Here is a 56,161-nt window from a genome sequence, read left to right as displayed (position 1 = left end):
AGAAGCTCGGCTCGTTCGCCGGCCAGCTCACCGAGAGCGGCATCCTCAAGGTCGAGATCACCTATGAGGGCCACGTCGCCGAGATGAAGATCAAGGCGATCACCTCCGCGGTGCTGTCGGGCCTGCTGCGGCCCATGCTGGGCGAGGTCAACGTCGTGTCCGCGCCGGTCGTCGCCAAGGAGCGCGGCATGGTGGTGGACGAGATCGTCCGCGCCGCGCAGAGCGATTATGAGAGCCTGATCACCGTCACGGTCACCACCGAGCGGCAGGAGCGGTCGGTCTCGGGCACCGTCTATGCAGACGGCAAGCCGCGCCTCGTCGACATCAAGGGCATCCGCGTCGACGCCGAGTTCGGCAAGTCGATGATCTACGTCACCAACGAGGACAAGCCGGGCTTCATCGGCAAGTTCGCGGGGCTTCTGGGCGACGCCAAGATCAACATCGCGACCTTCCATCTCGGCCGGGTCGCTCCGGGCAGCGATGCCATTGCGCTGGTCGAGGTCGACGGTGTGGTGCCGGCCGACGTGCTCGCCAAGGTGCAGGCCCTGCCGCAGGTCAAGCAGGCCAAGGCGCTGACGTTCTGAGCGGCTCCCACCGGCGTCATGGCCGGGCATAGCAGTCCGAAGGACGGCGTCGCTTCCGCTGGCCTATGACCCGGCCATCCACGTCTTGCCGCTCGGCGCGAAGAACGTGGATGCCCGGCCCTTCGCCGCGCCGAAGCGGCTTCGGCCGCGCAGGCGGGACAAGCCCGGGCATGACGTGTGGATAGAGCGGGCGCGCACGCCCCGGAATGACGATCATCATATCATATATTCCGACACGCGGAACAACGCCGTCTCCATCGCCGGAGGCGGCGTTTTCATTTTCCCCACCCCCAATCTTTGTGTACCAATGGCGTCAGGACGCTCCGTTCCAAATCGTTCGACAAGGGAGAAAACAATGCGTGAAGCCGTCATCGTTTCCTATGCGCGCACGGGCCTGGCGAAATCCGGCCGCGGCGGGTTCAACATCACGCCGCCGATGTCGCTCGCGGCCCACGCCATTCATCACGCGGTGGACCGCGCCGGCGTCGAGAAGGACTATGTCGAGGACTGCTATCTCGGCAATTGCGCCCATGGCGCACCGAACATCGGCCGCCAGGCCGCGCTGCTCGCGGGGCTGCCGAAGACCACCGCCGGCGTGTCGGTGAACCGCTTCTGCTCGTCGGGCCTGCAGACCATCGCGATGGCCGCGAACTCGATCCGCTCCGACGGCGCCGATTGCATCGTCGCCGGCGGCGTCGAGAGCATCTCGATTCCCGGCGGCGGCACGCCGAAGGAATCGGTCGATCCGGAACTGCTCAAGGTCGCCCCCGACATCTTCATGGCGATGATCGACACCGCCGACATCGTCGCCGAGCGCTACAAGCTCAGCCGTGAATATCAGGACGAGTTCTCGCTGGAATCGCAGCGCCGCATGGCCGCGGCCCAGCAGGCGAACAAGTTCAAGGACGAGATCGTCCCGATGAAGACCAAGATGAAGGTCGTCGACAAGCAGACCAAGGCCGAGTCGATCGTGGACTACACCGTCGATCGCGACGAATGCAATCGCCCCGAAACGACGATGGAAGGATTGGCAAAACTCGAGCCGGTGAAGGGCCCCGGCAAGTTCGTCACCGCCGGCAATGCCAGCCAGCTCTCCGACGGCGCCGCCGCCGTGGTGCTGATGGAAGCCAAGGACGCCGAGAAGCGCGGCCTCAAGCCGCTCGGCCGCTTCGTCGCCTGGGCCACCGCCGGCTGCGAGCCGGACGAGATGGGCATCGGCCCGGTGTTCGCGATCCCGAAGCTGCTCAAGCGCACCGGCCTCAAGATCGACGACATCGATCTGTGGGAGCTCAACGAGGCCTTCGCCAGCCAGTGCCTGTATTGCCGCGACCAGCTCGGCATCGATCCCGCCAAGTACAACGTCAACGGCGGCTCGATCGCGATCGGCCATCCCTTCGGCATGACCGGCGCCCGTCTCACCGGCCACCTCTTGCAGGAAGGCGCCCGCCGCAAGGCCAAGTGGGGCGTGGTGACGATGTGCATCGGCGGCGGCCAGGGCGGCGCCGGCCTATTCGAGATCTATAGCTGAGCCGATCCAACCACGGCTTGAACGTTGCAAACACGGCGCCGCTGGGCGCCGTGTTTCATTTTCTGGAACCTACTTGTGCACGCAACCGTGCACAGAAGCGAGCATTGTGACAAATACACGTATTCGTACGTGCCCGCAAATTAACGGAAGTTTTTACGCTTTATCGCCTCATCAAGCGTATCGATCACCAGCGGGTTCTCGTTAGATGCGGCTCCTCTCCCTGCGACTCACTCACAAGATCACCGCGATCGGCGTCATCGGCGTCATCGGCGTCGTCCTGATCGGCGGCATTCACCTCTACGGCGAGCGGAGGATGGGCGTCTATCGCGACGCGGCCGAGGATGCGCGCACCGTGTTCGAGCTGAACAACAGGATCGCGGTCGAGCTGCTCGAGGCGCGCCGCGCCGAGAAGGATTTTCTGCTGCGCAGCGATCCGGCCAGGGCGCAGCGACAGGTCGAGATCAGCCGGCAGGTGGCGCTCGACATCGAGACGCTCCGCGGCAAGATCGCAGCGCTCGGCCAGCCCGAGCTGGCTCACAAGATCGACGCGATGAATGCGTCGCTGAAGACCTATCAGGCCCGCTTCGCCGCGGTGGTGGAGGAACGGCAGCGGCTTGGCCTCGACGAGAAGTCCGGGCTCGAAGGCCGCCTGCGCGCTTCCGTCCACGGTATCGAGAGCCAGGTCGACCAGTTCCAGAATTCCGAGCTCAAGGTCATCATGCTGATGATGCGCCGGCATGAGAAGGATTTCATGCTGCGCCGGAACGCCAGATATGGCGAGGAGATGAAGAAGCGCGCGTCGGAGTTTGCCGCTGGCCTCGACGCGGCAGCCATTGCCGACGGCGCCAAGGCCGAGCTGCGCCAGAAGCTCGCCGACTATCAGCGCGACTTCTCCGCCTGGATGGAGACCGCGCTGAAGCTGGCGGCCGAATCGAAGGCGATGTCCGAGGCCTTCGCGTCGGTCGAGCCCGTGATCGAGCAGGTCTCGACATCGGTCGACCGCATCCGTGCCGATGCCGACCGTCTCAACGAGGCCGAGCGCACCAGCATCCAGTTCTGGATTGCGGTGGCGATCGCGCTGATTGCGACGAGCGTGCTCGGCCTCGGCATCTTCATCGGACGTTCGGTCTCGAGGCCTTTGACCGCGATGCGCGCGGCGATGATCGAGCTTGCCAACGGCAATTTCGCCATCGTTCTTCCCGGCCTCGGCCGGCCCGACGAGATCGGCGAGATCGCGCAAGCCGTCGAGACTTTCAAGATCAACGCCGAGCGGAAGGCGCAGGAGGAGGCCGAAGAGAAGATCAGGCAGGACAAGCTCGCCGCCGAGCGCCGCCGCGCCGACATGATCAGGATGGCGGACGATTTCGAAGGGGCGATCGGCGAGATCGTCGAGACCGTGTCGTCGGCGGCCAATGAGCTCGAGGCGTCGGCGACGTCGCTGACCACGACCGCCAGCCGCTCGACCGAGCTTGCCACGCTGGTCGAGGCGGCGTCCGAGGAAGCGGCGACCAACGTGCAGTCGGTGGCGTCCGCCGCCGAGGAGCTGACCGCCTCCGTGAACGAGATCAGCCGCCAGGTGCAGGCCTCCGCGCGCATGGCGGGCGAGGCCGTCACCCAGGCCGGGCAGACCAATGACCGCGTCAGCGAATTGTCCAAGGCGGCCGCGCGCATCGGCGACGTGGTCGAGCTCATCAACGCCATCGCCGGCCAGACCAATCTGCTCGCGCTGAACGCCACCATCGAGGCCGCGCGTGCGGGCGAGGCCGGACGCGGCTTTGCCGTGGTGGCCTCGGAAGTGAAGGCGCTGGCCGAGCAGACCGCGAAGGCGACCGGCGACATCGGTCAGCAGATCTCGAGCATCCAGGTCGCGACGCAGGATTCCGTCGGTGCGATCAAGACCATCGGCGGCACCATCGAGCGCCTGTCCGAAATCTCCTCCACCATCGCGGCCGCGGTGGAAGAGCAGGGCGCCGCGACCAGCGAGATCTCGCGCAACGTCCAAAGCGCCGCCGCCGGCACCACGCAGGTCAGCGCCAACATCTCCAGCGTGCGCCAGGGCGCGACCGAGACGGGATCCGCCTCCTCGCAGGTGCTGTCCGCGGCGCAATCGCTGTCGAACGACAGCAGCCGGCTGAAGATCGAGGTGAGCAGGTTTTTGGAGACGGTGCGGGCGGCGTGAGCCCCGCCGTCATTCCGGGGCGTCGCGAAGCGACGAGCCCGGAATCCATTGCACCACCATTGATGCGGATCGATGGATTCCGGGCTCGCGCCAAGAGGCGCGCCCCGGAATGACGCTTGAGCGTGCCGCGCCCTACGCCCCCGCCAGCGCTGGCGCGAGCACCACCTCGATCAGCGTGCCGTGGCCGGCGCTCTTGATGTTGAACCGGGCGCGGTTGGCTTCGACCAGCGCTTTGGTCAGCGACAGGCTCAGCGCCGAGCTGTCGGCGGCATCGCCCGGCGGCGGCGTGCGGAACGGCTCCATCGCGGCGGCGACTTCGCGCTCGGAAAGGCCATGGCCGGTGTCGCGGATGCGCAGCGCGATCTCGCCGCGATCGGTCAGCGCGGTCGAGACGATGACCTGGCCGCCGGCGCTGGCGAGCCGGATCGAGTTCGAGATCAGGTTCATGGTGATCTGCCGCATCGCGCGCGCATCGACGCTCACCTGCGGCAGCGCATGGGCGAGCGAGGTGCGGATGATGATGCGCTCGCGGTTGGCCTGCGGCTGCATCACCGTCACGCAGGCCTCGACCAAATCGTTCAGGTTCAAGTTCGCGAAATTCAGGTCGAGCTTGCCGGTCTCGATCCGCGACAGCTCCAGGAGGTCGTCGATGATGGCGATGACGCGCTCGCCGGAAGCGCGGATGTCCTTCATGTATTCGCCGTAGCGCTCGTTGCCGAGCGCGCCGAAGCGCTCGGAGATCATCACCTCGGCAAAGCCGATGATGGCGTTGAGCGGTGTGCGGATCTCGTGGCTGATCCGCGCCAGCATGTCGGCCTTGGCGTTGGCTGCGCCGTCGACGAGGCGGCGGGCCTTCGTCAATTCGCTCTCGCCCTTCTTCGCGTGCGAGAGATCGCGGAACACGGCGAAGAAGTTCGGCCCGTCGGGGCGGGTGCGCCCCATGATCATCGCAAGCGGAATGACGCCGCCCTTCTTCTCGCGGCCCAGCACCTCGCGGCCGTGATCGAGCAGGCTGGAGATGTCCTGGCTCTTCAGGCTTTCCAGATAATCCGCGACGATCTGCTGGCTCTCGGGGGCGAACAGCGTCAGCAAATTCTGCTGCAGCAGCGCCTCGCCGTCATAGCCGAACAGCGCCTCCGCGCTGCGGTTACAGGCGTGGATGTTGCCTTCGGCGTCGAACATCACGATGCCCTCGGCCGTGGTGTCGAGGATGGCGGCGAGATCCTCGGCATCGGCATCGCCGGCCGCGGGCTCCGCGTCCGCGGCGTCAGGCTCTGCGGCCACCACCGTCTCTGCGACGGCAGCCGCCGCGATCGGCGCCGCCTGCGGCAGCGCGCAGATCAGCGCATGCGCGCTGTCGCCGTCCCACTCGATCGTGTGTAGATGCGCTTCCGTCGCGGCCGGCGGCGTTTCGCTATTCGGCGCCGTCGCGCTGATCGTCACAGGCGTGCCGCCTTGCGTGGTGCTGCTGGCCGCCGACACGCCCGGCTCGACATAGAGCGCATCCAGCCCGCCGGCATGCTCCAGCGCGTTCAGGCCATCATAGCCGATGCGCGCGAGGAAGGCGGGATTGGCGTAGAGCAGGCGGTCGAGCCGATAGATCAGGATGCCGGTCGGCAACAGGTCGAGCAGTGTGCGGTCGCGCGCGCTCATCCCGCGCGGCGGCGGTGCCGGCTCGGTCAGCCATTCGGCGGCGGTCTGCGGCGGCTCCGGCTCCGGTGCTTCGGCGCTGACCTCCGCCACTGGTCCGGCCGCGTCGGTTGTGATGGTCTCGCGCTCGCGTTCGAGCCGCTCGGACAATTGCCGCGCGAGCTCGTTGAACGCGCTGTTCTCGACCGGCGTCAACGTCGGCGGCCGCGTATCGCCGGCGACGCGGAACGGCACGACATTGGGAGGCGTTTCCACGGGCGTGTCCAGTTCGGTTGGGTGTGAAGTCTCGCTTGTGGGCTCTGGCAGGTCGGGTTCGGCTTGCGGCTCAGGCTCGGATGGCGCGATCGGCGGTGCCTCTGCTTCGCCCTCCGCCTCAGCTTCCGCCGCCGCTTCAGGCTCGGGCTCCGCATCGAACGCGACGGCCTCAGTGGAGCGATCCTGTGCCGGCGGCTCGACCAGCAGCTCGAAGCGCCTGAGCGCCTCGAGCCGGTTGAGCGCGTCGAGATCGCGGCAGACGCCGAAGCCGCGGAAGCCGGCGAATTCACGGTTGCGGTCGTAGACCGGCAGGCCCGCGAGCTCGACCGGAATGTGCTCGCCGCCGTCGGCCGGCCAGTTCACTGTGATGCCGGCCCAGGTATCCTTGCTTTCGAGCGCCTTCGCCACGCGCCCCTCGGGATCGAGCGAGAATTCCTCGGCGATCTCGCGCCAGGGCCGGCCGAAGCCGGCGGCCGTGTGCGTGCCCATCAGGCGGATGAAGTCATCGGAGCCGAGCACAAAGCGGCCCTCTTCATCCATCTGCCAGAGGAAGCGCAGCGGATGCTGACGCGGTGCGGGCGGCTCTTGGTGGCTAGAAGAGTCCTGGCCCGAAGTCGGCTCGACCATGCCCGCATTGATCGGCGCGGGCTGCGGCGACACAATGGCTTGCGGCTGGTTTTCAACCGGAGTTTTGGCCGCCTCGAGGATGATCGGCGCGGGCGTCGGCGCAATCGTCTCGGCGGGCGGTTCGGCCGGTTCAGTGAAAGCGTCGAACAGCGCAATCGCAGACGGTGCCTCGTCTGGCGCAGGCTGTGCGTCCTCCGGCGCCGCGGCCGGAGGCTGCGCGGGCGTGACGTCGGGCGCGGCCTCGTGCGCCGCCGTGGAGGCGGCCGGCTCGATCAGCGCGACCAGGCCGATATCGGCGCCGCTGCCGACCCGCTGCAGCACCATCTGGCCGATGCCGATCGGCGCCGCGGCGCGGCCGGTTGCCAGCGCATCGCTGCGGGCGCGATCGAGGCCGGCCTCGAGCAGATCGCGGAAGCCGAGCAGGGGGCGCGCGGCCTCGCTCGCGCCGACGAACAGCCCGTCCGGCGCGAACGCCGCCATCGGCACCTTGGCGCCGGCGACCAGCCGATGCAGCCGCTCCACCAGCGGCATGGTGCGCAGCGTCGGGTCCATCGCGATGACCAGCACCGCATGGCCGCCATCGGCAAAGTCGAGCCGCGCGCAAGCACAGGTCATCAGCGCCCCTAACCGGGCGCCGAAGCCGCGCAGCCGCTGCAGCCGCATTGCGCCGTTCGCCGGCAGCTGGGGGGCGAGCCTGACGATTTGGCGGCGATGGCTCTCGGCGGGGCCGAACACCTTGTCCGCAAGGCCGGCGCTGTTGGCCGCGCCGAACAGTTTTGCGCCGACCGGATTGGCCCACAGCACGCGCGCGCCGTCGGTCGACCACAGCCAGACCGGCAGGGCAGAGGTCGCATGCACGGCCAGCCGCGGATCGCCCACCCCTCGCAACTGGAAATCCGAACGCGTCATCAGGCCGGCTGCATCTCACGCTTCACGAGTGGCGGCTGCCGGGAATGACAGCCTTAAGAAAGGGTTAGTATCGCCCGGAAGGCGCGACCAGGTCCACGGCCCAAAGCCCGCAAGCTCTTCCCAAGCGGCGATAACCTTAATCCTGCCAACCCCGCAAGCCGAGCCGATGTTGCATCCAAGGGATTCAAGGGGGCTTGCGAAGAGACGCAGGACTCGCGGCATCTCAGGTGCTCATCCTCCCCTGGAGGGTCCGGGACGAGCGTAGCTCGCCCGTGGATCGGTTCGCACGCAGCGAAGCGGAGAGCGAACCGAGGTGGGGTGACAGTCTCTCCCCACAGACGGTCCTCGAGTGGAGAGATCACCCCACCCCGGCTTGCATCGCTGACTCGTTGCGAGCCGACCCTCCCCCTGCAGGGGAGGGTAAGAGCGCGTGTGTTGCCGGGCGCATCCCACTACCTCAACCCCCGGTTCCCCCATACCGGAACCTCATCCTCCCCGAGATTAAATTTCGCATCGCACCCCTCTGCCGCGTTGCGATGCACAATGTTGACATGATAGGCAGCCATAATTCTGGCGCTGGGCGAGCCATCACCTTTGTTTCGCGTTTCCAGTCTTCGTACCCGCTCAATGCGCAGGGCCCATGGTCGGGGCCGGCGGGCGCGCCAGAAAGGCTCACTCCATTTTTTCAATTAGCGTGAGGGACCAACATGACAGGTGCGACTGATCCGTTTTCTGCCTCGATCATCCCGTTCGAGGTTCCCGAGCAGGTGCGTGCGTTCGCCGAGAAGGGCGCGGCGCAGGCCCGCGAGAACTACGCCAAGTTCAAGGACGCCGCCGAGACCCATAACGGCACCGTCGAGGCCGTGTTCACCTGCGCTTCCAAGGGCGCGAGCGAGTACACCGCCAAGCTGGTCGAGTTCATGAAGGCCAATTCGAGCGCCCAGCTCGACTTCGCCCAGCAGCTGTTCGGCGCCAAGTCGCCGACCGAAGCGATGGAGCTGTGGACCGGCCACGCCCGCAAGCAGCTCGAGACCTTCCAGGCCCAGGCCAAGGAGCTGGTCGAGCTCACCCAGCGCGTCGCCAATGAGACCGCCGAGCCGATCAAGGCCAGCGCCTCGAAGTACTATCCGTCCGCCGCCTGAGCGGAGCGGTTCGGTGTGAGATGCGAAACCCGGGCCGAGAGGCCCGGGTTTTTCTTTGCCTCTCCCGCGCGCGGGAGAGGCCGGCGCCAGGCGATGCGAAGCATCGCAGGGCGACGGGTGAGGGCTCTCTCCGCCCGGGGATTGCCGCCGCAAGCGGCAGAGGCCGCGCAACACGCCGATGCCCGCCACCGCGCCCGATTTCCCCGCACCGACGATGATTTCACCCGGTTTTTCACCCCATTGCGGCCTTGCCAAACCGGGCCGTTGCACCTAGTTTCCGCCCCGTCCAGCCCCCCTCAGGCATCAAGCCTTTTCAGGCAGCCCAAGGCGCGGCGCGCAAGGATGCAGTTGTAGCTCAGTTGGTTAGAGCGCCTGTCTGTGGAACAGGAGGTCGGTGGTTCGAGCCCACCCAACTGTACCAATGATTTCAGCCCCTTACATCGCTACTTCGAAATGACGAAATACGCTTAGCGGAGGCTATAGCGGAGATGGCTCATGACACGAAAAAGCCGCGTCACCAAAGATGACGCGGCTCGCGTTGTAGCTGAAGCTTAGCCCTCTAGGGAGCGCACCATTGCTCCATACTCTTTGAGAAACCAAATCATGGCGATCTCGGAGAGCAGCATTCGCCTGTCTGGTCGATCATTCAGCGCCTTGATGAAGTCAATAAAGGCGTCGAGGTTCGCCGTCCCCTCGTGATGCTCATTCTCGTCAATGGCTTCCTGAAGCCGGCGTCTGCTCTCGCAGCTCAGCACCGGTCGGCCTCGATACATCACACGATCGTAGATGGAGTGTGCTTCGGGATAGGTCGCACCTGCAATGAGCGGCAACGCTCTTTTTGCTCGCTTCCTATTTTTCATAGACTTGCTCCTTTGACTGCGAGAGGAGCCTCAGGAATTTGGGCCTCTTCAGAGTCATACTGAGTGGAAAGTTTATACGCGTTCTTGACGCTACCTCAGATTGGCTCGACACTGCCCCTCGCGGAACAAGTCATTGAATTGACATCGCAAAGAAAATTGTCACGAGTACGTGAAGGACGCTCGCGAGAAGGATGTTCGAGTTTTTCAAAACCGATGCGGGCAAAGTGGCGTTAGGCGGCTTAATCGCGCTTGGCGGTTAGCTCGCGGTGCCTGTGATCGCTGGATCAAGGAGGCCTGGTTCGCTGCAAGCAAGGATCGCAAGGAGGCTGAGTACCTCGCTATGCGTCTCGTGTTGATTTTCGATGGTTTAGTAAACGACTGCTACAACGCCGTGCACGATCCGCTTATGCCGGATCAAGAGGGCATCTCTCAAAGCACCGTGGCGAATCCAGAGCTGACGATGCCTGAAGGTGATTACAAGGCTCTGCCCCGGCCGTTAATGTACGAGGTGCTATCGATGCCCAACCGGCTAGATAGCATCAAGGAGGGCTTGGCATCAGCTTGGGAGTATAGCGGTCCTCCAGACTTTGATGAATTTTACGAGTGCCGCAAAGAGCACTGGTCGAGGCTTGGACTAAAGGCCTTAGCTGTCATCGACACGCTCTGCGAGACTTACAAAATCCCTCGTCCAGAGCGGCCGGAATATTATACGCCTTGGCAGTCCTTTCAGGATGAGGTGGCTTCGATTGCTAAAGCTCAAAGAGAGAGCGGCAAACGAAATCGAGAGATCGCCGAAGAGATGACGCGAGCTATGGAAAGCGGCGCAGCTTCCGATTTGCCTGAGAGATAAGGCCCATCAGCCTAATGCAAAAGGAAAAGCCCCCGTGCGCTACGGGGGCTTTTTTCGCCTTCAAGCGCGGCCGGCGCTCTCCGGGGTCCGGCAGTGACCCCTACAGCGGGCCGACCGAACGAGTTCGACAATGAACGAACTGGGGACTGGGTCAATGGCCCATCGGTCACAATCTCGTGATCGAAGATGTATCATCTCTAGATGAGACTAAACAAGCTTATCTTGCCTTAGTCTGATCGGGGTGGTAGTTTTAGTCAGATTGAGAGGTGGATCATGACCTATTCTGAAGATGGCGAGGATCGTGCGAAGAAGGAGCGCAGCCCGTCGTTTCCCTTTATTTCGCTGCCTAAGGCATTGGATCGCGCTCGCGCTGTCAGTGATGCCCATAGGCGCAATCCAGCTCGCTTGACTGTCGTCGGCGAGACTTGGGGATATGGCCCATCAAGTAGCGGATTACTTCAGACTGTGTCCGCTCTCAAAGCGTATGGCTTAATTGAAGATGTAGGGAGAGGGGCGGAGAGAAGAATTCAGTTAACTGATTTGGCTCAGAGAATTATTCACGACGCGCGGCCGGGTGCTAAGGAAGCTGCATTGAAGGAGGCTGCGCTCCGGCCGCGTCTATTCGCAGAATACGCTGATAAATGGCTGCCTGAGCGACCTAGTGATGGGCACTGCTTGAGCGAATTGCGCCTTGATCGGGGATTTACGGAAGCGGCTGCAAAGACATTCCTTAAGTCCTTCGACGAAACCGTTGCCTTTGCTGATCTCAAGGGAGGAGATGGTTTATCTGTATCGGAGATAAATGACGCAAATTCGTCGGTTGACGGTGGCGAGTCTGAAGTTCCGCCTCTGAACGCATTGGTGCGAGTCGGCCCCAGCCAGTACGCCACTGCTCCAAGCGGTCCGCAGTTTTCGCCGGGCCCGTCGGGGCCAAGTTTCCAGATGGCGGTGCCTCATCATGGGTCGGCGCGAGCTCAGGCTATACCTCCCGTACCGAGAGCTACCTTGCCGTTGCCGGAGGGAATTGCCGCGCTCGAAATTCCGCAAGGGCTGTCGCGCAAGAGCTTCGAAGCCCTCAAGGCTTGGGTGGATGTGATGGTCTCGCTAGCGGAGCGGTCAATCATCAAAAGATGGTACGTAGAATTGTACCGACCCAATTCGATCAAGGCGGACAGCGTTCACTTCGTGCCGAATTGGGAGGCGCTGAAGTCGTTTATCGCCGACAGCAAAGAGGCTATTCCAGGGGTGATAATTCGCGTCATTGCTCCCGAGGATGCAGAGCAGCACGAACTAGCCGAACTTCGAGAGATGGGTGCTCGCACTTTTTAAGAGGCTGGCATGGTCACGATCAACAGCAGCTTCATGGGTAATTTCAAGCTTGGCGACAATATCTGCTTCAATCTGGCAATACTGAAGACGCTTTACGACCTTCGTGCTGCAGGAAGTCATTTGCAGAGAAGGCATCTGCGAAAGCCAATCATCATCACGAACATCTCAATAATCGAAGCTATTCTTTATGACCTTCACTTGCGCGTGCAGACTTTCACAAGCGAGGGGGTCGCAAATTTTCAGATGGCAGTGATCGAATATATTCGAGGCAAGAAGATTGACGAACTTGAAAAGTACATCGCGAGTGCAAAGAAGCACGATATTTTCGAACAAGGAGACAGCAATTTTTATGATGCATTAGACGATTTGCGGAAGCTGAGGAACCGTGTCCACATTCAAAATACCAAACGGCATTTTGAGCCTGACGATGTCACAGCTTTTAGCGAAGCGCGCCTGACGCTTTCTGAGCAAGCCCTCGAACACGTCATGCGAACGATGGCACGAAAGTATCCGAGGCCGCAGCATAACTTCGTTGCTGACTTCGTTTTGCCTTGGGAGCCTCACTATGCCGATGTGCCGCTTTAGCTATTCCAGTTCGGCCAGCACCCATCTTCCTCATGGCGGCCGGTGCGAATGGTGCAAGTCTGGTCAAGCAAGCGCTGGCCAACATTTTTCCAGATCGCGTCGGCTCCGAAGTAGCGGATGGCTTCCGCCTTCTGCATCTCCACGATGCGAGAGCAGCGCGAGCATTCGAGGCGGAGCATATGGCGCTGGATATCGGCGAGGCGGCATTGCTGGATCGGCACCTTGGGCTTTCCGGCCGCGCGCGGGTCGTCCAGCAGCGATTGCCAAAGGGCATCTGGGATCTGGTCAGAGGGGGCCGGGTCGGGCGCCGACGTCCTCCGCTGCTGCGGCCTAGCGCGCTCGGCCAGCTCGTCAATTTGCTTTCTTGAATACATCCGCCAGCCTGCCATCCGCTCTTTGCCCATGGCAGATATTAGAACATAACAAGAACAAAGAGTCGAGCCGCTAGAGCTGGGAGCGCTTTCTCCACGGGCCACAAGAGATCCTCAAAAGCGACATGAAGCTCTGGCTAGTCCGGTCCCCGATTTGGAGTTGCCCCAATGTTTGAAGAGCTTCTCAACGAAACAGATTATCGCTGGCCTAAGAAGGGCGACCGACTCTTGAAGCCCTCCGGGCCTATCGAGGGAGTTTATTTTGCCGAAGATAGGTATTCCAGAGAGGCCTTCCTTTGGACCGGCTATATGCTGGCCGGAGAGAAGCTCGTCGAGGCCTGCCTCCAAGATCATGATCAGCGGCATTATCTGATCTACCCGATCTTGTTTAATTACCGACACGGGATCGAAATCGCGATGAAGTGGACGCTCAATCGATATGGCCGCTTCGCCTCCATCAATGAGTACGACAAGAACCACCGACTCGCCGACCTCTGGAAGGCGGTAAAGATCGTCATGGCCGAGGTCGGTGGGGACACCGATCAAGAGGCAGATAATGCGGTCGAAAGCGTCATCCGCGAGCTTGACCGAATTGATCCCGGCTCATTCGCGTTCCGCTATGCCGAAACAAAGGGCGGGGCAGATATCAAGCTGCCGCCTTATGCTATCGATCTTGCGAACATGCGCGATGTTATGAAGGGTGTCGATCACTTCTTCAATGGTTTGGACGGGCTTCTGGATGCGAACTCGTCCTCGGGCTACTTCGATCGCTAGTGGACCGATAAGAAATGCGAGCCGCCGCCTGACGCCGGACAATAAGCAGCGGCTCGCTCTGCCTGCCACGCCAAGGCGCGAAAGGAAACCTTTTGGCTGCAGGCTGTCGGGGGTTCTTCATGAACATGGTCACTCCACCGACTTGACCATGGCTCAGAGCTGACCGATCCCGCTCCGAGCGACCACCTCCCGAGAGAGCGGCAATCGGGAGGCTATTCCCTAAGCTGCTTTGACGCGCTCCGGCTTCGGCTTCTTGGCGCGCGCTATTGCGATGCCGAGTACCGCGCGCGGGTCCGCATCCAGCCGGCGAGCGATGGCTGCCCCTTGCTCTTCGGCGAGTTCTATCAGCGCCTCCTCGTCGCGCTCGCGAGCGAGCAGCTCCGCCTCCAGCTCCAGCAGCTTGGCCGCGCGGTCAGCCAACATCGCCAATCTTGGAGCTCGAGAAAATGATCTCAGCCGACTATTGCCGGCTTATGGCCCGCTACAACACTTGGCAGAACGCCTCTTTGGTAGCTGCCGCCGACCGGCTGACCCACGAGGATCGCTGGAAGGATCGGGGGGCGTTCTTCCAGTCGATTGCAGCTACGTTGAACCATCTTTATTGGGCTGATGCCTTGATACTGGAGCGGCTGAAGGGAACGCGCGTCCGGAGGAAACCATCAAGCACTCCCTCGCAAATCCCTCGGATTGGGAGGCCTTCAAGGCGCTCCGCTTGCAACGGAACGAGGAAATCGAAGCGTGGTCAGCGCGATTGCGCGACGCAGACCTGAACGGGATGCTTGTTTGGTATCCAGGAGACGGTTCAACTCGGATCGAGAAGCCAAAGACGCTGGTTGCTGTTCAACTCTTCAATCACCAAACCCACCACCGAGGTCAGGTCCACGCGATGTTGACGGCAGCGGGCGCAGACCCGGAGCCGACTGACATTCATCTTCTGGCCTAGCGCGAGGGCGCTTCAATCCATCTCAGCGTCCGTCAGGAAATCATCGCCTTGACCTGCGCCGTATCCGCGAACTCGATCAACTCGACGATCTTGCCGTCCTGAAATCTGAACAGGTCCAGGATCTCGGTGCTGACCGCCTTTCCGGTCGGACGATATCGAACGTCGACGCGGGAATGGATGGCGATCCTATCTCCGTCAACCAGCTCAGCCAGGATCTCGCGGCCTTCGAAACCGAAGTCTTCGATCAATTTGCTGAAGGCACCACGCAGGCTTGGGTGTCCCTCCACGCTTCCCGTCAATTCGAGTGCATTCTTGTCCCCCATCAAGGTGAACAGACCCTTGGGATCAAAAGCGGCGACCAGACCCTCGGCATCATCATTGTCGCGTGCGGCATAGGCGCGCCGGACCACTGCGAGCATTTCTTCGCGTTGTGCCATATTCCCCTCCCTGAACGTATCAGGAGAGACTAGCGACCTTCGCGTGCAAAGGCAAAATCATCTGGAAGTGGCACGGCCCCCGGCGCGGCGGAGCAGATGGTACATTTTCGTTCCCCGCGTCTGACAGAAAATGGCGAGATGTACCGGCGAACCTTTCAGGCTCCCGCCTGTTTGTAGCAGCGGCAGGACAGACAACGCTGAGGAGCTGAGCCATGAACGGTATCATCTATATCATCGGGCTGGTCGTCGTGATTGGTGCGGTGCTCTCGTTCCTGGGTCTGCGCTGATCGAGGCAATGCTATCCGAGGCCGCGCGGCGTCGCCCGCTTGCCTTGGTCGTGGCTTGGACGCGACCGCGCGAGAACCAGCAACGCCACCACGAGCGCCACCGCCGCGCGCGGCGTGCCCAGCGCCTCGCCCTTCGAGACGACAGCGGAGCCTGTCATCGGGCCACGCTTCGCGCGGACCCGGTGGCGGTCTCCTCAGGGTGAGGATCAGCGGCAGCGGTGCCCGCGAAACTGCTGCCACGCAGTCCGTCCTCATCCTGAGGGCCCGCGAAGCGGGCGTCTCGAAGGATGCGCCGCAGGCATCTCAGCCTCCGAGCGCTACGACCCCAACCCAATGATCCTCCGCGCCATGCGCACATTGGCATAGTCGATCATCTTGCCGTCCAGCGTCACCGCGCCCTGGCCCTGCGCCTCGGCTTGCTCCATGGCCTCGACCACCCGCCGCGCCTGGGCCAGCTCCTCGGCCGACGGCGTGAACGCCCGCAGCGTCGGCTCGATCTGGTCGGGGTGGATCACCTGCTTGCCGTCAAAGCCCATCGCAGCGGCCTTTTGCGCGCTGGCCTCGGTCAGCCCAGCATCGCGGAATGCGCCGCAGGGGCCGTCGATCGCGCGCAGGCCGCACGCGCGAGCGGCGACCAGCAGGCGCATCATCGGATAGGCGAACAGGTCGAGCGGGGCGGACGCGTAGCCGCTTTGCGCTGATCCGACATGGCGGTAGCCATCCGGCGAGATGCCGATGTCGGAGGTGCGGGCGCCGAGCGAGGCTGCGAGGTCGCCGACACCGAGATGCAGCGCGGCCACGCTGTCGTTGCACGCGGCGAGCGCGTCGACATTGACGAGACCGAGCGCGGTCTCGATCAGCAGCTCGAGCGTAACAGGCGCGGCGCGATCCGGCGCGGCCGCGTGCAGCTGATCGGCGATGGCAACGATGTCACTCACCCGCTCCGCCTTCGGCACGATCAAAGCATCCAGCCGGGGCAGGGCCGCCAAGCTGCGGATCTCCTCTGCGATGAACGGGCTGTCGACGGCATTGAGCCTGACCGCGACGTGCTTGCTGCCCCAGTCGAGCGAGGACAGCGCGCGGGCGGCTTCCGTCAGCGCAACGCCCTTCTCCGCGGGCGGCACGGCGTCTTCGAGATCCATGAACACCGCGTCCGCCGATGATGCCGCCGCCTTGGCGACGACACGGGCGCGATGCGCGGGAACGGCGAGATAAGCCCGCGTCGGGCGCTGCGAGGCCATTCTCACGTTCCCTTAACGAGGCCGAGTTCGCCGAGGATCGACGCGTTGTGCTCGCCCACATCAGGCACCGGATCCATCCGCGGCGTCACGTCGGGAATGGTGAGTGCGGGCAGGAAGCTCATCACCGGCCCGCAGGGCGATCCCACGCTCTGCACCCGGTCTCGCGCATGCAGCTGCTCATGTTGCAGGAAAGCCTCGACCGAGTTCAGGTGCGCGTTGGCAATCGCGGCTTCGTCCAGCAGCCGCAGCACTTCCTCGCTGGTCATCAATGCAAAGCGCTGCTCGATATGCGCCTGCAGCTCGTCGCGGTTCTGCATGCGCAGCGGATTGGTGCGGAAGCGCGGGTCGTCGGCAAGGTCGGCATCATCAAGCACGATGCGGCACAGCGAGCGCCATTCCCGATCGTTCTGGATGCCGAAAAAGATCGTGTTGCCGTCGCCGACGCGGAACGGGCCGTAAGGCGCGATCGTCGCGTGCTTGGCACCGGTGCGCGGCAGCGGCCGGCCGGTACTCATCGTGTAGAAGGCGGGATAGCTCATCCAGTCCGTGATGGAATCGAACAGCGAGGCCTGGAACGCCGTGCCCTTGCCGGTCCGTTCGCGCCGATATAGCGCCATCAGCACGCCGTTCAGGATGTACATGCCGGTGGCGATATCGACGACGGATAGCCCCACCTTGGCCGGCTCCGCCTCGGTGCCGTTGATGGCGAGCACGCCGGCCTCGCACTGCACCAAGAGATCATAGGCCTTCTTGTCGCTGTAGGGGCCATCAGTGCCATAGCCGGAGACGTCGCAGGCGATCAGGCGCGGATATTTGCGCAGCAGCGATGCGGCATCGAGGCCGAGCCGCTCCGCCGCGCCCGGCGCGAGATTCTGGATGAACACGTCGGTGCGCGGCAGCAGGGCGTCGAGCACCTTGCGGCCCTCGGGGCTCTTGATGTCGATCGCAAAGCTTTCCTTGGAACGGTTGGTCCAGACGAACTGGCTCGACATGCCATTCATCACGTGATCGTAGTCGCGGCAGAAATCGCCGCTGCCCGGCCGCTCGATCTTGATCACCCGCGCGCCCCAATCGGCGAGGTGCCGGCTCGCCAGCGGCGCCGCGATCGCCTGCTCCAGCGAAACCACCGTCACACCCGACAGCGGCAGCTCCGCTTCATTCCCCGTCATGTCATTGTCCTCCTCGTGTGCGCTTTTCGACCAGCGCAGGAGACAGGCCGGCCACCCCACGCGCATCTTCTTGAGGGTGACATGATGCCCCTGTTTTGCCCGACAAGTCAAATTTGGCTTCGAAAAATCCTAAAATTTGGCGACCTGAGTGTTTGCAATGACTTGGCTACTGTGCATGGGGTTGTTTTCGCACTTTTGGTTTGGGGCCGACAACGGCGCCTTCGTTTCGTTTCCCGGAACTGCCGGGGCTCCTGACCTGTTGCCGAGAGCGCACACGTGCCGGCTTTCGCACTTGCCCTCGGTTGCCAACGAACCGCCGTTCACCCACTATTCGCGCTGACTCGTGATGGGGGGGATCGATGCCGGCGTTTCGCTTCAAGTCCTTTGCAAAGCCCGTGGCCGTTGCAAGCCTCGCGCTTGCCCTGGCCATCCTGGCGCTGCCGCGCGCCGGTTTCGCCTACACCCAGGAGGAGCAGCAGGCCTGCACGCCGGACGCGATGCGGCTGTGCGGTGAGTTCGTCCCGAACGTCGATGCCATCACCGCCTGCATGATCAAGAAGAAGGCGCAGCTCTCGCCGCAATGCGCGGTGTTCTTCCGCCGCGGACCGGCGCCGCGCGAGCAGCGCGCCGGCAAGCCGACCCAGATCGCGCCCAAGGCTGCGAAGAAGACCGCCAAGCCGGCGCCCAAGAAGAAATCCAGCCAAGGCTGAGCTTCAGCCAAGGCTCGTTCCTGTTTTGAAACCCGACCAGGCTGCACGGCGCGCGACCGGCTGCGCCAGCCGCGGCATCAGCTAGGCGACAGCCACTGGACTCGTTTTGTTCGCGCAATACCGGGCAGGGGCTGCTGAAAGCGACGGCACCAGCGAAAAGCCCCGAGGATTTGCGCGGCAGGGTTGCATTCCGCTTTTTCCCGCTCGCTGCCAAAATGCACGATTCCCGCAGCGCGGTGCGTTCTGCTGCGATTTGTGCGTGACGTCACAGCACTCAGTGTGACTCAAAAGCCAACACGCCTTGTTATTTCGTGACGGCGGCAAAACCTTCTACAAATTTTTCTTTCACGAATCAGCGCGCTGATTCATTTTCGCGGCCTGGGGTCAATCTGGAGGCGGAAGGTATGAACGTTATTGTTTTTGCATCACGTAAAGGCGGTTCGGGCAAGAGTACCCTCGCCGCGCATCTCGCCGCGCAGATCAAGGCGAGCAAGCAGGTCATGCTGGTTGACGCCGATCCGCAGGGCTCCCTGACGCTGTGGCACAAGCTGCGCGGCACCAACGAGCCGCCGATCAAGGCTGCCGTCAACTCCGTCAGCGGCATCGTCTCCGCGGCCAAGCGCGACGGTTATGAATGGGTGTTGATCGACACGCCGCCGAACCTGTCGGCCGTCGTCGACGACGCGATCAAGAACGCCACCATGGTGGTCATCCCGGCGCGTCCCGGCGTGTTCGACGTCAACGCCGTGCAGGAAACCATCCAGATGTGTCGCGCCGCGCGCAAGCCCTACGCGGTCGTGCTCAACGGTGCCCCGGCCAAGCGCGACGAAGCCGAAAGCCCGATCGTGACCATCGCCCGCGAAGCACTGGCGAAATTCCGCGCTCCGGTGTGGGGCGGCCAGATCACCAATCGTTCGGATTTGTTGATGGCGCTCAGCCACGGCGAAGGCGCGCGCGAATATCAGGCCGAGAGCCGTGCGGCTCAGGAAATCGCAAGGCTGTGGGCGGCGATCGAGCGTTCGGTGAAGGCTATCCGCGGCACCGCGTCGGCCTCCGGCGCAATGCACAAGCAGGCAGCTTAATTTTCATTGATCATGTCGAACGGCGAAAAACGCGCGGAAGTCCGCGCGTTTTGCGTTTCTGATTTCGCTCACGCCACCATCAGCATGTAGAACACGATGACCGGCGACAGAGTCAGGATCACCGACCAGATGCCGACGGCCCAGAGAATGTCCTCGGTGGTAAAGCCCTGCTGTTCGGCGTCGAAATGCGACGCCATTTCATTCTGACTATTCACAAACGCCCCCGCGATTTCTTCGCTTATGGACGTCAGTGATAGCAGCGATGTTTTAAGATCCGGATCGCATCTGCCCGTGCATTTTGAACACAGGTGCTACCACGGATTAACCATCCCGCGCGCGCAGCTTCAGCCGACCAGCCAGACGCGAAACAGCAGCACCGGCATCAGGCCGAGCATCACGGCCCAGAACCCGAACGACGAGACGACGAGAATTCCCTTCAAGAGATCGGCGGGCGCGAACTGGCTCGCGGCCGTAGGCCGGGTGCGATACCCCATGGTCATTTCCCCTTCGGTAACTTTGGACAGAACGATAGGCGCAGTCACGTAAACGAGACGTGGATACGGATTGCGGCAGCTGCGAAGGCCGTTGGGGCGCGGTTAACCAAACGGGCACGCTTCACCCTCTCCCCTTGTGGGAGAGGGTGGCTCGCCGCAGAGCGGCGAGACGGGTGAGGGGTCTGTCTCCACACAAACAGTCTTGCGCTTGGAGAAAACCCCTCATCCGGCGCTTCGCGCCACCTTCTCCCACAGGGGGAGAAGGAAGAGCAGCGTGCACGGAGAGAAAACTACGCCGCGATCGTCATCCGTCGCTCGATCTCGCGATCGATCGTTGCCGCGAGCTCGCTGCTCACTTCCACCATCGGCAGGCGCACCTCCGGGCTGTCGATCAGGCCGGATCGCCACAGCCAGTACTTCGCCGGCGCGGGGCTCGGCTCGGCGAACAACAGCCGCGTCAGCTCGGCGATCTCGTGCCAGCGCGCCAGCGCCGCATCGTGGTTGCCGCGCTTGTGCTCGCTATAGATTGCCGCAAACGTTGCGGTCTCGACATGGGCTGAGAGCACGATGCCGCCGTCGGCGCCGTCACTGAGCGCCTCGAAGAAATTGGCGTCCTCGCCGGTGAGCACGCGAAAGCCCTTCGGCCGGTCGCGCAAGAGCGCGATCGATTGCTCCCGGCTCGCGCCGCAATCCTTCAGGCCGACGATGTTCTTGTGCTCGGCAAGGCGCAGCATGGTCTGGTTGGTGATGTTGACGGCGCAGCGATAGGGAATGTTGTAGAGCGCGATCGGCCATGCCGCGTGGTCGGCGAGCGCCTCGAAATGCGCCAGCAGGCCGCGCTGCGACGGCCGCACATAATAGGGGCTGGCGATCAGGTAACCGTCGATCGGCCAGTCCGCGGTCTCGTCGAGGCGCTCCTGCAGACGCGAGGTGTCCGCGCCCGACAGTCCGAGGCAGATCGGCAGGTTGCGGCCGGCGGTCGCCATCTCGTCGCGCACCACGGCGACGAGACGTTCGAGCTCGGTCGCGCGCAGCGTCATGCCTTCACCGGAGGTCGCGCCCAGGATGAGGCCGTCGATGCCGTGCGCGCCGTAGTGCCGGGTCAGCCGCCGCAGCGACCTCTCGTCCAGCGTGCCGTCCTGGAACGGCGTCACCAGCGGCAGCCACAGCCCGTGCAAGTGATCTCGTAGTGCGGTCATGTTTCCATCTCCTTCTCGGGAAAAATGCCTGAGACGGAGGGCACATGAAAAAACCCCGTCCAGGCGGCGGGGTTTTCGGGATTGGCTCGCGATGACGAAGTCAGCTTAGCGCGCGCAATGTTCCGAGGCCCCGGGATGGGGGCCTTTTTTCGAAACGATTGCGCACGACTTCGTGATCATGGGCGAATGATGCGGGGTATGCGCGGAACTGTCAACACACGCGGAGAGCGAAGCACATTTTGACGAAAAAAAGCCGGACCCGAAGGCCCGGCTTAGGTATTGGCCACGTGAGGCCGACACAATCACCTTCCAAGAGGGATTACTGAACTCCCGCGCCACTGGAGGAGGGGGACAAATGCGCAACGCGAAGGCTCAGCGTGCAAACATTATGGGCTTGCCGAGTGCCTTGCAGCAACAGCCGAGGCCGCATGTCAGTCATGCGGAAATCAGGACGGCCAGCGTTGCGCCTTGCTCACCACGAAGTCACGGAACACCTGCACGCGCGCGACCGTCTTCAACTCCTCGGGATAGACGAAGTAGGTGTCGAGCTGGATCGAGTCCGACTCGCCGAACAGCTGCACGAGCTTGCTCTGCTCCTCGACCAGGTAATCGGGCAGGGCGGCGATGCCGAGGCCCTGCGCGCAGGCGCGCACGAGACCAAGGATGTTGTTGACCTTGAAGTAGGCTTCGCGCGGACCCGAGCCGTTGCGCCCGGCTTCGATCAGCCAGTTGCGGTTCTGCAGGTGCGGCGCGAAGTTGCCGTCCGAGAGCGTGATGATGCGGTGGGAGTCGAGCTCCTCCAGCGTGCGCGGCGTGCCGAAGCGCTTGATGTATTCCGGCGAGCAATAGGCGTGGAAGCCCATCGCGAACAGCTTGCGCTGGATCAGATCCGGCTGCGTCGGCTTGCGGGTGCGGATCGCGACGTCAGCCTCGCGCATCGACAGATCGAGCTCCTCGTCGGTGACGATCAGCGAGATGCGGATCTCCGGATAGAGCGCGGTGAACTCGCCGAGCCGCGGGATCAGCCAGTTGATGCCGACGCCGGGCGTGGTGGTGATCTTGAGATCGCCGCTCGGCCGTTCGCGGCTGTCGGTCAGCTTGGCGCGCGCCGCCTGCAGCTGCATGAACACGTCATGCGCCGTGCGGAACAACAGGTCGCCCTGCTCGGTAAGGATCAGGCCGCGGGCGTGGCGGTGGAACAGCGAGACCGAGAGCTCCTGCTCCAGCGCCGAGACCTGGCGCGACACCGCCGATTGCGACAGGCCGAGCTGCTCGCCCGCATGCGTGAAGCTGCCCGCTTCCGCCGCGGCGTGAAACACCTTCAGCTTGTCCCAGTCCATATCCGTAAATCCGTCGCGTGTTCGGGGCATGATTCTATTCCGCTGCCGCGCGCTCGCTGGCGCGAAGGGCCAAGAAACGTTCGGCTTCGAGTGCGGCCATGCAGCCGAGGCCGGCGGCCGTCACGGCCTGGCGATAGGTTTCGTCGGCGACGTCGCCGGCGGCGAATAGGCCGGGCACCGAGGTCGCGGTCGAGTTCGGGGCGACCTCGATATAGCCGGAGGGTTTCAGCTTGACCTGATCCTTGACCAGCTGGGTCGCGGGCGCATGCCCGATGGCGATGAAGATGCCGTCGGCCTTGACGTCCGTGAGCGCGCCGGTCTTGACGTTCTTGAGCCGGACATGGGTGACCTTGTTGGGGTTCTCGGTGCCGCAGATCTCGTCGACGGCGGCGTCCCAGATCACCTTGATCTTCGGGTGCTTGAACAGGCGCTCCTGCAGGATGCGCTCGGCCCGGAAATGATCGCGACGATGTACGATCGTGACCTGCGAGGCATGGTTGGTGAGGTACAGTGCTTCCTCGACCGCGGTGTTACCGCCGCCGACCACGATCACCTCCTTGCCACGGTAGAAGAAGCCGTCGCAGGTGGCGCAGGCCGACACGCCGCCGCCCTGGAACTTGGCTTCCGACGGCAGCCCGAGCCAGCGCGCCTGCGCGCCGGTGGCCAGGATCACGGTCTCGGCGAGATAGACGTCGCCAGAATCGCAGGTGAGGCGGAACGGCCGCTGCGCCGTCTCCAGCTTGGTCACCAGGTCGGAGACGATCTTGGTGCCGACATGGACCGCCTGCTTCTCCATCTGCTCCATCAGCCAGGGGCCCTGGATCACGTCGGCGAAGCCTGGATAGTTCTCGACGTCGGTCGTGATGGTGAGCTGGCCGCCGGGCTGGATGCCTTGGATCAGGATCGGCTCAAGCATCGCGCGCGCGGCGTAGATCGCGGCGGTGTAGCCAGCCGGGCCGGAGCCGATGATGACGACCTTTGCATGAACAGGAGCGGACATTTCGATGGACGCCTTTCACGGGGGATTTGCAGCGCGGGCGCGGAATGTGCCGGGAGGCCTAGCGGAGGCGCTGAAATATCAGAGCTAATCTAAGCAATCTGGCGAGCCATGCAAGAATTGCATTCCCTATCGGCGGATTTTTCCAACAGGGAACAAAAGTCGATTGCGCTGCACGCGCAATAAAATTGCGCCGGCGGTGCGGATTGGGCTATGAGGATTTCGACAAGTCCACCCAATACCGCCGCAAAGGCCAGGAGTTCCAATCACGTGTCGCGGAACCTAGACGAGATCGACCTGAAAATTCTCACCGAGATTCAGGCCGACGGTCGAATCACCAATGTCGAACTGGCCAAGCGCGTCGGCATCTCGCCGCCCCCCTGTCTGCGCCGCGTCCGGGCGCTGGAGGAGGAGGGTTACATCCACGGCTATCGCGGCCTCCTGGACGCACGCAAGCTGGGCTTCGACGTCACCGTTTTCGCCGCCGTGCACCTGTCCAGCCAGGCCGAAGCGGATTTGCGCGCGTTCGAGGAGTTCGTCCGCGCCGAGCCCCTGGTGCGGGAATGCTGGATGCTGTCCGGCGAGGTCGATTTCATCCTGAAATGCGTCGCACCCGACATGGCGACTTTCCAGGATTTCGTCACGCATCTGACGGCGGCACCGCATGTCCGCAACGTGCGCACGTCATTGGTGCTGCACAATTCGAAGTACGAGGCGGCCGTGCCGCTCGAGGTGAAGGGACGACGGTAGGGTCTTTTCCCTCTCCCCGTTCTTACGGGGAGAGGTGAAGACCAGTCCACGGTCCTCTCCGTCATTGCGAGCGGAGCGAAGCAATCCAGTGTCTTTCCGCAGAGGCAGTCTGGATTGCTTCGCTCCGCTCGCAATGACGTGTGGTGAGAACGTGTGTCCGCCACAACTCCAGCAACACGCCAAAAAGGCCGCGCACTGCGCGGCCTTTTCGAAACGTCAGCAGACGCAGCGGCAAATCCTTACCGCCACTCCACCTTGGTGATCTCGTACGCCTTGGCGCCGCCCGGCGTGTTGACCTCGACCGTGGCGCCCTTCTTCTTGCCGATCAATGCGCGTGCGAGCGGCGAGGTGATCGAGATCCGGCCCTTCTTGGCGTCCGCCTCGACCTCGCCGACGATCTGCCACACCGTCTTCTTCTCGGTGTCCTCATCGACCAGCGTCACGGTGGCGCCGAACTTGATGGTGTCGCCGGAGAGCTTGGAGATGTCGATGATGTCGGCGCGCGCGAGCTTGTCCTCGAGCTCGGCGATGCGACCCTCATTGTGCGACTGCTCTTCCTTCGCGGCATGATATTCCGCGTTCTCCGACAGGTCTCCGTGCGAGCGCGCCTCCGCGATATGCTCGATGATCCGCGGACGGTCCACGGACTGGCGCTGCTTCAATTCTTCCCCGAGCGCGACAAAGCCGGCCTGGGTCATCGGAACCTTTTCCATCGTCTCTCTCGTCCTTCGATCGTGCGCCCCAGAATGCGGATGGGCGCCGCAACCTTGATTCGTCAGTCCTCCAGAGCCCAAAGAGGGGCTGCCGGACCTTGACAGATATGGGCTTTAGCGCCGGAACAGAACTGCCACCTGGCCGGATCGGTTCCTCCGGCCATTGTGGCTTCATTGCCAATCACTTAGCGGAAGCTTCGCTGCCGCTAGCGATCAGGTTTCCGAAAAGTAGCTCTGCAGGGTACGAACCTCAAGGTCCCCACCCAAATAGGCGCGGATGCCCTGCGCGGCCGCCACGGCCCCGGAAAGAGTGGTGTAATATGGCACTTTATGCAAGAGGGCCGCGCGCCGCAGCGAGCGGCTGTCGGCCAGCGCCTGCGGGCCTTCGGTGGTGTTGAAGACGAGCTGGACGTCGCCATTGGTGATGGCATCGACGATGTGCGGCCGCCCTTCCAGCACCTTGTTCACCTTCTCGGTCGGGATGCCCTGGTCGGTCAGGAAGCGCGCCGTGCCCGAGGTCGCCAGCACCTTGAAGCCGAGCGAATGCAATTCGCGCACGGCATCCGCGATGCGCGTCTTGTCGCTTTCGCGCACCGAGACGAACACAGTGCCCTTAGGCGGCACCCGCGTGCCGCCGCCGAGCTGACTCTTGGCGAAGGCGACCGCAAACGAGCGGTCGATTCCCATGACCTCGCCGGTCGAGCGCATCTCGGGGCCGAGCACAGTGTCGACGCCGGGGAAGCGTGCGAACGGGAAGACCGATTCCTTGACGCCGACGTGCTTGAGCGCCGCCTTCTTCAGCTTGAAATCGGCAAGCTTCTCGCCGGCCATGATGCGCGCGGCGATCTTGGCGACCGGCGTGCCGACCACCTTGGCGACGAACGGCACGGTGCGCGAGGCACGCGGATTGACCTCGAGCACGTAGATCTCGCCGTCCTTGATGGCGTATTGCACGTTCATCAGGCCAATGACGTCGAGGCCGAGCGCGAGCTCGCGGGTCTGCCGCTCCAGCTCCTCGATCATTTCCGCATCGAGCGAGTGCGGCGGCAGCGAGCAGGCGCTGTCGCCGGAATGGATGCCGGCTTCCTCGATGTGCTCCATGATGCCGACGATGAAGGTGTCCTTGCCGTCGCACAGGCAGTCGACGTCGATTTCCGTGGCGTCCGACAGATAGCGGTCGAACAGCAGCGGGTTCTTGCCGAGCACGGTGTTGATCTGCCCGGTCTTGTCGTTCGGATAGCGCGCCTTGACATCGGCCGGCACCAGCTCCGGCAGCGTGCCGAGCAGATAATCATTGAGCTGGTTCTCCTCGCGGATGATCTGCATCGCACGGCCGCCGAGCACGTAGGACGGGCGCACCACCAGCGGCAGGCCGAGATCGGCGGAGACGAGGCGGGCCTGCTCGACCGAATAGGCGATGCCGTTCTTCGGTTGCTTGAGGCGCAGCTTGTCGAGCACGCGCTTGAAGCGGTCGCGGTCCTCGGCGAGGTCGATGGCGTCGGGTGAGGTGCCGAGAATCGGCACTTCGGCGGCTTCCAGCGCGCGCGCCAGCTTCAGCGGCGTCTGGCCGCCGAACTGCACGATCACGCCGTGCAGCGTGCCGTTGCTGCGCTCCTTGGCGATGATCTCCAGCACGTCCTCGGCGGTGAGCGGCTCGAAATAGAGCCGGTCGGCTGTGTCGTAGTCGGTCGACACCGTCTCCGGATTGCAGTTGACCATGATGGATTCGTAGCCGGCGTCGTGCAGCGCGAAGCAGGCGTGACAGCAGCAATAGTCGAACTCGATGCCCTGGCCGATGCGGTTGGGACCGCCGCCGAGAATGATGACCTTCTTCTTGTCGGACGGCGCGCTCTCGTCCGCGGGCAGGCCGGCGAACGGCGCCTCATAGGTCGAGTACATGTAGGCGGTGGGCGAGGCGAACTCGGCCGCGCAGGTGTCGATGCGCTTGTACACCGGGTGGACGCCGAGCGCGTGGCGCTTCGCCTTGACTTCGGCCTCCGTCGTCTCGGCCAGCACGGCGAGCCGCGCGTCGGAGAAGCCCATGGCCTTCAGCGTGCGCATGCCGAAGGCGTTGCCAGGCAGGCCGTTCTTCCTGACCTTCTCCTCCATCTCGACGATGCCACGCATCTCGGCGAGGAACCACGGATCGATCTTGCAGGAGTTGAAGATGTCCTCGTTCGACCAGCCGAGCCGCATGGCCTGGGCGACCTGGAGGATGCGGTTCGGCGTCGGAGTGCCGAGCGCGGCGCGGATCGCGTTCTTGTCGTCGTCGCGGCCGAGGCCCTCGATCTCGATCTCGTCGAGGCCGGTCAATCCCGTCTCGAGCCCGCGCAGCGCCTTTTGCAGGCTTTCCTGGAAGGTGCGGCCGATCGCCATGACCTCGCCGACCGATTTCATCGAGGTGGTCAGCGTGGTCGAGGCGCCCGGGAATTTCTCGAAGGCAAAACGCGGCACCTTGGTGACGACGTAGTCGATGGTCGGCTCGAATGACGCCGGCGTGGCACCGCCGGTGATGTCATTGGCGATCTCGTCGAGCGTGTAGCCGACCGCGAGCTTGGCGGCGACCTTGGCGATCGGAAAGCCGGTGGCTTTCGAGGCCAGCGCGGAGGAGCGCGACACGCGCGGATTCATCTCGATGACGACCATGCGGCCGTCTTCGGGATTGACGCCGAACTGAACGTTGGAGCCGCCGGTCTCGACCCCGATCTCGCGCAGCACCGCCAGCGAGGCGTCGCGCATGATCTGGTATTCCTTGTCGGTCAGCGTCAGCGCCGGCGCGACCGTGATGGAATCGCCGGTGTGCACGCCCATGGGATCGAGGTTCTCGATCGAGCAGACGATGATGCAATTGTCTTTCTTGTCGCGCACCACCTCCATCTCATACTCTTTCCAGCCGAGCACGGATTCCTCGATCAGCACTTCGTTGGTGGGAGACGCGTCAAGGCCGCGCTCGATGATGTCGAGGAACTCTTCCTTGTTGTAGGCGATGCCGCCGCCCGTGCCGCCCATCGTGAAGGAGGGGCGGATGATCGCGGGCAGGCCGATCTCGGACAGCGCCATCATGGCCTGGCCGAAGGCGTATTCCTGGTAGCGCTTGCGACGCTCGCTCTCGCCGAGCGTCCACTGCCGGTCGAGCTCTTCGAGCGCGGCGCCCGACAGCTTTGCGCGTTCGGCCTGGTATTTCTCGCGGAACGACTTCTTCAGCTCGGAGGCGTTGGCGAGCCGAGACTTCGGCGTCTCGAGCCCGATCTTGGTCATGGCCTCGCGGAAGAGCTGGCGGTCTTCCGCCTTGTCGATGGCATCGGCGGTGGCGCCGATCATCTCGACGTCGAACTTCTCCAGCGTGCCCTGGCGGCGCAGCGACAGCGCGCAGTTCAGCGCGGTCTGGCCGCCCATGGTCGGCAGCAGCGCGAAGCCGCCGGGGACGACTTGACGTTCCTTCTCGATGATCTTGGCGACGATCTCGGGCGTGATCGGCTCGATATAGGTCGCATCCGCCAATTCCGGATCGGTCATGATGGTGGCCGGGTTGGAATTGACGAGGACGATGCGATAGCCCTCTTCCTTCAGCGTCTTCACCGCCTGCGTGCCCGAATAGTCGAACTCGCAGGCCTGGCCGATCACGATGGGACCGGCGCCGATGATGAGGATGGTCGAGATGTCGGTTCGTTTGGGCATCACCGCTCACGGGCTGGGATCTGGGCACAAAAAAAGGGCGCGCTTGCCGCGCGTCCCCATTTGGCGAGAGCGCGGGGTCTCCCTCGCGCGCGGGTGGGTCTTAAACCAGTTTTTGGAGCGGCGAAACCCCGAAAAACGCCCATCAACCGCCAATTTTCAGGGGTTTGACGGTGCGTTGCCGGCATCGTCGGGGCGGGCGGGCAGTCCGTCTCCGCTTCCGCTAGGCTCCAGCTACGCCGGACACGCTTCGCCCCTTCGGGTCTTGCGTGGCTGCGCCACGCAAGACCCGCAGGGGCGAAGCGTGGAGACCCGGCCTGGATTTGAACCAGGATGAAGAGCGATGCACCGCCCCCGCGTAGACATTTCCGCCACCGGGCCATCAGGATTATTCCCGATCGGCGTGCGCCAGGCCACCTCAGCTGATCGTTATGCTTAACGGACCAGAGGCGGCCTCGCGATGAAGGACATGCGCCAGCGGTTGTGCCCGATATTGCTGTGGGCGCGCTGGACCGTGAAGCCCGCCGCCTTCAGCTTGGCCGTGATCTCGTCCTCGCTGTAGCGCTGCAGTCCGATCTTCGAGCGCAGCTGGCGATAATCCGACAGCGCGGTGCTGATCAGCCCGATCAGCGCGTCCTTCAGAAATCCGTGACGCAGGCCGAACCCGAGCAGCGCCATCACATCCCTGACCATGCCGACATTGGGCTGTAGAATGTCGCCCAGCACCAGCTTGCCGGAGGGTTTCAGGATGCGGCGGATGTTCAATAGCGCCGCATCGAGCTCGTCCGGCGTCATGTATTGTGCGACCGAGTTCATCACGACGAGATCGATCGACTGATCCTGCATCTTGCGGACGTCCTCGAGCGAGCGGACGCGGATCTTGGTGTTTGGGGCAAACCGCGCGATCAGCCGGCCGCGCACGCCCGGCGCGGGCTCGGCCAGGACCAGCATGCCGCAGGCGGCCGCCACCTGGCTCGCCGACAGCGCTTCGCCGCAGGCATAGTCCAGCACCGTCGCATCGGGCGAGGGGATGTAGCCGATGATGTCCCGCGCAATGATCTGGAAGTGCAAGTCGCGATGCAGCTTGCTGACATAGATCGTATGCGTCGAGTCGTAATAATCGATCCAATCGTCCATTGGTATCCCGCCCAGGGGTTCCTATCTAGGAACCGCGCTGCCCACCTTGCGTTAGGGGTGCGGCGGCGCGCCGTCAATGTCCGCGTCCTAACAGGAAGGTCTCCCGTGAGCAAAACCAACAACAAGGTCTCGCCCGAACTCGATACCCCCACGGATCTGTCACCCGACGGGGTCAAGAAAGTCTCTGAGGCGCTCAACGTGCTTCTGGCCGACGCGTTCGCGCTTTATCTGAAGACCAAGAATTTTCACTGGCACATCAGCGGGCGCCACTTCCGCGATTACCACCTGCTGCTCGACGAGCAGTCCGACCAGATCTTCGCCACGACCGACCAGCTCGCCGAGCGCGTCCGCAAGATCGGCGGCACCACGCTGAAGTCGATCGGCCAGGTCGCAAAGCTCCAGACCATCAAGGACAACAACGAGGACTACGTCCCGCCGCGCGAGATGCTGCGCGAGCTGATGCAGGACAACAAGCACGTCGCTGCCGCGATGCGCAAGGCGCACGACGTGTGCGACGAGGCCGGCGACGTCGCCAGCGCCAGCATTTTGGAGAACTTCATCGACGAGACCGAGCGGCGGACCTGGTTCCTGTTTGAAGCGACGAGGCAGGAGGGCGGCAACGAGGCGTAACGGGATGCGTAGGGTGGGTTAGCCTCGCAGAAGCGCGAAGCGCATCTGCAAGGCGTAACCCACCACTGTCTCTGTCCGCGGAAACAGAAGAGGTGGGTTACGCCTTTGGCTAACCCACCCTACTGCACCACGCGTGTGGCTACCGCCACAACCGCATCAGCGCGCCGTCCTTCCCCGTCACGGGATCAGCCGGCGGCAGCGCCACTTGCGGAATCGTCTTCAGCGCTTTCGCATGGTTCTCCGGCGTTGCGCGCGTGATCTCCATTTTTGCGCCTGGCGGATAGGCGCCGATCACGCAAAAATCATCGCTCGCTTTGATGCATTGATGTCCGGTGCCGGCGGGCAGGATCGCAACGTCGCCGGCCTTGATCTGAAGCTCCTGGCCGTGATCGCCGCCGAAACGCACGCGGGCGCTGCCGCGCGCGACGCCGAGCACCTCATGCACCGTCGCATGATAATGCAGATAATCGTAGACGCCGTTGCGCCACGTCCCGCCCCAGCCGTTCGCTTCGAACAGATTCTCGATGGTCTCTTCCGGACGCTTTGGGTCGAGCTTCACCGCGCCCTGGTAGACCAGGAACGGAAGGATGTTGTTCGGCACGAGCCCGTCATCCTCGAAAACAATGGCGAGCGGCTCGGCCTTGTCGCGGACGACGGACATGGCTGTGCTCCTGCGCAAGAATAGCAGGGATCAACCAAACGCGTGCGGCGACGTTCCTCGTTCCACCGTCATTCCGGGGCGACGCGCAGCGTCGAGCTATGATGCGCAATTGCGCATCATAGAATCCATGACACTGCAAAGTCTGTTGTCAGATGGATTCCGGGCTCGCGCTACGCGCGCCCCGGAATGACGAAAAGCCCGGGGCGAGCCCGGGCTTTTGTCGTGAAGTATCCGTGGAGAACGCGCCTTACGCCCTCTTCCTCTGCCGCATCAGGTCGGCGAAGCGCTGGAACAGGTAATGCGAGTCGCGCGGGCCGGGTGAGGCCTCGGGATGATATTGCACGGAGAATACCGGCTTGCCGTCGAGCTGGATGCCGCAGTTGGATCCATCAAACAAGGAAATGTGGGTCTGCGTCGCGCCCTTCGGCAGCGTCGTCTCGTCCACGGCAAAGCCGTGGTTCATCGAGGTGATCTCGACCTTGCCGGTGGTCTCGTCCTTCACCGGGTGATTGGCCCCGTGATGGCCCTGATGCATCTTCTTGGTCTTGGCGCCGACGGCAAGGCCCAGCATCTGGTGGCCAAGGCAGATGCCGAAGGTCGGCGTGCCCGACTTGATCACGTCGCGGATCACGGGCACGGCATATTTGCCGGTCGCGGCCGGATCGCCCGGACCGTTGGACAGGAACACGCCGTCCGGCTTCAACGCCAGGATGTCTTCGGCGGGGGTCGTCGCCGGCACCACCGTCACCTTGCAGCCGACACCGGCGAGCAGGCGCAGGATGTTGCGCTTGATGCCGTAGTCGATGGCGACGACGTTGAACTCGGGCTTGTCCTGGCGGCCGAAGCCCTTGTCCCAGGCCCAGGGCATCTCGTCCCAGGTGAAGCGCTGGCCGCTCGTCACCATCGGCACGAGGTCCATGCCCTCGAGGCCCGGCCATTCGCGCGCCTCTTCCTTGAGGCCGTGCAAATCGAACTCGCCAGACTTCGAGTGCGCGATCACGGCGTTCGGCATGCCCTTGGAGCGGATCAGCGCGGTCAGCGCGCGGGTGTCGATGCCGGAGAGGCCGATGATGCCGCGGGCCTTGAGCCAGGCATCGAGATGCTTGGTGGCGCGGTAGTTCGAGGGATTGGTGATCGCGGTGCGCAGGATCACGCCGCGCGCGCCGGGCGTCGCGGCCATGTTCACCGTCTCGATGTCGTCCTCATTGGTGCCGACATTGCCGATATGCGGGAAGGTGAAGGTGATGAGCTGGCCGGCATAGGAGGGATCGGTCAGGATCTCCTCATAGCCGGTCATTGCGGTGTTGAAGCAGACCTCGCCGACGGCGTGGCCCTCGGCGCCGAGACCAAAGCCCTCCAGCACCGTGCCGTCGGCAAGCACGAGGAGCGCGGTCGGTTTGTGGTCCGGCCAGGCGGGATCGTTGTCATGTTGTGTCATGAGCCCGCTTCATAAGCCCCCCGCGTGTGCACGTCAAAGCGAGAGAGGGCCGATTCACATGCGTTTTTGCATATTTGACAGGCCTCCTCCCACCCTTAAGCTCGGACGCACAATTTCCGGCAATTTCCTGGGCTTGCGAGGCAATAATGGACCAGACCACCCCCATTGTGCTGGTTCCGGGGCTGGCGTCCTCGGCCCGGATCTATGCGCCCGTGATCCCTGCGCTCTGGCGTTTCGGGCCGGTGACGGTCGCCAACCACATCCGCGACGACAGCATGGTTGCGATCGCCCGCCGCATCCTCGCCGAGGCGCCGCCGCGCTTCGCCCTCGCCGGCCATTCCATGGGTGGCTACATCGCCTTCGAGATCATGCGCCAGGCCAGCGAGCGCGTGACAAAACTCGCGCTGATCAACACGCAGGCGCGGCCCGACTCGCCGGAGGCCACCGCGCGCCGCCGCGCTCAGATGGAGCGCGCCAGACGCGGCGAGCTGCGCGCCGTGCGCGAGGAGAGTTTTCCGGAGCTCGTGCATCCGTCGCGGCGCGACGATGCCGAGATTCTCAGGCTCGTGCATGCGCAGGACGAGGACGTCGGCGTCGAAGGCTATCTGCGGCAGCAGAGCGCGATCATCGCACGGACGGATTCGCGGCCCTTGCTGGCGACGATCACATGCCCGACGCTGGTGCTGACGGGCGATGCCGACAACACCATCCCCAACGCCTTCTCCAAGGAAATTGCCGAGGGGATCGCCGGCGCCAGGCTCGTGATCCTCGATCGCTGCGGGCACCTGCCGCAAGCCGAACAGCCGGAGGCGACGGTGCATGCGCTGACCGAATGGCTGGGGAGCCAGGTTGTGCGACGGCCGCAAAGGGCCTAGATCAGGCGTTTATATCGAAGGGATCACGATCATGCTGCGCGACGACATCAACAATGCGGTCAAGGAGGCCATGAAGGCCAAGGACGAGCGCAAGCTGTCCACGCTGCGCATGGTCAACTCGACCATCAAGAACGCCGACATCGACGCGCGCGGCAGCGGCAAGCCGCCGCTGTCGGACGCCGACATCCTCGCGGTGCTGCAGAAGATGATCAAGCAGCGTCAGGAGGCGGTCGAGCTCTACGACAAGGGCGGCCGCGCCGAGCTTGCCGCGCAGGAGCGCGAGGAGATCGCGGTGATCTCGGCGTATCTGCCGAAGCAGATGTCCGATGACGACGTGAAGAAGGCGATCGCGGATGCGATCGCCGAGACGGGTGCGGGCGGCATGAAGGACATGGGCAAGGTGATCGCCGCGCTGCGCGCGAAGTACGCAGGACAGATGGATTTTGGTAAAGCCAGCGGCTTGGTGAAGGCGGCGCTGTCGGGCTAAGTCGTCATTCCGGGGCGACGCGAAGGGTCGAACCCGGAATCCATCGGGCCACCAACTCCGTTGCGAAATGGATTCCGGGCTCGCGCTACGCGCGCCCCGGAATGACAAGAAGAACAAGGGAGGCAACCGATGACCGTCATCAAGCCGTTTCGCATCGCCATCAGCGACGACGTCCTCGCCGACCTGAAGTCACGCCTCGCCCGCACGCGCTGGCCGGAGGCCGAGCTGGTCGACGACTGGAGCCAGGGCGCGCCGCTGAAATGGATCCAGGAGATCTGCACCTATTGGGCCAACGAGTATGACTGGCGCTCGCGCGAGGCAAAGCTCAATCGCTTTGCGCAGTTCACCACGGAGATCGACGGCCTCGACATCCACTTCATTCATGCGCGCGCGAAGGAGCCGTCGGCGCTTCCGTTGATCATTACCCACGGCTGGCCCGGCTCCATCGTCGAGTTCCAGAAGGTGATCGCGCCGCTCACCGATCCCGCCGCGCATGGCGGCAATCCCGCCGATGCCTTTCACGTGATCTGCCCCTCGCTGCCTGGCTTCGGCTTCTCGGGCAAGCCGGGGACCACCGGCTGGGGCGTCGATCGCATTGCCGCGACCTGGGCCAAGCTGATGGACCGCCTGGGCTACGCGCGTTATGGCGCGCAAGGCGGCGACTGGGGCTCGGCGGTGACGACCTCGCTCGGAGCGCAGGACCCCACTCATTGCGCCGGCATCCACATCACGCTCGCCTTCAACGCGGCACCGAAGGTCGAGGGCGAGCCGACGCCAGAGGAGAAGCGGGCGCTGGCCGGCCTCAAGCACTACGCCGATCTCGACTCCGGCTATTCCAAGCAGCAGTCGACGCGGCCGCAGACGCTCGGCTATGGCCTGACGGATTCGCCGAGCGGCCAGGCGGCCTGGATCCTGGAAAAATTCTGGGCCTGGACCGATTGCAATGGCCACCCCGAAAACATCTTCAGCAAGGACGAGCTGCTCGACAACGTCATGCTCTATTGGGCGACGCAGACGGCGACCTCGTCGGCGCGGCTCTATTGGGAGAGCTTTGGCAAGCGCCGCACCACGCCGGTGGTGAAGGTGCCGACGGGTGTCGCGGTGTTCCCCAAGGAGATCGTCACGCCGGTGCGGCGCTGGATGGAGCCGAACTTCCATGACATCACGCATTGGAGCGAGATGGAGAAGGGCGGTCACTTCGCCGCCTTCGAGCAGCCGGAGCTGTTCGTGCGCGATGTCCGGAAGTTTTTTGCGACGTGCGCTAACGACGCCGCCATTCCGGGGCGCTCGTAGGGCGAACCCGGAATCCATCGGGCCGCAGCAAACGCTGCGCAATGGATTCCGGGCTCGACGCTGACGCGTCGCCCCGGAATGACGTCGCGGGGCTCTTGTTCCGAGCACTCACAGCTTTAGACTGGGTCATAACAACAAGACACCGGGAAGACGACCAAGCCCATGCTCACCGAAGCCGCAAGCTACGACGAACTCGTCCGCAACTTCCGTTGGGATATCCCCGCGCGCTTCAACATCGCGGAGGCGTGCTGCGATCGCCATGCCGACGGCACCGGCCGGCTTGCGCTGATCTATGTCGACGACACCGGCGCCACCAGCCGCACCACCTTCGACGAGATCGCGGAGATGTCGCGCCGCTTCGCCAATGTGCTGAGGACGGACGGGCTTGTCCGCGGCGACCGCGTCGCGGTGTTCCTGTCGCAGTCGCTAGAATTGCCGATCGTGCACATGGCGGCGTTTCGCTCGGCCCTGATCTCGATCCCGCTGTTCGCCCTGTTCGGCGAGGACGCGCTGGAATTCCGTCTGTCGAATTCGCAAGCCAGGGCGATCGTCACCGACGCAGCCGGCTGGGAAAAGCTGGCGAAGATTCGCGATCGCCTGCCGGAGCTGAGCAACGTCTACATCGTTGGCGCGCGCGTGCCCGCCGGCACCAAATCGTTCTGGGATGCGGTGAAAGCCGCTTCGCCGGACTTCGCGCGCGCGGACACTTCAGCCGACGATCCCGCCCTGATCATCTACACCTCGGGCACGACGGGTAACCCGAAGGGCGCGCTGCATGCGCATCGTGTCGTGCTCGGCCATCTGCCGAACGTGGAGATGTGCCACAACTTCTTGCCCAAGCCCGGCGATCTCATGTGGACGCCGGCGGATTGGGCCTGGATCGGCGGGCTCATCAACGGCCTGCTCGCGTTCTGGTACCACGGCATTCCCTTGGTCGGCCATCGCGCGCGGAAATTCGAGCCGCAGGCGGCGATGCAGATGATGGCCGATCTTGCCGTCCGCAACGTCTTCCTGCCGCCGACGGCGCTGAAGCTGATGCGGCAGGCCGGCGTCAAGCATTCCGGCGTCAAGCTGCGCAGCATCTTCACCGGCGGCGAATCGCTCGGGGGTGAATTGCTCGGCTGGGTGCGCGAGACGTTTGGTGTCGACGCGCATGAGGTGTTCGGCCAGACCGAGTGCAACCTCGTGATCGGCAGCAACGCGAACCTGTTTCCGATCCGCCCGGGTTCGATGGGCAAGGCGACGCCGGGCTTCGATGTCCGCATCGTCAACGACAAGGGCGAGGAATTGCCGCGGGGGCAGCGCGGCATCATCGGCGTGCGCCAGCCGTGCCCCGTCACCATGCTCGAATATTGGCGCAATCCGGAGGCGACCGCGAAGAAATATGCCGGCGACTTCCTGCTCACCGGCGATCTCGGCGTGCAGGACGAGGACGGCTATTTCTGGTACGTCAGCCGCGAGGACGACGTCATCACCACCGCCGGCTATCGCGTCGGCCCCTCCGAGATCGAGCACACGCTGATGAAACATCCGTCGGTGGCCATGGCTGCGGTGGTCGGCATTCCCGATCCGATCCGCACCGAATCGATCAAGGCCTGGATCGTGCTGCGTCCGGGCTTTGCCGGCAGCGACACGCTCGCGCGCGAGATTCAGGACTTCGTCAAGGTGCAGCTCGCCGCGCACGAATATCCGCGCTTCGTCGAATTCACGGAGACGCTGCCGATGACGGCAACAGGCAAGGTGCTGCGCCGCGAGCTGCGGGCCAAAGGCTGACTTCTTACAAGGGCTGGCTTCCGACCATGGCAAAGACGTCTCAAGCCGCGGGGCTTCACCGCGCCTCGCTTGCAAAGCTGCACGAGCTCGATACGGCGCTGGAGCTCATGTATTACGGCTGGCGCGGCATGACGCTTGAGGCCGACGCATATCTGGCCAAGCAGGGCCTGTCGCGTCCGCACCATCGCATCCTCTACGTTGTGGCGCGCCGGCCCGACATCGCCATCGGCGCGCTGATCGAGATCCTCGGCATTTCCAAGCAGGCCCTCAACCGGCCGCTCAATCTGCTGCTGGAGCGCAAGCTCCTGACCTCGAAGCGGGCGCCGGAGCAGCACCGCTCGAAATTGCTGCGCCTGACGGAAGCGGGGCGGCGCATCGAGCAACGGGCCTCGGACCACGAGCGCCAGGTCCTGCGCGAAGCGTTCGCGCGCGCCGGGGCGAGCGGTGCGGCGGGATGGATCGGCGTGATGGAGGCGATCGCCGACAACAACTGACCTAAATCTCAAGTCAACATAGTTGACATGAGGCGCGCGCTTTGCCACCTTCCTGGCCACAAGCCGAAGGGAGGATCCGTGTCGTGAGCGGACAGGCAATGGACCGCGCGGCCGCCGCAAGCTTCGTCGCGGCATGGTGCGCGAACTGGCGCAAAGTGGACATCGACGCGGTCGTCGCCCATTTCGCCGACGATGCACAGATGCGCAGCCCTCTCGCGCTCACCCTGACGGGGTCTCCGACCGTCACCGGCGCCGAGAACATTCGCGCCTACTGGCGGAAAGCCTACGGCCACATCGAAAGCGCCGACCTGAAGATCCTGGACTGGAGCTGGGACGAGGCGATCGCGCGACTGACGGTGTGGTGGCAATTGGGCGATACGCGCGCCAGCGAATTCATGGACTTCGACGATGCGGGCCGTGTGGTGCGCAGTGAAGCCTTTTACGGAAAATGACCATGCGATTTTCGGATATCGTCCTGCTTCTCAACACGCTCTGGTTCGTGGGCGCGTTCATCCAGTTCAGCATCGCGCAAACCAACACGTTGAAGATCCTGCTGCCGCGGGAGGAGCGCAGCAATCCGATCGCGCCGACCCTTGCAGCGAGCGTTGCGTTCCTCGGCGGCATGAATCTGCCGATCGGGCTCTTGTCGCTCTATCTTCTGGCCGCCCGTCCGTCCTTCTTCCAACCGGTCGAAGCGCAGCTCGCGCTGTTCCTGTTCTTTGCCGCCTGCCATTTCAGCCAGTTCGCCTATAACGTCCCGGTGCTGATGCGCGGCGGCCGCGTCGGGGTGGCCTATTGGCCGGTGTTGAAGGGCCCGATGCTCCGGATCTTCGTGATCGATGCGGCTCTGTTCGCCGCCAACCTCGCAGTGGCGCTGCAGCTCACGATCGCGTCCTGATCTAGAGCATGATCCGGAAAAGTGTGAAACGGTTTTCCGAACAGATCATGCTCAAACAACAATCTAAAGCGCGATGACGATTCATCCTAACCGCATCGCGCTTTAGCGCGGCGGCTCCGAGAGGGCCGCGCGCAGCATTGCGGCGAGCTCCTTGCGCCGGAACGGCTTGGTCAGAATGCGCGCGTCGATCCCGTCGGGCGTCTTGACCGGATCCTGGCTGTAACCGGACGTGAAGAGCACCTTGAGGCCAGGCCGCAGCTGAGCGGCCTGCCTCGCCAGCTCCGGCCCGAACATGCCGCCGGGCATCACGACGTCGGTGAACAGCAGCTGGATGTCCGCGGACTGGCGCAGCACGTCCAGCGCCGCGGGGCCGTTTGCCGTCGTGATGACGCGGTAGCCGAGCGCTTTCAGCTCGTTCTCTACATAGGCGCGCACCATGTCGTCGTCCTCGACGACGAGGATCGTTTCGTATCCCTCGGGTGCGGCGACACGCGCTGCCGGTGACGGCTCCTCGCTCGACGACGTCGGCAGGCGAGGAAAGAACAGCCTGACCACGCTGCCTTGACCCGGTTCGGACTGCATCTGCACGAGTCCGCCGGATTGCTGCGCAAATCCGTAGACCATGCTGAGGCCAAGGCCGGTCCCCTTGCCGACCTCCTTGGTGGTGAAGAACGGCTCGAACGCGCGCTGCAACACCTCGCTGCTCATGCCGGACCCGGTATCCTTCACGGCCAGCATGACGTAGTCGCCGGGCCGCGGCTCGCCGTTGACGTCGAGGTCGGATTCACCGAGCGATGCATTCCGCACCTCGACCATCAGCTTGCCGCCGTCAGGCATCGCGTCGCGCGCGTTGAGCACGAGGTTGAGCACGGCCGTCGCCAATTGGCCGGGATCGACGCTGGCGAGCCAGAGATCCGGCGCGAACGTGAAGCTGGATTCGATGTGCTCGCCCAGGGTCCGCTGCAGAAGCTGCTTCATGCCGGTCACCTGCTCGGCGATGTCGATCTCGCGCGGCCGCAGCGGCTGCTTGCGCGCGAAGGCGAGCAGGCTCCGCGTCAGGTCGGAACCCCGCTCGGCGGCGGTCGCAATGTCGTCGGCGATCCGGTGCAATTCCTTGTTACCTGCGAGCCTGTCGGCGAGGTGCTCGGAATTGCCGAGAATGACGGTCAGGAGATTGTTGAAATCGTGCGCCACGCCGCCCGTGAGCTGGCCCATGGCTTCCATCTTCTGCGACTGGCTGAGCTTGTGGCTGAGATCGGCGATGGCGGCGCGCTGCTGCTCGAGCGATTCGGCCGTGCTGTTGAGCAGCGTCATCAACCCGCCGAGCTCGCCCCCCGGGTGGGGCTCCGGAATGCGCGCGCTGAGATCGCCGTGCCCGAGGCTCTTCGCCATGGCAGCGAGCCGCCCGACCTGCCGTCCGATGCTCACCGTCGTGAGGATCCAGAGGCCGGCGAGGAGCAGCAGCGAGGCCACCGCCAGGATCGCCATGTCCTCGTAAAGCCGGCGGTTCGCTGCCGCGATCAGTCCGTCCTTGGACCGCCCCACCAAGATATAGAGTCCGGCCTTGCGGATCGCGGGCGAGCGGGCAACGCCCCAGATCTGCGTGCGGCCGTCGCGATCGGCGATCTCCCGGAATGGTTCGCCGTCGGGGTCTGCCGCGAAGCGGAACAGGTCGGAGCCCGCAATGGAGCCGCCGATGGGTATGCTCCAGCCGCCGCGCTTGGGGGCGGCCAGGACCGTGCCCTTGGCGTCGACGAGCAGGATGTCCTTCTCGGCGAGCAGCCGCTTGTCGTGAAACTCCGCGAATTTGTTCAGGTTGAAGGAGGCCAGCAGCACGAATTTCAGCGCGCCCGTATCCGATCGCACCGGATAGGCGATCTGCAGCACCGACAGTCCGGTGAGGCGGCCGAACACCGGTTCCACCGCGACGAGGCCGTGAAGAGTCTGGACCTCTTTGAAATAGCCGCGGTCGTTCAGGTCGAGCGTGCGGTTGGTCCGCAGCGAGTCGCAGAACAGCCTGCCGTCGGGATCGATGGTCAGGATACCCGTGAACTGCGGATATTCCTCGCGGACATCCGACAGAAACGCCGAGCATGCCGCCTTGTCGCGCGTGTCGAGGTCGCGGGCGCGGGCGAGCCCGTAATGAAGCTGGGCAGTCCCCTGGATCTTCTCGCCGAGATCGCTGGCGATGTCGTCGGCGGATGCGGCGAGATTGGCCAGCGCCGCGTCGATCTCGCTCGTCCGGTTCTGCACGAAGCGCAGCCCGACCAGAATCGCCGGCACGAGCATGGCCGCGATGACGAGGATAAGTAACCGGGTACGCAGGCTCATCGGTGGGCGATCGGCTCTCGGGCGGCGGTATTCGGAGGTGCAATTTGCGGCACGATCATCTGCCCCGTCCATAGCGGTCGGTGCAAAAATCGCGCGAAAGGCTAACGATTTCGCCGTGCGAGCATCGTCTTTTCACTGCCACCCTTCGCGCCGGCCGGCATCAAGTTGCGCCGCCGCGCGGCGGCGCTAATATCGCGGCATGCGCGCGACGAAGATCGCGCCGATGTGCGGAGGAAGCTGATGTCCATCTCGGGCAAGGTCGATCCGGTGGTGCGTCCCGTGGCGGCGGTCGACATCGCCGAGGCGCTGGTCGAGGGCCTGCGTGATTTCCAGGCGCTGCCGCTCTACGGTCTCTGCTTCGGCGCGCTCTATGCCGCCGGCGGCATCGTCATCATGCTCTGTCTCACCGCCTTCGGCATGGTCTACCTGGTCTATCCCCTCGCTGCCGGCTTTGCGCTGATCGGACCGTTCGTTGCGATCGGCCTCTACGAAGTCAGCAGGCGTCGCGAGCGCGGCGAGCCGGTCTCGTTCGCTGCGATCTGGTCCGCGATCCGCTCGCGCAGCGAGATCGGCTGGATGGCCTTCGTGACGTTGTTCGTCTTCGTGGTCTGGATGTACCAGGTGCGGCTCCTGATCGCGCTGCTGCTCGGCCTCAACGCCTCGTTCTCGAGCTTGCAGGAATTCATGACGGTGGTGCTGACGACCAGCGAGGGCCTGCTGTTCCTGGCCATCGGCAATGCGGTCGGGGCCGTGCTGTCGCTGATCCTGTTCTCGCTGACCGTGGTGTCGTTCCCGCTGCTGCTCGATCGCGAGGTCGATTTCGTCACGGCCATGGTGACGAGCGTGCGCGCGGTGGTGACGAGCCCGCTGCCGATGATCGGTTGGGCCGCATTGATCGTGATGCTGCTGATCGTCTCGGCGCTGCCCTATTTTCTCGGGCTGGTGGTCACACTGCCGGTGCTCGGGCATGCGACATGGCACCTGTACCGCCGGTTGGTGGCGCCGGTGGCTTAGTGTCGGCGCTCTTCCTTCTCCCCTTGTGGGAGAAGGTGGCGCGAAGCGCCGGATGAGGGGTCTCTCTCCGCGGACTCATTGAGAGAAGTGTGCGCGGAGAGAGACCCCTCACCCGTCTCGCCGCTTTCGCGGCGAGCCACCCTCTCCCACAAGGGGAGAGGGGAAGAAGCGACCTACGCTTGTCCTTCTTCAATTACGGCACCTTGATCCCCATCGCCTTCAGCGCCTCCAGCAACCGCACCGGCGGGGACATCTCGATATGCGGCGCCTTGCCGGTCTCCAGCAGGCTCTTCAATCCGGAGAGGATCGCGGGCCAGCCGGTGCGGCCGCCGGAAAGGATGTCGTCGCTGAGCTCGCGGTCGTGGCGTTGGCTCAGGGTGAGGCGGACGGCTTCGCCGGCCTGCTCGATCTCGTAGGTGACGATGGTGGTGCCGAGCTTTTCCACGAGGTCCGGCCAATTGACGTTCCAGCTCACCGTGAGCCTCCTCGGCGGATCGTATTCGAACACTTCGCCGCGGATGTGCTCGGAGCCGTCGGGCGCGTGCACGACGAAACTGCCGCCGAGCTTCGGCTCCATCTCCACCGCAAAGCCGGAAAAATATTTCCGGCTGAACTCGGCGGACGTCAGCGCCTCCCATACCTTCTCGGGCGTCGAGGCGATGTAGATGGTGTAGACGGTCAGCGGCTTGAATTGATCGAGGTTCATCGTGCATCAAATCCTTCGTTGAGCGGACTCACTCGTCGCCGTTCTCCAACTGACGTTTCAGCTCGTTGAGCGCGGCGAGCTTGCTGCGCTCGAACTTCCTGATCCAGCGTTCGCCGATCTGATGGATCGGCATCGGGTTGAGGTAGTGCAGCTTCTCGCGTCCATGCCTGATGGTGGTGATGAGGTTCGCTTCCTCCAGGATGGCAAGGTGCTTGGTGACGGCCTGTCGCGTCATCGCAAGCCCCTCGCAGAGCTCGTTCAGTGTCTGGCCGTTTCTGGCGTGAAGCCTGTCGAGCAGCGAACGTCGCGAGCTATCCGCGAGCGCCTTGAAGACCTCATCCATGGCGGCGATAATAGGCAACTAAATGGTTGCATGTCAAGGGATCGGCTTGGAGCGACTGACGCGTCTTCCGTTCCAGCGCTCGCCATGCATTAATGCGGCGAAACCGCCTTCAGCGAGTCCCTCCCATGATGTCCATGCAAGCCTACCTCGCCTTCGTCGCCGCCTGCATTGCGCTGGCGCTGCTGCCGGGGCCGATCGTCACCCTCGTCATCGCCAATGGCCTGCGCCACGGCACGCGTGCGGCGCTCATCAACGTGGCCGGCGCGCAGGCCGGGCTTGCCATCGTCATCGGCATCGTTGCGATCGGCCTGACCTCGCTGATGGCGACCATGGGCTATTGGTTCGACTGGGTGCGCTTTGCCGGCGCCGCATATCTGATCTGGCTCGGCATCAAGCTGATCTGGGAGCCGGTCGAAGGCGTCGATGTCGACGCGCCGCCGCCGCCGCCGCGCGGCGGCTTCTTCCTGCAGGGATTCCTGGTGCTGCTGTCGAACCCCAAGGTGCTGGTGTTCTTCGGCGCTTTCATCCCGCAATTCATGGACATGAGCCAACCGCATTTCCCGCAGGTCGCGCTGCTGGGTGCCACCTTCATGGTGACGGCGGTGATGACCGATGCGCTCTACGCGATTGCCGCGGGGCGTGCGCGAAAATTCTTCTCGGCGCGGCGAACGCGGATGGTGTCGCGCATCTCAGGCGGCTTCATGATCGGCGGCGGCATCTGGCTGGCACTGACGCGGGCGAAGTGACCGCTTAACTCATTCCCTGCTCGCGCAGCGTGGCCTCGATCTCGCGCAGGATCCGCGCCAGCCGCTCGGCCCATTGCTGCTGGCCGCTCTCTTCGGCGATCAGGTCCTGGCGGATCTCGATGCCGGTGTTGACGAGGCCGCGCGCCTCGCCGTGGATTGGAATCGTGTAGTCGGTGATGTCGCTCACCGCATAAGGCTGGTTGTCGCCCACGACGAGCGCGCTCTCGGCCCGCAAATGCTGCAGCATCAGAAGCGGCAGCACGGTGTCGCGGTGATAGAGCGTGCCGATGTGCCAGGGCCGCGGCTCGCCGTAAAAGACCGGCGTGAAGCTGTGCAGCGCCACCAGCACCGTCGGCCTGCCCGCCCTGATGCGCGCATCGATCGCAGCGCTAATCCGGCGGTGATAGGGATCGAAGATCTCGCGCCGGCGCATCTCCTTGGCCGCGGCCGACAGATCCTCATTGCCGGGGATGGCGGTCGCCTCGGAGATCACGGGAATCGAGCTTGCGACGCCGGGCGGGCGGTTGCAGTCGATCACCAGCCGCGAATAACGCTGCGCGATCAGATGCGCATCGAGCATCTCGGCGAGCCGCTCGGCGACACCGGCGATGCCGATGTCCCAGGCGATGTGCCTGACAAGATCGGTATCCGCGACGCCGAGATCGCCGAGCGCGCGCGGCAGCACCCGTCCGTAATGGTCCGCGGTGAGCAGGAACGGCGATGTCCCTGCCGTATTCACCTCATGCACGGGCGGAATGTCGCCCTCGCCGAGCAGCTGGTCAGTTGCGTCGGCTATATTCAAAGCCATCCTGATTTGCCTATGGAATGACAAACTGTGTAAACGGAGTAGCGGTATCGCACCGATGCCGCAACGTTGGAACGGCATGAGCTCGGATAGACTTTTCGTTTACGGCACCCTGATGCGCGGCTTCGACCACCCGATGGCGCGGCTGCTCGCGGCCCATGCGGAATTCATCAGTGAAGCCACCTGTCGCGGCCGGCTCGTTCTGGTGAAGCACTATCCGGGATTGCTGCTCTCCGAGACGCCGTCGGACATCGTCCATGGTGAGCTGTTTCAGCTGCGCGTGCCGGACGAGCTCCTGCGCGAGCTCGACATGTACGAGGCTTGCGGCGAGGGCTTTCCCGAACCGACGGAATATCTGCGGCAGATGATCGAGGTGACGCTGCCCGACGGCACCACCGGGAAGGCCTGGACCTACGTCTACAATTGGCCGGTTACCGATCTGCCGCGCATCGAGTCCGGGCGCTTCCTTGATCGCTAGATATTCTCGAGCGTGATCTTCTCGGAAAACCGCTGCGCACTTTTCCGGATCATGCTCTATGCCGACAGCACTTCCTTCACCACGCGCACGTCGACCTCGCGCTCGACATAGCTCCACTCCTCGGTCCGCCGCAGCATCGCCACCAGCTCCTCGAACAGCGAGGCGTGCACGGGGGCGAATTCGAACCAGGTCAGGAAATCGAAGGGGCCGCCGAGGTCGCGGCAATGATAGAGCTGGCGCGCGATCGCGGGCAGAAAACGAAGACTGCTGGCAATGTGGTGCGACTTGTCCTCAAAAATCTTGCGGCGCTCTTCCTGGGTCAGCTCCCACCAGGCCTGCGATTTGCGGATCGGGATCAGTGCCGCGCTGGTGGCCTCCAGCCGGCCGAGGCCGGCCTGCACGGCGACGAGCTGCTGCTTCTCGGCCCGCTCGGTGTAGCGCAGGCTGCTGGCAACGCCGACCAGCCGCCAGGCATTGCGCGAGGGCACCAGCGGCAACGAGACGGCCTCGCTGTCGGTCACCGACAGCGCCGGCACGAAGGGCAGGGACTCGCCAGTCACAGGCGAGAGCGAGGTCACCCGCCAACCCCCGGTCTGGCCGCCCCGAAAGGTCCTGAACATGGCGGTATGGAAGCGTGGAACCGGGCGCGGTTCAAGTGGCTCGTCATTCCGGGGCGCGCGAAGCGCGAGCCCGGAATCCATTTCTCCCAGCATTCCAGTGCTCGATGGATTCCGGGCTCGCCCCTTCGGGGCGCCCCGAATGACGGAGGGCTGTGAACAGCGCGGATAAGCCCGACAAACCTGGCCTTTGACCGGGCCGTCCCTATATCCCTGATCCTTCGCCCGACTCAAACGCTCGGCTAAACTCACCCCATGCGCTTCACGCCCCAGTTCCTCGACGAGCTTCGTGCCCGGCTTTCGGTCTCCGAGGTCGTGGGCAAGCGCGTCAAGCTGAAGAAGGCCGGGCGCGAGTGGAAGGGGCTGTCGCCGTTCCAGCAGGAGAAGACGCCGTCCTTCTACGTCAACGACCAGAAGGGTTTTTATCACGACTTCTCCTCGGGCAAGCACGGCGACATCATCACCTTCGTGATGGAGACCGACGGCCTGCCGTTCGCGGAAGCCGTGGAGCGGCTCGCCAATATGGCGGGCCTGCCGCTGCCGGCGGTGACGCCCAACGCCGCGCGCGAGGAGCAGCGGCGGCGCTCGCTGCATGACGTGATGGATCTCGCGGCGAAATTCTTCGCCGAGACGCTGGCCTCGCGCGTGGGCGCGAAAGCGCGCGGCTATCTCGCCGATCGCGCCATTTCGCCGGCGACGCAATTGCAGTTCCGTCTCGGCTATGCCCCGCCCGATCGCTTCGCGCTGAAGGAGCATCTCGGCAAGCTCGGAATCTCCGTCGAGGACATGATCGAGACCGGTCTGCTGATCGGCGGCGACGACATCCCCGTTCCCTACGATCGCTTCCGCGATCGCGTGATGTTTCCGATCACCGATCTGCGCGGCCGCGTCATCGCCTTCGGCGGGCGCGCGCTGGAGAAGGACGTTCCGGCCAAATACCTGAATTCGCCGGAGACGCCGCTCTTCCACAAGGGCGACAATCTCTACAACCACCAGACCGCGCGCAAAGCCACCCATGACGGCAGCCCGCTGATCGTGGTCGAAGGCTATGTCGACGTCATCGCCATGGTCACCGCGGGCTTTGCCGGCAGCGTCGCGCCGCTCGGCACCGCGCTCACCGACAGCCAGCTCGCGCTGCTCTGGAAGATGGCGGACGAGCCGATCCTCTGCTTCGACGGCGACCGCGCCGGACAGAAGGCGGCCTATCGTGCTGCGGACCTTGCCTTGCCATTCCTCGCGCCCGGCAAGAGTCTTCGCTTCGCGCTGCTGCCGGAAGGGCAGGACCCCGATGATCTCGTGCGCTCGGGCGGGCGCGGCGCGATCGAGGAGGTCATCGGCGCTGCCCGTCCGCTCGCCGACATGATCTGGTCGCGCGAGCTCGAAGGCGGCAATTTCGCCACGCCCGAACGGCGCGCCGCGCTGGAGGCGCGCATCAGGGAGCTCACCAACGGCATCCGCGACGAGGTGGTGCGGCGCTATTATCGCGACGAATTCGTCGAGCGGCTGCAGCGCACCTTCGCGCCCGAAGGCGGGCGCGGCTTTGGCGGCCGGGGCAATTTCCGCCCCGGTGGCGGCCGGCCGTTCCAGCCCCGGGGCGGGGCGAATCGATTCGGCGGACAAGGGTTCGGCGGCCGCCGCGGCGCTCCGGGTCCGACCCCGCTGCCGTCCGGCCCCTACCAGGCGGCGAGCCCGCAGCTGGCGGCAAGCCCGATCCTGCGAGGCCAGCGCAGCGCGATCTCCCGACGGGAAGCCCTGATCCTGCAATGCCTCATCAACCACCCCTGGCTGCTGCATGAGCATTTGGAGGAGGTCGCCGCCCTGGAGCTGGCCCATCCGGAGGCCCATAGGCTCCGGGCCGGCATCATCGCCGCCTTTGCCAACGACCATCACCATTCGCCGGACCCCGGCGAGCAGGCCGAAAAGATGCGCGGCGACCTCGAAAAGGGCGGATTTTCTCAAACTCTTCAAAGGGTTGAGAATGTCATCACGACCCAGGCGGTGTGGGCCGCCCGCGAGGGCGCGGCGAGGGACGACGTTCTTGCCACCTGGCACCAGCTCGTTGCCTTGCATCGGCAATGGCATTCACTACTTAGAGAGCTGAAAGACGCCGAGCTGGCCTTGGGGGAGGATCCCAGCGAGGCCAATTTGGCGTGGCTGCGTGACGTCAAGGCTCGGATAGGTGAAGTCGACGGTACCGAGGCCCTGATCGAGGGTTTTGGCGAGCTGTCGGGCCGGCTCCAGAAGAGCATGTGATGAAAGAAACATGCGGACGGCCACGGCTGGAACCGCTAAAAGACTCGCCAAATCCTAGGTTTGGCGGCAAAAACAGGGTTAATCGAGGCTTAACGGTCTTGTAGCACTTTGGCCCAGAGGCGGCCGCAGGCATAACAGACGCGTCAGGAATGAATCCGCGCAATCGCTGTTGGCACTACACCTGCATCCGCCGCGACAAAGAGGCTGACGAAGCGTTAGGCAATTCCGGCGAGAGAGAGTTGGGGGTGGCGAGAGGTTTGTGCGCCGCCCTTTCCGTGTCGAGAGCTGCCGAAGCGAGAGCGTCGAGCAACAGGTTCATGTGAATTCACGCGAAGGCGCGGCGCGTCTCGCATGAAGCGCGTTTAGGAGCAATGGATGGCCACCAAGGCAAAGACGCTGCAGGCGAAGGACAAGGAAAAAGACGACAAGGCAGCGGATGCGCCGGAGAAGGATTCCCAGGACGCGCCCTCGCCCTTGCTCGACCTGTCCGACGCCGCCGTGAAGAAGATGATCAAGCAGGCCAAGAAGCGCGGCTTCGTGACCTTCGATCAGCTCAACGAAGTCTTGCCGTCCGACCAGACCTCGCCCGAACAGATCGAGGACATCATGTCGATGCTCTCGGACATGGGCATCAACGTCACCGAAGCCGACGACACCGAAGGCGAGGAAGAGAAGGACGAGGGCGACGACGAGACCGATAACGAGCTCGTCGAGGTCACCCAGAAGGCCGTCACCGAGGTCAAGAAGAGCGAGCCGGGCGAGCGCACCGACGATCCCGTGCGCATGTATCTGCGCGAGATGGGCACGGTCGAGCTGCTCTCCCGCGAAGGCGAAATCGCGATCGCCAAGCGCATCGAGGCCGGCCGCGAGGCGATGATCGCAGGTCTCTGCGAAAGCCCGCTGACCTTCCAGGCCATCATCATCTGGCGCGACGAGCTCAACGAAGGCAAGATCTTCCTCCGCGACATCATCGATCTCGAAGCCACCTATGCCGGCCCGGATGCCAAGGGCGGCATGAACGCCGCGATGATCGCAGGACCCAATGGCGAGGGCGGCGAAGCCTCGGCCGAGGGCGGCGAAGCCACCGCGTCCGCCGCTGCGCCCGCGCATGTCGCGCCGCCTGCCGCGCCCCCGTCGCCGACGCCGTTCCGCGCCGCGCCCGCGGCCGCCCCCGAGGGCGAGGAGAAGGATCCGGGCGAGGCCGCCGCCGAGTCCGACATGGACGACGACGAGTTCGAGAACCAGATGTCGCTCGCGGCGATCGAGGCCGAGCTCAAGCCGAAGGTGGTCGAGATCTTCGATCGCATCGCCGACAGCTACAAGAAGCTGCGCAAGCTTCAGGAGCAGGACATCCAGAACCAGCTCCAGAACGAGTCGCTCTCGCCGCACCAGGAGCGCAAGTACAAGAAGCTGAAGGACGAGATCATCGTCGAGGTGAAGTCGCTGCGCCTCAACCAGGCCCGCATCGACAGCCTCGTCGAGCAGCTCTACGACATCAACAAGCGCCTCGTCTCGCATGAGGGCCGCCTGATGCGCCTTGCCGACAGCCACGGCGTCGCGCGCGAGGATTTTCTGCGCAACTATACCGGCTCGGAGCTCGATCCGCGCTGGCTCAACCGCGTCTCGAAGCTCTCGGCCAAGGGCTGGAAGAACTTCGTCCACCACGAGAAGGACCGCATCAAGGACCTCCGCCACGAGGTGCATCAGCTCGCCGCGCTGACCGGCCTCGAGATCGTCGAGTTCCGCAAGATCGTGCACTCCGTGCAGAAGGGCGAGCGCGAGGCACGCCAGGCCAAGAAGGAGATGGTGGAAGCCAACCTCCGCCTCGTGATCTCGATCGCCAAGAAGTACACCAACCGCGGCCTGCAGTTCCTCGACCTGATCCAGGAAGGCAACATCGGCCTGATGAAGGCGGTCGACAAGTTCGAGTACCGCCGCGGCTACAAATTCTCGACCTACGCCACCTGGTGGATCCGGCAGGCGATCACCCGCTCGATCGCCGACCAGGCCCGCACCATCCGCATCCCCGTGCACATGATCGAGACGATCAACAAGATCGTGCGCACCTCCCGCCAGATGCTCAACGAGATCGGCCGCGAGCCGACCCCGGAGGAGCTCGCCGAAAAGCTCGGCATGCCCTTGGAGAAGGTGCGCAAGGTTCTCAAGATCGCCAAGGAGCCGCTCTCGCTGGAGACGCCGGTCGGTGACGAAGAGGATTCGCATCTCGGCGATTTCATCGAGGACAAGAACGCGATCCTGCCCATCGACGCCGCGATCCAGTCCAATCTGCGTGAAACCACCACGCGCGTCCTGGCATCGCTCACCCCGCGCGAAGAGCGCGTGCTCCGCATGCGCTTCGGCATCGGCATGAACACCGACCACACGCTGGAAGAGGTGGGCCAGCAGTTCAGCGTGACGCGCGAGCGTATCCGCCAGATCGAGGCGAAGGCGCTGCGGAAGCTTAAGCATCCGTCGAGGTCGCGGAAGCTGCGGAGCTTTTTGGATAATTGATCCGATTTCAATCAGAACGAAAACGGCGGGCCAACAGCCCGCCGTTTTTCTTTGACCCGGCTCTCGCCCCGTCATTGCGAGGAGCGCTTGCGACGAAGCAATCCACCAGGCGATTGCCCGACCCATGTCCGATTCCATTCCAACAGCAACAAAAGTGCGGACGGTGCCCGACTTCCGAGATGGGCCGAAAGCGGAAGTGCCGGTCCGGGGGGCGACTTTCCTTCTTCAAAGTGCGGGATTTCGATGCAGGTAGATCTTCTCGACTACCTTCACGCCAGCTTTATTCAGCAGGTGGAAGGTTCGAGGCTACGCAGATAACCAGCTCAGTTCGATATGTTCACGTGAGACGTTCGACCGACCCATGGTGTGTCGGCGAGATCGGCTAAGCGGCCACGCTGCTATTTTGTGATCCGCCGGGTTGACGCGACAGTTGTGGTTGGCGCTATCGGCGACATTGAGAACGTCAGCCAAGTGTTCCAGCCAGCCGGCCGATTCTCCGCAGCGAACTCGCCATATCCCTTCAGATTCAAATACCCCTGCATATCGCCTACCGGAAATAGAAAGCCAATCTGCGGACCAACTGCGAAGACTCGGGACCGAAAGCCGCCTAGGGCGGGATGCTGGCCAAAGTCATCAGTTATCTGCTGATAGGCATAACCAACGAGGCCGACGAAAGTTTGCTTTGACAGAAACTGCGAGGCTCCCCAGTCAACGTGAAGATCGATGCCGTTCTGGTACTGCGTATCCGGATTCTTGAAATTGTAGGTGAGGCCCGCCACCGCGGAAAACTCGTGGCCAGTTTGCGGATTGAAGTAGGTGTAGCCGGCGCCGCCGTCGATGGCGCCATGCCCGATGCCGAGATTGGCGAGACGGGACGAACTGTAAGCGCCGACGGGAACATCTCCGGTTACGTAGGTCATGAAGTTATGGACGCCTGCATTCCACTTGAGCGTCGCCTGCGGGTAGAGATCCCCGACTGACGTGATCGAGTCGCCGAAGCTGCCCGTGCGCGTCACGGCCAGGGGGCCGACAGTTGCGGTGAGCGTTCCTGCTAGATCAGCGCTCGATCGTCCGAACAGTCCTGTCACTCCGATGGCCAGTTGCCCGCCCAGCACGGGGGTTGCGAACGTGTATGTAGGATTGAGCAGGACGAGATCCCCCCGCCCATTCAGACGCAAGTTCAGATCGACGTTTACTGTTGCGGGGATTCTGCCGACGTGAATTTCCCTTGCGGCAGCCGCGGTGCCGAATGCACTTACGCTGGTGTGGTAGTAGACCGCTGCCATTGACCAGCCGGGGGCTTGAGGGGTGGCGGCAAGGCTGCTGAAGCGGCCAGGGAGCCAGTAGGAAACGCCACCTTCGTCGGCGTAAGCCGTGGCAGCAGGCACCGACAGCGTCATGACTGCCGAGGCAATGGCTGCATTCCTGAACGCAGAAGAGAGAGACGGCTTTGTCGCGCTCCGTCCAACGCGCTGTTTTCCTTTTCCAAGGTGAAGTGCCGACATCATGGCCTCCTGCATCGCGAATGCCGTGTCATTCGCCCCAGAAAACCCAAAGCGAGTACAGCGTGCTGTGGGGCATCTGGGAGCGGCCTAGCAATCATGCCGGCGCATGCGCGCCGGCATGATTGCCTGCTCTAGGCTCCAACTTTTCTGGCGGCCGGGACCGTCCATGTGCCGTTGATGATCGAGGGGTCCGTCTCCTGGGGCCAGTACATACGCAACATGAGGATGAAATCTCCCTCAGGCGCAGGTAGCCAGTTCGACTCCTTCTCTTTGCCGGGAGAGTCCTTCTGGATGTACAGATCAGTTGATCCGTCCGGATTCTCCTTCAAGTCTTCCCGAGCGCTGACGGAGTACCTGTTGAGCGGGTTCTTCACGAAGAAATAGCCGCTGTCGTACATCGTAAGCGACCAGAATCCCTCCGCTGGAGGCAAGTGACCTTTCGGAAATCGCATCACGTACTTGTTCGCGCCGCTGTACTTGTGACCGTCGGCGTCTTTTTGCGAAGTCGGATAGACGGCATCCTGCGGCCGGTTGGCACCAAGCCCGATCGCGGTTACCAAAGCCCGCATCAAATAGTCGGTGCCGTAAATGCCGGTCTTGGTCGTGAACGCGAACCCATTCTCGTCTTTGATGGCGTTGTTGATTTTGAACTGAAGCATGATGCGGTCGAACGACACCTCCGGCAGGCGTCTCAGAAAGTCTGCCTTCAGCTTACTCTCATCAAAATCCTGCCCTGGGACGATGCCGATGCGGGCAAACTTCGCAAGTTGAGGCGCGTCCGCGGCGTAGGGCGGATTAGTCTTCATCAGCTCGCAAAGCAGCTTGAAATACGACACCGCGTCCATGCGATTGACCTGCTCGCGGACCGCCGTCTTCATATCGATCGTTGGATCCACCTTCCCGGGGGCGGGCGTGTAAGCTTTGCCATAAGCACTGAGCGGAACGAGCTTGCATTCGTCTTGCAACTTGTGCACCGCAGCGTAATCGTCCGGCGTGCCGGTGCAATAGATGCGCCCGAGCAGCCACACGATATTGGTGGCAGACTTGTACTCCTTGACACCCGCCGGCAGCGTGCCCTTCCAACCCGGCCCCGTGATCGCGTAGGTCTGCGCCCCGGTGCCGGTGGTGCGCTTGCCCGGCACGTGAAACACGGTGGTCCAGCCGTCCAGCATCGGCATCAGGAAATAGCGGCCCTTCATGTCCGGAATGCTGAGTATCCACGGCTCCTTTCCGACGTCGAAGAAGGATGTCGTGTACAAGGTGTCGGCATTCGGTGCCGTCACATCCCTGAAGGAGGCATCGGGATACTGGCGCAGCTTGATGATGTGTCCCATCGGACCGCGCGTGCCGACGGGCTCGGCGACATTCGTGATGATCCGCCGGGTCATCTCCATCGTCACCAGCGGGTAGCCAAAGATGTAGGCGTCGCTGGCCAGCCAGAAATCCTCCAGGCCTTGTCCCACTCCGAAAAATGAATCCTGGGCAAGAGCCGGTCGTGTGGCGGCGGCTCCCGCGAGCAGCCCCATTCCGCCAAATGCAAGGGATCGACGGGTGATGTTCATCGCTAATCTCCTTCCTATAGAAAACCAGTCACGTGGATTCGCAGTTCACGCCTTTGTAACGGAGCCACTCGGGCGAACGGTTCAATAGCAGGGCGGATAGGGGTAGTAGCCGCAGCGCGGTGAGTAATAGGGATACGCCGCAGCCCCGGCCACAGCAGCGGCTCCTGCCACGGCAGCGCCGCGGTAGAACGCTCCGCGCCAGGCGGTGCGGCGAGCGACGCCGGCGAAAGACAACGGCGTCAACGGACGGCCAATGATATCGATAAAGACAGATGCCGGCCCGTCCGCCCCGGCGAGATCACCTTCGAGGAGATCGACGTCGAACGTCAGCTTATCACCCTCAAGCTTGGGGGATTTCAACACGACGACGGCATCCAACACCGACGATCCGTCTTTCTTGAATCCTGACACCGTGGCGTTGGGCGGGTCTTTAGCGAAGTTGTCGCTGCCATTGCCCCAGTCCTCGATAATCCGGGAGGTCAGATCATGCCCGGCGGCACGAACCGGTCGGTCGGCAAACACGATCGCATTCGGAGAAATCGCACTCAGCACCAGCTTACCCTCCTTCAGGCTCACCCCGCGCGAGTTGAGGACAAACAGCGATGGGACCACTTCCGGCTTAGCCTGACCAATCGATTTCTCGAGCGGAATGTGCGGCTTGGGTTCGGCCGGAGATTGAGCAAGAAGCTTGTGCGGAATTGCCACTAAGCCAGCGGCGCAGACCGCGATCAAGGCAACGCGGATTGTCATGATGGTCCTCTCCTTTGCAGGCTAGTCATTTTTCCTCGAACAGCACGTGAGCAATTCGGAAGCGACAAGAGCGTCGCTAGTGGCGGCGGCATCTCTGCATCTCGCGCCAAATCACGCGGCGCGTCTTGCCATTTCGCGCCAATCGTCAGGAATCATCCAACGGGTTGGTGGGATGAGAACGTCGGCGGACGAGCGACCGATCATGCTTGCGGCCGCGTTGCTGCCGCCGATAAACGATGGGTTGAATTTTCATCAAACGCACGAAAGCGCGGCTGAAGCTGCTGGCGTTCGTGTATCCGAGAAATTCTGCAATATCCGACAAGCGCTTACTCGTATCGGCCAGCAGGCGGCACGCAATCTCTAATCGGACTTCGTCGAGGATCTTGCTGTGGCTTGTGCCCATGCGTTCGAGATGACGCTGCAATGTGCGCCCGCTAATTCTGAGCGCATGCGCTGTGCTATCGAGGGTTGCGTCACCGTGCCGCAGCGATGCAACGATGACGGTGCGGACCGCCGTGGATGAAGGCAAGCGGACGGCTCTCATCGTTTGACGTCAGGCCTGAAGCCTATGCTCCTACAGCGGAAAATCGATTCATAGGATTAGGGAAGCTGAGAGGCGCATCTGGCCATTGGGCGCCAAAATGTTCGTCGAATGGAATGAGCTGAGACTGCGATCCTCTGGAGGCATAGCCAGGCGACAAAAAGCACGCAAAGAGCCTTGCAGTCCTGATAATCTAAGCGTGTGACAGGCGTCGGCGCTCCCTGTTTAGGGAGTTGTCGTCCTGCGACGCCGCTCGTGCGCTGAATTAAGTGATCGAGACGCACCAATGCCAAAGATTCATTTGACGCGTTGTCAGCACCTCAGTCCCTTCGCTGACATTCTGGATAATCTCGGCGCGCCAACCGCTTCTTTACTGGAAAAGTATCTGCTGCCCGCTTCTCTGGAGGAAAAAGCCGATCATTACGTCCCGATTTTGCCTGCTATCGAATTTGCGGAGTTTGCCAGCCGGTCGCAAGGTATTGAAGATTTTGGATTCCACGCTGCTAAGTCGCTCAATTTCGGACACCTTAGTGAGAAGACCAGGTATCTAATCAGTCATTCTCCGACTTTGCTCGTCGCGCTGCACCAGGCCTGTAGATTAGCTTCGCTCGAAGATTCAAACTTGAGCAACTGGGTCGAGCGCCACGGCGACCATGTTCGCTATTGCAGCAAGCTAGCCGGCACTGCCGGACTTCAGCATCTCGAGCATTCACAATGGCTTCAGAACGTTTTCCCGATTTACATCGTCCGCCAATTCGCCGGACCGGACTGGGCTCCGGCAACTATCGCCTTTGAGGCGCGGTACACGCCGGGTCCGGCATGTCGGTCTTTCTGGCCGACGTCTCAATTCCTGTCTGGTCAAGAAGCTTCGTGGATCGACGTACCTGTTTCATTGCTGGGCCTTCCTAACAGATTGAAGCAAGCTCCTTCTCATCCGAAGAGCGACTTTGTCGAACATTCGAACTTTGACTTTATCCACGCACTTAAGCTGATGCTGCCATCCTACATGGACGAGCGGCCTCCGGCGCTGGCGGAAGTCGCGGAGATGGCGGGGGTCAGCGCACGCAGCCTTCAACGCAAGCTATCTCGCGCCGGGATGACATATTCGCGGCTGTTGGATACCGTGAGGTTTGAAAATGCCAGAAAGCTTTTGCGAGATACGGATTCCAAGATCATCGAGATTGCGTTTGCTTCGGGCTACGCAGATCCCGCCCATTTTACCCGTGCATTCCGCCGGGTTGCAGGCGTGACGCCCGGGCAATTCCGCGAGCAATGGAGGGCTCGATAGTCGAGTTGTCATTCGCTGCATCATGTCCGCTTCGGGGGCACAATGCGAAGAACTCAAGTTGAGCAAATCAGGTCTGCTCTGCCGCCCATCCCCACAGACGCATCTCTGGATTGCTTCGCTGCGCTCGCAATGACGGGGATAGGGCCGAACCCTGCTTCTTCTTCGCCTCCTTTCAATCCGCTCGATCTCCAGCGCCGACCTCCCACTCTTTTACGCGACTCTCGATCCTGCTCCCAATGAGGTTGCGCGCGGCTCGCCGCCGTCGAGGCTGCCGCGCAATTCGGCGGGCCGAGGTCGGGTCGTCCTTCTTTGTGCCTTTGTATCGGCAGCTTCAGCCGAAGGCGT

At 63.4% G+C, this 56,161-nt stretch carries 52 protein-coding genes, 1 tRNA gene and 1 pseudogene (1 of these 54 running past the window's edge); 27 read left to right on the top strand and 27 right to left on the bottom strand.

The features are described 5' to 3' along the window. The 3 genes from serA to I6F16_RS29150 all read left to right on the top strand — a co-directional run. Window positions 1-584 carry the end of a phosphoglycerate dehydrogenase gene (serA, locus tag I6F16_RS29160; RefSeq protein WP_036030940.1) on the top strand. The gene continues 1,006 nt to the left of window position 1, outside the view, so only the last 584 of its 1,590 coding nucleotides appear in the window; its start codon lies off the left edge, out of view; it ends in the stop codon at window positions 582-584. Window positions 585-939: 355 nt separating this feature from the next. After that, window positions 940-2,112, top strand: a complete 1,173-nt coding sequence (locus I6F16_RS29155) for an acetyl-CoA C-acyltransferase (protein ID WP_057027707.1) — start codon at window positions 940-942, stop codon at window positions 2,110-2,112. Between the two features lie 205 nt (window positions 2,113-2,317). Continuing rightward, entirely contained in the window at window positions 2,318-4,291 is a 1,974-nt protein-coding gene (locus tag I6F16_RS29150) for a methyl-accepting chemotaxis protein (protein ID WP_036030946.1), read from the top strand. A gap of 132 nt (window positions 4,292-4,423) precedes the next feature. Here I6F16_RS29150 and I6F16_RS29145 read toward each other — a convergent pair whose 3' ends face one another. Further along, entirely contained in the window at window positions 4,424-7,732 is a 3,309-nt protein-coding gene (locus I6F16_RS29145) for a PAS domain S-box protein (RefSeq protein WP_225174211.1), read from the bottom strand. 707 nt (window positions 7,733-8,439) lie between these two features. Between I6F16_RS29145 and I6F16_RS29140 the strand changes: the two genes are divergently transcribed. Beyond that, window positions 8,440-8,874 carry a phasin gene (locus tag I6F16_RS29140; protein WP_225174210.1) on the top strand — a complete coding sequence of 145 codons (435 nt, stop codon included), beginning with the start codon at window positions 8,440-8,442 and terminating at the stop codon, window positions 8,872-8,874. A gap of 344 nt (window positions 8,875-9,218) precedes the next feature. Beyond that, window positions 9,219-9,295, top strand: a tRNA-His gene (locus I6F16_RS29135). 130 nt (window positions 9,296-9,425) lie between these two features. Here the strand turns inward: I6F16_RS29135 and I6F16_RS29130 are convergent. After that, a complete protein-coding gene (locus I6F16_RS29130) occupies window positions 9,426-9,734 on the bottom strand; it encodes a hypothetical protein (protein ID WP_225174209.1) in 309 nt (102 codons plus the stop codon). A 169-nt stretch (window positions 9,735-9,903) separates the two neighbouring features. Here I6F16_RS29130 and I6F16_RS29125 point away from each other — a divergent pair, with 169 nt between their 5' ends. The 3 genes from I6F16_RS29125 to I6F16_RS29115 all read left to right on the top strand — a co-directional run bounded on the left by I6F16_RS29125 (window position 9,904) and on the right by I6F16_RS29115 (window position 12,498). Next, the gene (locus I6F16_RS29125; protein WP_225174208.1) at window positions 9,904-10,584 is read left to right on the top strand and encodes a hypothetical protein; all 681 of its coding nucleotides are present in this window, start codon (window positions 9,904-9,906) and stop codon (window positions 10,582-10,584) included. 273 nt (window positions 10,585-10,857) lie between these two features. Next, a complete protein-coding gene (locus I6F16_RS29120) occupies window positions 10,858-11,913 on the top strand; it encodes a hypothetical protein (protein WP_225174207.1) in 1,056 nt (351 codons plus the stop codon). A 9-nt stretch (window positions 11,914-11,922) separates the two neighbouring features. After that, window positions 11,923-12,498 (top strand): hypothetical protein, encoded by a 576-nt coding sequence (locus tag I6F16_RS29115; RefSeq protein ID WP_225174206.1) that lies wholly within the window; start codon window positions 11,923-11,925, stop codon window positions 12,496-12,498. On the opposite strand, the gene I6F16_RS29110 is transcribed toward I6F16_RS29115, so the two are convergent. Then, window positions 12,495-12,902 carry a hypothetical protein gene (locus I6F16_RS29110; protein WP_225174205.1) on the bottom strand — a complete coding sequence of 136 codons (408 nt, stop codon included), beginning with the start codon at window positions 12,900-12,902 and terminating at the stop codon, window positions 12,495-12,497. The genes I6F16_RS29115 and I6F16_RS29110 overlap by 4 nt on opposite strands. Window positions 12,903-13,037: 135 nt before the next feature. Here I6F16_RS29110 and I6F16_RS29105 point away from each other — a divergent pair, with 135 nt between their 5' ends. Further along, entirely contained in the window at window positions 13,038-13,643 is a 606-nt protein-coding gene (locus tag I6F16_RS29105; protein WP_225174204.1) for a hypothetical protein, read from the top strand. Between the two features lie 219 nt (window positions 13,644-13,862). On the opposite strand, the gene I6F16_RS29100 is transcribed toward I6F16_RS29105, so the two are convergent. Next, a complete protein-coding gene (locus I6F16_RS29100) occupies window positions 13,863-14,066 on the bottom strand; it encodes a hypothetical protein (RefSeq protein WP_225174203.1) in 204 nt (67 codons plus the stop codon). Between the two features lie 23 nt (window positions 14,067-14,089). Between I6F16_RS29100 and I6F16_RS38245 the strand changes: the two are divergent. Next, window positions 14,090-14,586, top strand: a pseudogene (locus I6F16_RS38245) (DinB family protein). Window positions 14,587-14,618: 32 nt separating this feature from the next. On the opposite strand, the gene I6F16_RS29090 reads toward I6F16_RS38245, so the two are convergent. From I6F16_RS29090 to I6F16_RS29075, 4 genes are all read right to left on the bottom strand, one after another. Further along, the gene (locus tag I6F16_RS29090; protein ID WP_036009529.1) at window positions 14,619-15,023 is read right to left on the bottom strand and encodes a nuclear transport factor 2 family protein; all 405 of its coding nucleotides are present in this window, start codon (window positions 15,021-15,023) and stop codon (window positions 14,619-14,621) included. Window positions 15,024-15,321: 298 nt separating this feature from the next. Next, the gene (locus I6F16_RS29085) at window positions 15,322-15,468 is read right to left on the bottom strand and encodes a hypothetical protein (RefSeq protein WP_157784037.1); all 147 of its coding nucleotides are present in this window, start codon (window positions 15,466-15,468) and stop codon (window positions 15,322-15,324) included. 159 nt (window positions 15,469-15,627) lie between these two features. Then, window positions 15,628-16,551 (bottom strand): CoA ester lyase, encoded by a 924-nt coding sequence (locus I6F16_RS29080; protein WP_225174202.1) that lies wholly within the window; start codon window positions 16,549-16,551, stop codon window positions 15,628-15,630. A 2-nt stretch (window positions 16,552-16,553) separates the two neighbouring features. After that, window positions 16,554-17,720: a CaiB/BaiF CoA-transferase family protein gene (locus I6F16_RS29075; RefSeq protein WP_225174201.1), complete on the bottom strand. Its 1,167-nt coding sequence runs from the start codon at window positions 17,718-17,720 to the stop codon at window positions 16,554-16,556. 359 nt (window positions 17,721-18,079) lie between these two features. Between I6F16_RS29075 and I6F16_RS29070 the strand changes: the two genes are divergently transcribed. Further along, complete coding sequence (locus I6F16_RS29070; RefSeq protein WP_225126779.1) at window positions 18,080-18,430, top strand: hypothetical protein; 351 nt, start codon at window positions 18,080-18,082, stop codon at window positions 18,428-18,430. Window positions 18,431-18,834: 404 nt separating this feature from the next. Continuing rightward, the gene (locus tag I6F16_RS29065) at window positions 18,835-19,512 is read left to right on the top strand and encodes a ParA family protein (protein ID WP_025032179.1); all 678 of its coding nucleotides are present in this window, start codon (window positions 18,835-18,837) and stop codon (window positions 19,510-19,512) included. 68 nt (window positions 19,513-19,580) lie between these two features. Here I6F16_RS29065 and I6F16_RS38055 read toward each other — a convergent pair whose 3' ends face one another. The 5 genes from I6F16_RS38055 to trxB all read right to left on the bottom strand — a co-directional run bounded on the left by I6F16_RS38055 (window position 19,581) and on the right by trxB (window position 23,545). After that, a complete protein-coding gene (locus tag I6F16_RS38055; RefSeq protein WP_276325991.1) occupies window positions 19,581-19,709 on the bottom strand; it encodes a hypothetical protein in 129 nt (42 codons plus the stop codon). A gap of 147 nt (window positions 19,710-19,856) precedes the next feature. Continuing rightward, window positions 19,857-20,006, bottom strand: coding sequence for a hypothetical protein (locus I6F16_RS29060; RefSeq protein ID WP_167361666.1), 150 nt, complete (start codon window positions 20,004-20,006; stop codon window positions 19,857-19,859). A 290-nt stretch (window positions 20,007-20,296) separates the two neighbouring features. Continuing rightward, entirely contained in the window at window positions 20,297-21,205 is a 909-nt protein-coding gene (gene dapA / locus I6F16_RS29055) for a 4-hydroxy-tetrahydrodipicolinate synthase (protein WP_225174200.1), read from the bottom strand. Window positions 21,206-21,651: 446 nt separating this feature from the next. Next, window positions 21,652-22,575 (bottom strand): LysR family transcriptional regulator, encoded by a 924-nt coding sequence (locus I6F16_RS29050; protein ID WP_025032176.1) that lies wholly within the window; start codon window positions 22,573-22,575, stop codon window positions 21,652-21,654. A 4-nt stretch (window positions 22,576-22,579) separates the two neighbouring features. Further along, a complete protein-coding gene (gene trxB / locus I6F16_RS29045; protein WP_225114079.1) occupies window positions 22,580-23,545 on the bottom strand; it encodes a thioredoxin-disulfide reductase in 966 nt (321 codons plus the stop codon). A gap of 267 nt (window positions 23,546-23,812) precedes the next feature. Here trxB and I6F16_RS29040 point away from each other — a divergent pair, with 267 nt between their 5' ends. Then, a complete protein-coding gene (locus I6F16_RS29040; RefSeq protein WP_008135853.1) occupies window positions 23,813-24,292 on the top strand; it encodes an Lrp/AsnC family transcriptional regulator in 480 nt (159 codons plus the stop codon). Between the two features lie 239 nt (window positions 24,293-24,531). Here I6F16_RS29040 and greA read toward each other — a convergent pair whose 3' ends face one another. The 3 genes from greA to I6F16_RS29025 all read right to left on the bottom strand — a co-directional run bounded on the left by greA (window position 24,532) and on the right by I6F16_RS29025 (window position 29,817). Further along, on the bottom strand, window positions 24,532-25,005 hold the full coding sequence (gene greA / locus I6F16_RS29035; RefSeq protein ID WP_036009537.1) for a transcription elongation factor GreA: 474 nt from the start codon (window positions 25,003-25,005) through the stop codon (window positions 24,532-24,534). Between the two features lie 213 nt (window positions 25,006-25,218). Continuing rightward, window positions 25,219-28,683, bottom strand: coding sequence for a carbamoyl-phosphate synthase large subunit (gene carB / locus I6F16_RS29030; protein WP_225174199.1), 3,465 nt, complete (start codon window positions 28,681-28,683; stop codon window positions 25,219-25,221). Window positions 28,684-29,115: 432 nt separating this feature from the next. Next, the gene (locus I6F16_RS29025; protein WP_225174198.1) at window positions 29,116-29,817 is read right to left on the bottom strand and encodes a class I SAM-dependent methyltransferase; all 702 of its coding nucleotides are present in this window, start codon (window positions 29,815-29,817) and stop codon (window positions 29,116-29,118) included. Between the two features lie 105 nt (window positions 29,818-29,922). On the opposite strand from I6F16_RS29025, the gene I6F16_RS29020 reads away from it, so the two are divergent. Continuing rightward, entirely contained in the window at window positions 29,923-30,447 is a 525-nt protein-coding gene (locus I6F16_RS29020) for a DNA starvation/stationary phase protection protein (RefSeq protein WP_036009542.1), read from the top strand. Between the two features lie 139 nt (window positions 30,448-30,586). On the opposite strand, the gene I6F16_RS29015 is transcribed toward I6F16_RS29020, so the two are convergent. Next, entirely contained in the window at window positions 30,587-31,108 is a 522-nt protein-coding gene (locus I6F16_RS29015) for a cupin domain-containing protein (RefSeq protein WP_225114077.1), read from the bottom strand. A 247-nt stretch (window positions 31,109-31,355) separates the two neighbouring features. After that, complete coding sequence (gene carA / locus I6F16_RS29010) at window positions 31,356-32,546, bottom strand: glutamine-hydrolyzing carbamoyl-phosphate synthase small subunit (protein WP_109145280.1); 1,191 nt, start codon at window positions 32,544-32,546, stop codon at window positions 31,356-31,358. Window positions 32,547-32,692: 146 nt separating this feature from the next. Here carA and I6F16_RS29005 point away from each other — a divergent pair, with 146 nt between their 5' ends. The 7 genes from I6F16_RS29005 (at window position 32,693) to I6F16_RS28975 (ending at window position 38,366) form a co-directional block, all read left to right on the top strand. Next, a complete protein-coding gene (locus I6F16_RS29005) occupies window positions 32,693-33,421 on the top strand; it encodes an alpha/beta fold hydrolase (RefSeq protein WP_225174197.1) in 729 nt (242 codons plus the stop codon). A 31-nt stretch (window positions 33,422-33,452) separates the two neighbouring features. After that, on the top strand, window positions 33,453-33,908 hold the full coding sequence (locus I6F16_RS29000; protein ID WP_225174196.1) for a GatB/YqeY domain-containing protein: 456 nt from the start codon (window positions 33,453-33,455) through the stop codon (window positions 33,906-33,908). Window positions 33,909-34,037: 129 nt separating this feature from the next. Next, entirely contained in the window at window positions 34,038-35,201 is a 1,164-nt protein-coding gene (locus tag I6F16_RS28995; RefSeq protein WP_225174195.1) for an epoxide hydrolase family protein, read from the top strand. Between the two features lie 162 nt (window positions 35,202-35,363). Next, a complete protein-coding gene (locus I6F16_RS28990) occupies window positions 35,364-36,974 on the top strand; it encodes an acyl-CoA synthetase (RefSeq protein ID WP_225174194.1) in 1,611 nt (536 codons plus the stop codon). A gap of 26 nt (window positions 36,975-37,000) precedes the next feature. After that, window positions 37,001-37,468, top strand: coding sequence for a MarR family transcriptional regulator (locus I6F16_RS28985; protein WP_057027726.1), 468 nt, complete (start codon window positions 37,001-37,003; stop codon window positions 37,466-37,468). An 83-nt stretch (window positions 37,469-37,551) separates the two neighbouring features. Continuing rightward, window positions 37,552-37,920 (top strand): nuclear transport factor 2 family protein, encoded by a 369-nt coding sequence (locus tag I6F16_RS28980; RefSeq protein ID WP_225126766.1) that lies wholly within the window; start codon window positions 37,552-37,554, stop codon window positions 37,918-37,920. 2 nt (window positions 37,921-37,922) lie between these two features. Beyond that, complete coding sequence (locus tag I6F16_RS28975; protein ID WP_036030342.1) at window positions 37,923-38,366, top strand: hypothetical protein; 444 nt, start codon at window positions 37,923-37,925, stop codon at window positions 38,364-38,366. Between the two features lie 102 nt (window positions 38,367-38,468). On the opposite strand, the gene I6F16_RS28970 is transcribed toward I6F16_RS28975, so the two are convergent. After that, window positions 38,469-40,697 (bottom strand): ATP-binding protein, encoded by a 2,229-nt coding sequence (locus tag I6F16_RS28970; RefSeq protein ID WP_225174193.1) that lies wholly within the window; start codon window positions 40,695-40,697, stop codon window positions 38,469-38,471. A gap of 240 nt (window positions 40,698-40,937) precedes the next feature. Between I6F16_RS28970 and I6F16_RS28965 the strand changes: the two genes are divergently transcribed. Beyond that, entirely contained in the window at window positions 40,938-41,711 is a 774-nt protein-coding gene (locus tag I6F16_RS28965) for a DUF2189 domain-containing protein (RefSeq protein ID WP_036009562.1), read from the top strand. A gap of 193 nt (window positions 41,712-41,904) precedes the next feature. On the opposite strand, the gene I6F16_RS28960 is transcribed toward I6F16_RS28965, so the two are convergent. Both I6F16_RS28960 and I6F16_RS28955 read right to left on the bottom strand, forming a co-directional pair. Further along, the gene (locus I6F16_RS28960; protein ID WP_036009564.1) at window positions 41,905-42,417 is read right to left on the bottom strand and encodes an SRPBCC family protein; all 513 of its coding nucleotides are present in this window, start codon (window positions 42,415-42,417) and stop codon (window positions 41,905-41,907) included. 28 nt (window positions 42,418-42,445) lie between these two features. Next, entirely contained in the window at window positions 42,446-42,760 is a 315-nt protein-coding gene (locus I6F16_RS28955) for a helix-turn-helix domain-containing protein (RefSeq protein WP_036040181.1), read from the bottom strand. A gap of 125 nt (window positions 42,761-42,885) precedes the next feature. Here I6F16_RS28955 and I6F16_RS28950 point away from each other — a divergent pair, with 125 nt between their 5' ends. Beyond that, window positions 42,886-43,506 carry a LysE family translocator gene (locus tag I6F16_RS28950; protein WP_081494564.1) on the top strand — a complete coding sequence of 207 codons (621 nt, stop codon included), beginning with the start codon at window positions 42,886-42,888 and terminating at the stop codon, window positions 43,504-43,506. A 4-nt stretch (window positions 43,507-43,510) separates the two neighbouring features. Here I6F16_RS28950 and I6F16_RS28945 read toward each other — a convergent pair whose 3' ends face one another. Beyond that, window positions 43,511-44,314: an N-formylglutamate amidohydrolase gene (locus tag I6F16_RS28945; protein ID WP_225114070.1), complete on the bottom strand. Its 804-nt coding sequence runs from the start codon at window positions 44,312-44,314 to the stop codon at window positions 43,511-43,513. Between the two features lie 76 nt (window positions 44,315-44,390). On the opposite strand from I6F16_RS28945, the gene I6F16_RS28940 reads away from it, so the two are divergent. Next, a complete protein-coding gene (locus I6F16_RS28940; protein ID WP_225114069.1) occupies window positions 44,391-44,789 on the top strand; it encodes a gamma-glutamylcyclotransferase family protein in 399 nt (132 codons plus the stop codon). Window positions 44,790-44,845: 56 nt separating this feature from the next. On the opposite strand, the gene I6F16_RS28935 is transcribed toward I6F16_RS28940, so the two are convergent. Continuing rightward, window positions 44,846-45,409 (bottom strand): chlorite dismutase family protein, encoded by a 564-nt coding sequence (locus I6F16_RS28935; RefSeq protein WP_057027835.1) that lies wholly within the window; start codon window positions 45,407-45,409, stop codon window positions 44,846-44,848. A gap of 252 nt (window positions 45,410-45,661) precedes the next feature. On the opposite strand from I6F16_RS28935, the gene dnaG reads away from it, so the two are divergent. Together dnaG and rpoD are read left to right on the top strand one after the other, a co-directional pair. After that, a complete protein-coding gene (dnaG, locus tag I6F16_RS28930; protein ID WP_225114068.1) occupies window positions 45,662-47,659 on the top strand; it encodes a DNA primase in 1,998 nt (665 codons plus the stop codon). A 375-nt stretch (window positions 47,660-48,034) separates the two neighbouring features. After that, window positions 48,035-50,170 carry an RNA polymerase sigma factor RpoD gene (rpoD, locus tag I6F16_RS28925; RefSeq protein ID WP_036009578.1) on the top strand — a complete coding sequence of 712 codons (2,136 nt, stop codon included), beginning with the start codon at window positions 48,035-48,037 and terminating at the stop codon, window positions 50,168-50,170. A 398-nt stretch (window positions 50,171-50,568) separates the two neighbouring features. Here the strand turns inward: rpoD and I6F16_RS28920 are convergent, their stop codons facing one another. The 4 genes from I6F16_RS28920 to I6F16_RS28905 form a co-directional block, all read right to left on the bottom strand. Continuing rightward, window positions 50,569-51,570 carry a transporter gene (locus I6F16_RS28920; RefSeq protein WP_225114104.1) on the bottom strand — a complete coding sequence of 334 codons (1,002 nt, stop codon included), beginning with the start codon at window positions 51,568-51,570 and terminating at the stop codon, window positions 50,569-50,571. 236 nt (window positions 51,571-51,806) lie between these two features. Beyond that, window positions 51,807-53,237, bottom strand: a complete 1,431-nt coding sequence (locus tag I6F16_RS28915; protein ID WP_225114067.1) for a DUF1254 domain-containing protein — start codon at window positions 53,235-53,237, stop codon at window positions 51,807-51,809. 81 nt (window positions 53,238-53,318) lie between these two features. Further along, on the bottom strand, window positions 53,319-53,987 hold the full coding sequence (locus I6F16_RS28910) for a hypothetical protein (protein WP_225114066.1): 669 nt from the start codon (window positions 53,985-53,987) through the stop codon (window positions 53,319-53,321). Window positions 53,988-54,132: 145 nt separating this feature from the next. Beyond that, on the bottom strand, window positions 54,133-54,516 hold the full coding sequence (locus tag I6F16_RS28905; RefSeq protein WP_225114065.1) for an AraC family transcriptional regulator: 384 nt from the start codon (window positions 54,514-54,516) through the stop codon (window positions 54,133-54,135). Between the two features lie 298 nt (window positions 54,517-54,814). Here I6F16_RS28905 and I6F16_RS28900 point away from each other — a divergent pair, with 298 nt between their 5' ends. Beyond that, a complete protein-coding gene (locus I6F16_RS28900; protein ID WP_074448034.1) occupies window positions 54,815-55,816 on the top strand; it encodes an AraC family transcriptional regulator in 1,002 nt (333 codons plus the stop codon). Window positions 55,817-56,161 lie beyond the last annotated feature (345 nt).

This window comes from Bradyrhizobium sp. IC4060 (assembly GCF_020193715.1).
In the GTDB taxonomy this organism is placed as follows: Bacteria; Pseudomonadota; Alphaproteobacteria; order Rhizobiales; family Xanthobacteraceae; genus Bradyrhizobium; species Bradyrhizobium yuanmingense.
The sequence above is the reverse complement of the archived record's forward strand: the minus strand, read 5'-3'. Positions and strand labels throughout refer to the sequence as shown.

Bases quoted from the DNA above. Each gene is read 5' to 3' on its own strand.
- I6F16_RS29155 (WP_057027707.1), top strand. From the start codon at position 940: ATGCGTGAAGCCGTCATCGTTTCCTATGCGCGCACGGGCCTGGCGAAA.
- carA (WP_109145280.1), bottom strand. From the start codon at position 32,546: ATGACACAACATGACAACGATCCCGCCTGGCCGGACCACAAACCGACC.
- I6F16_RS29110 (WP_225174205.1), bottom strand. From the start codon at position 12,902: ATGGGCAAAGAGCGGATGGCAGGCTGGCGGATGTATTCAAGAAAGCAA.
- I6F16_RS28940 (WP_225114069.1), top strand. From the start codon at position 44,391: ATGAGCTCGGATAGACTTTTCGTTTACGGCACCCTGATGCGCGGCTTC.
- dnaG (WP_225114068.1), top strand. From the start codon at position 45,662: ATGCGCTTCACGCCCCAGTTCCTCGACGAGCTTCGTGCCCGGCTTTCG.
- I6F16_RS28915 (WP_225114067.1), bottom strand. From the start codon at position 53,237: ATGAACATCACCCGTCGATCCCTTGCATTTGGCGGAATGGGGCTGCTC.
- I6F16_RS28935 (WP_057027835.1), bottom strand. From the start codon at position 45,409: ATGTTCAGGACCTTTCGGGGCGGCCAGACCGGGGGTTGGCGGGTGACC.
- I6F16_RS28955 (WP_036040181.1), bottom strand. From the start codon at position 42,760: ATGGATGAGGTCTTCAAGGCGCTCGCGGATAGCTCGCGACGTTCGCTG.
- I6F16_RS29130 (WP_225174209.1), bottom strand. From the start codon at position 9,734: ATGAAAAATAGGAAGCGAGCAAAAAGAGCGTTGCCGCTCATTGCAGGT.
- rpoD (WP_036009578.1), top strand. From the start codon at position 48,035: ATGGCCACCAAGGCAAAGACGCTGCAGGCGAAGGACAAGGAAAAAGAC.
- I6F16_RS29120 (WP_225174207.1), top strand. From the start codon at position 10,858: ATGACCTATTCTGAAGATGGCGAGGATCGTGCGAAGAAGGAGCGCAGC.
- I6F16_RS29060 (WP_167361666.1), bottom strand. From the start codon at position 20,006: ATGGGGTATCGCACCCGGCCTACGGCCGCGAGCCAGTTCGCGCCCGCC.
- dapA (WP_225174200.1), bottom strand. From the start codon at position 21,205: ATGACCGCACTACGAGATCACTTGCACGGGCTGTGGCTGCCGCTGGTG.
- I6F16_RS29145 (WP_225174211.1), bottom strand. From the start codon at position 7,732: ATGACGCGTTCGGATTTCCAGTTGCGAGGGGTGGGCGATCCGCGGCTG.
- I6F16_RS28900 (WP_074448034.1), top strand. From the start codon at position 54,815: ATGCCAAAGATTCATTTGACGCGTTGTCAGCACCTCAGTCCCTTCGCT.
- I6F16_RS29000 (WP_225174196.1), top strand. From the start codon at position 33,453: ATGCTGCGCGACGACATCAACAATGCGGTCAAGGAGGCCATGAAGGCC.
- I6F16_RS29075 (WP_225174201.1), bottom strand. From the start codon at position 17,720: ATGACGGGGAATGAAGCGGAGCTGCCGCTGTCGGGTGTGACGGTGGTT.
- I6F16_RS29150 (WP_036030946.1), top strand. From the start codon at position 2,318: ATGCGGCTCCTCTCCCTGCGACTCACTCACAAGATCACCGCGATCGGC.
- I6F16_RS29085 (WP_157784037.1), bottom strand. From the start codon at position 15,468: ATGACAGGCTCCGCTGTCGTCTCGAAGGGCGAGGCGCTGGGCACGCCG.
- I6F16_RS29140 (WP_225174210.1), top strand. From the start codon at position 8,440: ATGACAGGTGCGACTGATCCGTTTTCTGCCTCGATCATCCCGTTCGAG.
- trxB (WP_225114079.1), bottom strand. From the start codon at position 23,545: ATGTCCGCTCCTGTTCATGCAAAGGTCGTCATCATCGGCTCCGGCCCG.
- I6F16_RS29005 (WP_225174197.1), top strand. From the start codon at position 32,693: ATGGACCAGACCACCCCCATTGTGCTGGTTCCGGGGCTGGCGTCCTCG.
- I6F16_RS28985 (WP_057027726.1), top strand. From the start codon at position 37,001: ATGGCAAAGACGTCTCAAGCCGCGGGGCTTCACCGCGCCTCGCTTGCA.
- I6F16_RS28975 (WP_036030342.1), top strand. From the start codon at position 37,923: ATGCGATTTTCGGATATCGTCCTGCTTCTCAACACGCTCTGGTTCGTG.
- I6F16_RS29070 (WP_225126779.1), top strand. From the start codon at position 18,080: ATGCCGGCGTTTCGCTTCAAGTCCTTTGCAAAGCCCGTGGCCGTTGCA.
- I6F16_RS29065 (WP_025032179.1), top strand. From the start codon at position 18,835: ATGAACGTTATTGTTTTTGCATCACGTAAAGGCGGTTCGGGCAAGAGT.
- I6F16_RS29050 (WP_025032176.1), bottom strand. From the start codon at position 22,575: ATGCCCCGAACACGCGACGGATTTACGGATATGGACTGGGACAAGCTG.
- I6F16_RS29080 (WP_225174202.1), bottom strand. From the start codon at position 16,551: ATGGCCTCGCAGCGCCCGACGCGGGCTTATCTCGCCGTTCCCGCGCAT.
- I6F16_RS28910 (WP_225114066.1), bottom strand. From the start codon at position 53,987: ATGACAATCCGCGTTGCCTTGATCGCGGTCTGCGCCGCTGGCTTAGTG.
- I6F16_RS28920 (WP_225114104.1), bottom strand. From the start codon at position 51,570: ATGACGCTGTCGGTGCCTGCTGCCACGGCTTACGCCGACGAAGGTGGC.
- I6F16_RS29115 (WP_225174206.1), top strand. From the start codon at position 11,923: ATGGTCACGATCAACAGCAGCTTCATGGGTAATTTCAAGCTTGGCGAC.
- I6F16_RS29100 (WP_225174203.1), bottom strand. From the start codon at position 14,066: ATGTTGGCTGACCGCGCGGCCAAGCTGCTGGAGCTGGAGGCGGAGCTG.
- carB (WP_225174199.1), bottom strand. From the start codon at position 28,683: ATGCCCAAACGAACCGACATCTCGACCATCCTCATCATCGGCGCCGGT.
- I6F16_RS28965 (WP_036009562.1), top strand. From the start codon at position 40,938: ATGTCCATCTCGGGCAAGGTCGATCCGGTGGTGCGTCCCGTGGCGGCG.
- I6F16_RS28945 (WP_225114070.1), bottom strand. From the start codon at position 44,314: ATGGCTTTGAATATAGCCGACGCAACTGACCAGCTGCTCGGCGAGGGC.
- greA (WP_036009537.1), bottom strand. From the start codon at position 25,005: ATGGAAAAGGTTCCGATGACCCAGGCCGGCTTTGTCGCGCTCGGGGAA.
- I6F16_RS29090 (WP_036009529.1), bottom strand. From the start codon at position 15,023: ATGGCACAACGCGAAGAAATGCTCGCAGTGGTCCGGCGCGCCTATGCC.
- I6F16_RS28970 (WP_225174193.1), bottom strand. From the start codon at position 40,697: ATGAGCCTGCGTACCCGGTTACTTATCCTCGTCATCGCGGCCATGCTC.
- I6F16_RS38055 (WP_276325991.1), bottom strand. From the start codon at position 19,709: ATGGCGTCGCATTTCGACGCCGAACAGCAGGGCTTTACCACCGAGGAC.
- I6F16_RS28990 (WP_225174194.1), top strand. From the start codon at position 35,364: ATGCTCACCGAAGCCGCAAGCTACGACGAACTCGTCCGCAACTTCCGT.
- I6F16_RS29015 (WP_225114077.1), bottom strand. From the start codon at position 31,108: ATGTCCGTCGTCCGCGACAAGGCCGAGCCGCTCGCCATTGTTTTCGAG.
- I6F16_RS29025 (WP_225174198.1), bottom strand. From the start codon at position 29,817: ATGGACGATTGGATCGATTATTACGACTCGACGCATACGATCTATGTC.
- I6F16_RS29105 (WP_225174204.1), top strand. From the start codon at position 13,038: ATGTTTGAAGAGCTTCTCAACGAAACAGATTATCGCTGGCCTAAGAAG.
- I6F16_RS28995 (WP_225174195.1), top strand. From the start codon at position 34,038: ATGACCGTCATCAAGCCGTTTCGCATCGCCATCAGCGACGACGTCCTC.
- I6F16_RS28960 (WP_036009564.1), bottom strand. From the start codon at position 42,417: ATGAACCTCGATCAATTCAAGCCGCTGACCGTCTACACCATCTACATC.
- I6F16_RS28950 (WP_081494564.1), top strand. From the start codon at position 42,886: ATGATGTCCATGCAAGCCTACCTCGCCTTCGTCGCCGCCTGCATTGCG.